Here is a 56,736-nt window from a genome sequence, read left to right as displayed (position 1 = left end):
GGGGGTTGGGGAGTTGACGGGCCGTGCTGTCCAGTGCCGCGAGGGCTGCGCGCGCGTCGGCGACTCGCATCCATGTCTGGGGGCTCAGGTCGGGCAAGTCCTGCGTCAGTGGCGCGGGAACGAAGGCGGAGTGTGTCCACTCCCCGGATCGTGGGTCGACACCCGAGATCGGCACGAGGGTCCCGGTTCTGTTGTTCCCGAACATTTCGACGTCCACAATGTCAATCTACACGGAGATCACAGAAACTTCGTCGGTGTGATGTGCAGTAAGCGAACATGTCTCGCCCACAGCAGCAGTGATCGGGGCGTTCCCAGCAAGAGTCCTGTTCACAACCCTAGTCAGCCGAGTTCCGCGTGGCCTGGGACGCGCGTGGAAGCCGCGGAGCCCGCAGGTGGCCCTGCCGAGTGACGGCAGTGGCGACACGGCGGGCATCCTCGGCGAAGGGCGCGGGTGCGGCCTCAGCCGCTGCCAGGACTGCTTCGGGCAGGCCCGTGCGTAGGCGCTCCACGCGGTCCACAGCCTCGGTCGCCTCCAGACCCAGGCAGAGGCCGACGGCGACCCAGTCCTCGACGGTCACGTCGCGGACGAGCCAGGTGCGCCCCACCTTCATCGAGCTCCGCACCGCCTCGCCCCTCTTCAGGTACGGCGCATAGGACGCGACGTCGTAGAGGGGTGCCAGGGCCACCCGCGGCCCGCGCAGGAGCAGGGAGTAGTTCTTCGCGTGGGCGTCGGTTCCTCCGACCAGGACGTTGAAGGCAAAGGCGTCGAAGAAGGCCGACCGCACGGCATCGCGGTCCGCCAGGGCCAGCGTCGACAGGAGCGAGGCGACGGTCTTGACGCCGGGGCCGCCGTCCGACTGGTACTTCTTGGACGGTGGGTAGCTCATCGCCTGCAGAAGATTTTCCTGATGGAGGCGCATCCACACCCCGTCCTGTCCCCGGCCTCGGTCGTAGCGGGTGGAGACCAGCGTCCTGGCCCCGCCGACGTCGACCAGGTCCACCCGGGCGGCGCGCAGCCCCAGGAGACCCGCGGCACGCAGGCAGACGAACTCGTTGACGTGCAGGTCCTCGAAGTGGGTGTGGGCGTGGGTCGGCTTGAGGATGTGCGTGGTCGGCGTCGCGTCCTGGGGAACTCCCCACCCGCCGTCGTCCAAGCGATGGAGCGCCACCTTGTTCTGCGCTCCCGCCAGGCTCCACCGTCCTGAGCCGGCACCGACGTCCCAGCCGTGGTCGCGGACCGTCAGCCGCAGGAGAAGGTCCGAGAGCTCATCGTGGGTCAGCCGGCGGACGTCTCCGGTGCGTTGAGCTGCGTCAGGAGGGTCGACGTCGCCGGGAAGCACCTGCACGGCCCCCGCGGCATCGCGCCCGACGTGCCGGAGCAGGGCGAACGGGTTGCGCGGTGACACCTCGAACCTGCGACCCCACTCCTCCCGCACGGCAAGGTTGTCCGGGAGGAGCGCCTCGAGCCAGGCGGAGACGACACGGTTCGAGTGCCGCGAGCCACTCAGCGGCATGGAGAGCGAGAGCGGCGTGGGGTTCGCACGGGCGGTGTAGGAACTGTCGTAGGCAAAGGCGAGCGCCCCACCAGCGGTCTGCGCCAGCTGTCCGGCGAGGACGCCGTCGAGGTAGACGTTCAGGAATGCCATCATGAACGGTCCTCGAAGAGACCGGCGAACGGGTCATCGTCCGTGGCCTCGGCCGCGGGGGTGGTGACCAGGTCGACCGCGAGCCCTAGCGCGGCGAGGACGTCGAGCACCTTGCCCATCTCGACGGAGGGACCCTTCCCCGCTTCCACACGGGAGAGCCACTGGCGGGAGACCCCCGCCCGGTCCGCGAGGGCCTGCTGAGTGAGCCCGGCCTCACGGCGTGCTCGGCGCACCGCCGCACCGACGTCTCGGACCGTCCTGAGCATGCGACCCACCTCCCGACCGTAGATGTCACGGGTCTGTGACCTCTCGGAATGTCACAGTACTACGACATGTGCATTTGTTGTCGAACCGCGACATCTTCGTTGTCCACCAAATGCGCGGATCATGGGCTGATCTGCGGGTATGTGGTCACACGCGGCTGACGCGGGGCGTGCACGTCGGCCTCGCGGCCCGCGTATCCGCGGGCTACGTTCGACAGGTGCCCGGTCCTGACCCGGGGCGAGGACGTGTCCGACTGTGGTCGATGGGAGGTCGCACCGTGAGTGACGAACCGCCCCGCCCAGCCGTCCTGGATCCGCAGGAGATCTACGAGCGGGCCGAGGCCGAGGGCGAGCGGCGCCTGTCCATGACGGCCCAGGACCAGGTGATGACCGGCTTCATCGCCGGCGTCACGATCGTCTTCGGGATCGTGGCCCTGGGGGTGGTAGAGGCGCTCGTCGAACCGAGCCTGGGACACGGGGTCGCCAAGCTGGCCGGTGCCCTGGCCTTCGCGGTCGGGCTGGTTTTCCTCATCGTGGGGCGCACCGAGCTGTTCAGCGAGAACTTCTTCGACCCGGTCGCCGCCGCCATCGCGCAGGGCGGCGGGAAGGCCTGGGTCCGGCTGGCCCGTCTGTGGGTCATCATCCTGGCGCTCAACCTGGTCGGCGGCGCAGTCCTCGTGGGCGTGATCAGCATCGACGGTGCCCTGCCCGAGGGTGCTCCGCACGCTCTGGTGGGCGCCGCCGAGGAGATCGCCGGGAAGGAGTGGGCCGCGACGCTGGCCCGAGCCGTGCTGGCCGGGGCCCTGGTCGCCCTGCTGTCGTACATGCTGAACGCGGTCAACACCGTGGTCGCCCGCATCATGGTGGCCTACCTGGTCGGCTTCCTGCTCGCGCTCGGCCCCTTCGACCACGTCGTGGTCTCCGCCCTGCACCTGCTGTTCGGCGTGTGGAACTCCTCGGTGGTGGGGTATGCCGACCTGGGGGTCAACGTCGTGCTGGCCACGACGGGCAACCTCGTCGGCGGGTTGCTGCTGATCACCCTGACCCACACCGCCCAGTTCAGGAGCGAGCGCGGGTGAGCCGCCCGGCCGAGCGACACCCAGGTGGCGCATGGCTGCTCAGGCTTTCACCCAGACGGATCCCCCAGGTGCCCGCCGAGCTGACGGAGGGCGTCGCGCGTGGCCTGGGACGAGACCTCCATGGTCATCGAGATCCTGCTGTGTCGTAGCACCGCCATCGCCACCCGTGGGTGCACGTCCATGGAGACGAGCAGGCTCGCGCAGGTCTGCCGCGTGGCGTGGACCGGGACGACCGGGACGCCGGCCCTGCGTGCCCGGGTCTTGAACGCCGTGTGGAAGTTGCGCGGATCGACCGGGTCGCCGAGGCGGGTCGTGAAGACAAGACCGCAGTCGCCCCACATGTCACCGGCGGCCGCCCTTCGTCGATCCTCCTCGGCCCGGTGCAGCTCGAGGGCCTGCGCGGCGATGTCCGGCAGGGGTAGCGGCGCGTCCGAGGAGGGGGTCTTCGTCCGTCGCCGGAGCAGCTGGCCGTCGACCCGCTGGACCTGCCAGGCGATGTACGCCTCGCCCTGCTCCAGGTCGACGTCCTCCCACGCCAGTCCGAGCACCTCCCCCCGCCGGAGCCCGAGCACGAGGAGCAGCACGTAGGCCGCATACATCGCATCCCCGGCATCGCGGGCCGACTCGAGGAACCGCCGCGCGTCGTCCACCGACCACACCGCTGCGCGCTTCGCCCGGGGCACGGGCACGCGCACGAGCGCGGCCACGTTGCGGAAGACGAGCTCCTCCCGCATCGCCTGGGTCAGTGCCCCGCGGAGCACCCGCCACGCCTGGTGGACCGTCCACTCGGACGCGACCTCGTGGCAGCACTGCCCGCGTGCGCAGCACTGCGGCTCCGGCCGGGCGGCGTCCTTGCCCTGGAAGCAGCACTGGCACCGCACCCGCAGCTCGTTGACCCAGGTCTGGACGTCGCGGACCGACAGCTTCTCGAGCTTGCGGTCCCCCAGGTCGGGCACGATGTAGAGCCGGGAGAACATCTCGTAGTTGCTCGCCGTGGCTGGTGAGAGCCCGGGGCGAACGGTCTCCGTGAGCCACTGCTCCAGGAAGTCGCGCAGGCGGGGCGAGACCGGAACGACCGGTCCGCGCCGCGCCTGCTCGTGCAGCCGGAGCCACTTCTCGTGGACCTCGGCCCTGGTCTTGCCGTAGACGGACTTGCGCTGTCGCCGGCCCGCGGGGGTGGTGATCCACACGTGGGCGGCGAAGCCGTTCCGGTAGGGGTAGATGGACCCCTCGCCGTTGGCCCGACGGCTCACGGCCAGTCCGCCTCCGCCTCGGCCGCCCGCTTGGCGACGTACTCGTCGACCCACGCCGGCAGGATGCGCCGGGACCCGCCGTCCTTGAGCGAGCGCAGGTCGCCGGAGATGCACATCATCCGCACCTTGGTCGGCCCGTAGCCGAGCATCTCCGCCACCTCGGGCACGCTGTACCACCGCCGCTGCAGCGGCCCGACCGGTGCCTTGCTCCGCTGCTCCGGACTCCCGCTGGCCATCGTTGACATGTCCACTCCCTTCGTTCAGGGACCAACCTCCAGTAGGCCAGATCCCGTGCGGACCAGACAGGCACCCGACCGTCCCTGTGGATAACCACCGGACGACGAACCCGTCTACCCCCTAATGCGTCCGAGCCCCACCCCCGGGTCTCACTTTCTTGAACCTTTTTCTGAGCAGCTCCGCGACCGACCGACACCCAGCAGCAGCAGATCGAGGACACACCTGGTGCACTCGGTGAAACTCGTGAACCCCTGAGGCTCGTCCGGCCGCCTTTGGTATACGTGATGACGTTGCACAAGCTCGCCGCGGGCACCGGGTACACGTACCTGACGAAGCAGGTCGCGGCCCACGACGCCACAGAGAAGCGGCAGGCCGGCCTCGCCTCCTACTACGAGGAGAAGGGCGAGGCACCCGGTCGGTGGCTCGGCACCGGCCTGGCCGGCCTGGACCTGGCCGAGGGGGACGTCGTCACCGAGGAGCAGATGAAGCTGCTGTTCGGGCAGGGCCGCCACCCACGCTCCGACGAACCCGACGCTCAGGCGCGGGGGTGGGGCGCGCTCGGGCGGGCGTTCCCGACGTTCGACGCCACGACCCTGCGGCAGGTCACGGCCCGCGCGTTCAGCGAGCACAACACCGCACGCGGGCTGGCGTGGAACGCCCCCATCCCGGCGGAGGAGCGGGCAGTGATCCGCACCCAGGTCGCCCGCGCAGCGTTCGAGCAGCGCCACGGCCGGGCCCCGGTGGACGAGGCCGAGCTGACGAGGTTCGTGGCCAAGGCGTCGCGGCCGGCGCAGGTGCCGGTGGCCGGGTTCGACCTGACGTTCTCCCCGGTGAAGTCGGTCTCGGCCCTGTGGGCCCTCGCCTCCCCGAAGGTCGCCCAGCAGGTGGAGGCCGCCCATGCGGACGCGGTCCGCACGACGCTGGCGATGCTCGAGCGCGAGGTGGCCTTCACGCGGGTGGGCAAGGGCGGCATCCGCCAGGTCCCCGTGACGGGGCTCATCGCGGCGGCGTTCGACCACCGCGACTCCCGCGCCGGGGACCCGGACCTGCACACCCACGTCGTCGTCTCCAACAAGGTCCAGTCCTTGACCGAGGAGGGAGGGCGATGGCTCACGCTGGACGGGCGGATGCTGTTCAAGGCCAAGGTGATGGCGTCCGAGCACTACAACACCCACCTTGAAGCCGGTCTCGTCGACCGGCTCGGCGTCCGCTTCACCGAACGCCCCTCACCGGAAGGAAAGCGGGCCGTGCGGGAGATCGATGGGATCGACCCGGACCTCCTCGCCACCTGGTCGTCGCGACGGCACGCGATCGAGACCCGGCAGCGCGAGCTCGCCTCGGCGTTCCGGGCCAACCACGGCCGCAACCCCACGACCGTCGAGTCGCTGGCCCTGGCGCAGCAGACGAACCTGGAGACCCGCCCCGGAAAGCACGAACCCCGCTCCGAGGCCGAGCAGCGCGAGGCTTGGAACGTGCAGGCTGCCGCGGTGCTCAACCGCGACGGACGGATCCCTGAGGACATGGTCGAGAGCGCGGTGGGAGCGGGGTGGGGACGCACCCGGGGACGCGCCAGAGACGCGGGCATCGCCGCAGGTCACGGGGTGGGGACGTACCAGGGACGTGTCCGGGGACGCGGACGGGACGTGCGTCCCCAGGTCGTCGCCGCCCGGGTGCTGTCGGTGCTGGAGGGGTCGCGGGCGACGTGGCAGGTGTGGCACGTGCGAGCAGAGGCCCTGCGCCAGCTCCGCACCGTCCAGGTCCCCCTGGACAAACTCGACGCGTACCAACGTGACGTCGAGCGTTGGGTCGTGCAGGGCTTCTCGGTCCCGGTCGGGGTGCCGCCCGAACTGGGCGAGCCGGAGGTGCTGCGCCGCCCGGACGGGCAGTCCGCGCACATCGTGCACGGCAGCCAGGCCTACACCTCCAGGGCGATCCTCGCCGCCGAGGACGAGCTGCTCGCCCTGGGGTTGCGTCGCGACGGCCGTCAAGCCGACCCGGACGTGGTCGCGACGGTCCTGGTCGCCCAGAGCGCGGACGGTCCGAGCCTGGACCGGTCGCAGGTGGCGATGGTCCGCAACCTCGCGACGAGTGGGTGCCGGGTGCAGGTCGCTCTCGCGCCGGCCGGGGCTGGCAAGACCGCCGCCCTGCGCGTGCTCGCCCGGGCCTGGGAGGCCTCCGGTGGCACCATCCTCGGCCTGGCCCCGACCGCGGTCGCGGCCGAGGAGCTCGGCCGCGCCACGGGCATCCGCGCCGACACCGTCGCCAAGTACCTCCACCAGAACACCGACACCCGAGAAGGTGCGTCACCCGAAAAGGGGTCGACCGCCAACTTCATAGGCAGAGCGGTCGGCCCGGGGACGTTGGTGCTGATCGACGAGGCCGGCATGGCGGGCACCCGCGACCTCGCAGCAGTGGTCCGGCACGTCTTCGACGCCGGTGGCAGTGTGCGGCTGGTCGGGGACGACCAGCAGCTGGCCGCCGTGGCCGCTGGCGGCGTGCTCCGTGACCTGGCCGAGCAGGGTTACGCGCACGGCACCACCGCGACGTTGACCGAGCTGCACCGGTTCACCGATCCTGCCGAAGGAGCCGCCACCCTCGGCATCCGGGACGGCGACCCTGCCGCCCTGGACCACTACCTCGACCACGGCCGCGTCCGCACCGGTGACACCGGGGACGTGGTCGAGGCGGCGTACGCCGCCTGGGCCGCTGACCAGGAGGCCGGGCTGTCCAGCCTGCTGCTGGCCGCGACCCGAGACACCGTGCGTGAGCTGAACCAGCGCGCCCGGACCGACCGCCTCCACGCCAGCGGACAGCCGCCCGCACGGGAGGTGGCCCTTGGCGACGACACCCGCGCCAGCGCCGGCGACACCGTGATCACCCGCCGCAACGAGCGCAGTCTGCGTGTACCCGACGGATCCTGGGTCAAGAACGGTGACCGATGGCACGTCTTCGCCGTCCACCCGGACGGCGCCGTCTTGGTTGAGCGCCACGCTGACCGGCGCGGGAGCAGGCCGGGCCGCCTCACTCTGCCGGCCCGGTATGTGGCCGAGCACGTGCAGCTGGGGTACGCCAGCACGATCCACGGCGCCCAGGGCGCCACCGTGGACACCACCCACACCGTCCTGACCGGGGCAGAGACCCGGCAGGCGTTGTACGCGGCCCTCTCCCCCGGCCGGCAGACCAACCAGCTCTACCTCGCCACACCCACCGTCTCGCTGGACGGTGTCGGCCCCGACATCCAGGACACCGTGGTGGAGCCGCGGCAGGTGCTCACCGACGTCCTCGCCCGCGACGGCCGCGCCCTGTCGGCCACGACCGTGGAGCGCGGCGACGCGGCCCAGCTGCTACGGCAGGCGGTGCTCGCCTACCAGGACGCCCTGCCGGTCCTGGCCCAGCGGAACCTGGGACGTGAGCGGATGGCCGAGCTGGACGAGGCGCTGGAGAAGTGGATGCCCGGCCTCACCGGGCAACCGGCCTACCCGCACCTGCGGGGCCAGCTCGCGCTGCGCTGGGTCGACGGCACCACACCTGGGGCTGTGATCGAGCAGGCCACTTGGTACCGCGGCAAGCAGAGCCTGGTCGACGCCGACGATCCCGCCGCCGCCCTGTCCTGGCGCCTGGCCGGCACCACGCCCTCGTCGTATCGCGACGCACCCCTGCCCTGGCTGCCCGACGTCCCACCCGCCCTACGACAGGACAGGGAGACGAGGGGCTACGTGGACCGGCTGACCCACCAAGTCAAGCAGCTGGCCGAGCTCGTCGCCGCCGAAGCCCAGCAGGCCGGCGCGTACGACCGCGTCACGTGGCAGCGATCTCTGCCTCTGGACGTCGACGACCAGCTCCTCGGTGACCTCGCCGTCTGGCGCGCCGCCCACGAGATCCCCGACACGGAGCCGAGCCCGGCGGGTCCGCCCATCAAGGAACCTCAGGCAGCCAGACACCAGAGCCGCCTCATCCGCCGGCTGGCGGTGCCGTCAACGGTCTCCTCCACGTCCACAGCAGACGTCGGGCCCGGCACGCTCCGAGCCAGTCAACGACAGGCACAGCGTCAACGACTTCATGACGGTGCTACCCGCCACCTGTCTGGTCCTTCGCGATGACCGGACGTCGATCACATGGATGCGGAAGCGCGCACGGTCGATACATCACGCACACGCCGATGAGCGGGCACTGTCATCAGGAATACGCAGGTGAACGGCAGGGGGGACGTGACCACCGCGACCCCGCCGAAGCCCGTCGTGCGGTCTGCAGGTCCCGACGTCCAACAAGGAGAGTCCGGTCCGTGGTGCACACCGGTTCCGCTGGTATGTAGACTGACCTACCTACTATGTGGAGGCTGGTTCTTGATGGGACACACGACCAAGAGCGGCTCGGTGCGCGAACGGTTGCTGGACGCGGCCGCGACGCGGTTCTACGCCGATGGGGTCAACGCGACAGGGATTGATGCGATCACAGCGACGGCAGGGGTTGCGAAGATGTCCCTGTACAACAACTTCAGTTCCAAGGCGGCCTTGGTGGAGGCCTATATCGATCGTCGGCACCGGGACTGGATGGACCGGTACGAGGCGAGACTGGCCGGGGCGGCCACGCCCACAGAGAAGGTGTTGGCGGTGTTCGACGCCTATGTCGATCACGCCTCTTCGGCGTACCCGCACGGGTTCCGGGGCTGCGGACTGCTCAACGCGGCCGCGGAGCTGCCGGTCGGTGATCCGGGACGATCTGCGGTAAGGCGTCACAAGGAAGAAGTGGAACGGATCCTGGTCACGCACCTGTGCACCGTGGTCGGGCAAGAGCAGGCCGAGGACCTGGCCGAGCACATGGTCTTCCTCCTCGAGGGAGCAATGGCCCGTGCCGGCCTGGAGGGTGACGCCTCCCGCCTGCGACGGGCCCGGGCGATGGCGGCACAGATGCTGGAGGGGTGTTGAGCGCGCCTCTGGCCGTGGGGGCGGTCCTGGTGGCCGCGACGCTGTTCGGGACCACCGGGACCGCACAGGCGCTCGGCCCTGAGGGGACCACGCCGCTGGGAGTCGGCGCCGTCCGCCTCGTCGTCGGAGGCATGGGGCTGATGGCTGTCTTGCCGTTGGTCGGGGGGCTGCGTCGGGATGCGGTCCGCCTATGGCGGACCCCCGCGGGTGTAGCCATCGGGGTCTGCACCGCGCTGTACCAGGTGTCCTTCTTCGCCGCGGTTCAGCAGGCGGGCGTGGCCATCGGGACCCTCGCCGCAATCGGCAGCGGGCCTGTCCTGGCCGCCCTTCTTGCCCGGTTCGTACTGGGTGAACGCCCCGGGCGGTCCTGGGTCCTTGCGACCGGTCTGTGCCTGGTTGGTCTGACACTGCTGGTCACCGGAGGTGGCGCGGCGCAACGAGTCGACCTCGTGGGAGTTGCACTGGCCATCTTGGCCGGCCTGGCCTATGCCGGCTACACCGTGCTCGCCAAGGGGCAACTCAGTGCCGGACAAGAACCCTCCACCGTGATGGCCGCTGCTTTCGGCCTCGGCGGCCTGCTGCTCCTCCCGCTGCTGGCCACCCAGCCAATGGCGTGGCTGCTCGAGCCGCGGGGCGTGGGGATGGCGCTGCACCTGGGCCTGGTGACCACCACCCTGGCCTACCTGCTCTTCGTCCGCGGTCTCGCCCAGCTCCCCGCGGGCCCGGTCACCACGCTCATGCTGGCTGAGCCCGTTGTCGCCACCACTCTCGGGATTGTTGTACTTGACGAACGGCTGACACTGATCAGTACGACCGGCGTCGGACTGCTGCTTCTCGGCCTGGTGCTGCAGGGACTCGGCGCGGCCACAGGCAAGCGGCGCGAAGAACCATCACAGCCCGCACCGACACCGGCCGAGGCAAGTAATGGACCGGCAGGAGCAACGACGTGAGGATCCGCGTCAACCACATCCTCGTGGACCCGCCTGGGAAGGCACGCATTCGCCGCGAGTCGCTGGTCAGGAGTTCAGGTTGAGGATCCGCAGTCAGGGTAGTTCTATGCTGCCAGCCCATGACTGCAGTTCGGTGACCACGACGGTCATGTCCTCGGCCGTCGGGAGCTCGCCATCCATCACATCCTCCTTGATTGTTCCCTCGACCACGAGCGTTCCGTGGAGGTCAGGGATGAACCCGTAGAAGCGTCCGTTCGAGTCGTTGTACCCACAGTCCTCCCCGCGACACCGGGAAACCGGCAGGTGCTCTGGCGCATATGTCCAAGTGCCCGTTCAAAGTGACGACCGGTGCGGTGGTGCCATGGACCGACAGTTCACCCCACTCCCGGACCGGGACCTCACGCTCCTCCAGTTCGTCGCGAAGATCAGCGGGCGCGGGGCCCTGCAGACAGGTCCTCCGGGGCAGGCAGGCCCCTCGTATCGGGTCGCCAAGGACTCATGATTGTCATCCGTGGCGCTGCGACGCTGAGCTAGGCGACATGTCCATCGCCCTCGTTCTTGTTGAGATAGATGTAGAACGAACGGACGTGGCCATCCTTGTGCCCCTCCGGCACGGAGCCGGTGACGTCGTGGACGAGGAAACTCCTACCCTCGTCGGTGACCTCCTTTCGTGAGCTGGGCGCCTGGGCGCATCCTGACTGCTCACCTCGGCCGTGTCCGCAGGCATGCTGGAGCGAGCCGTGTCCGTGTCGGCGTACTCGGTGGCAGGGCAGTAGACGCCTCTCGTGGATCATCCGCCGGCCCATTGATACCTGCCGCATCAGTACTCTCGGCGGTGGGTCTGTACGGCGCCGTCGCATCCCGTGGTCACGCGCGTGCGCGTCGTGTCGATCGGCTTGAGCTGCCATCGTCACAGGTGCCCTGCCGGTTCCTTGCCCGGGTCGGAGGGTTTTCACACGATGCGTGCTTCTCATCGTCTCGCTACCGGACTGAGATGTTCGTGGGTCGAGCGGACCAGGCTCGGCGGGCGCGGCCGACAGTGCGTGGTGCGAGGTTAAGGGCGGCCTTCCACCCCAGTTGATAATCGACCGTTATGTGTCCATAATCGGGGTCTGCGCGTCAGCGCAGCCATCTCAGCCAGCCTTCCCGGAGGAACACCATGTCTCGTCAGACCACCGGGGCCCGCCGACGGGCGCGTACCCGGCCAGCCGTCTTCGCCGCCCTGGCTGCGCTCGTCCTCAGCGGACTCGGGGTCCCCGCCGTCAGCGCTCACGACGGTGAGGACCACTTCGGCTCCCCCTACGTTCCGCCCCCGGTCACCGCTGCCGGGCCGGTGGGCGGCGCCTACTCCAACGTCGCCCAGCGCGACCGGCACGAGGTCTGGCTGGTGGACCAGTCGAACACCGACAACACCTCGGCTCCGAGCTTCGGTGGCCGGATCTACATCTACGACGGCAGTGACCTGCGCCACGACACCGCGGCTGCCCAGGCCGAGGTGGTCGAGCTGAGCGCGGCCACCGCGGACCTGTGCCGCGAGGCGACCGGCGTCACCCCGGTGCGACCCCACATGATCTATTTCAACGCCACGCAGTCGCACGCGGTCCTGTCCTTCGTGGCGAGCGGGCACGTCGTCATCATCGACGCCTCGACCCGAGAGCCGGCCGCCTGCTTCCGCACCGAGGTCGGCGCCGCTGGTGCGGTCCAGGCCCATGCAGCGGTGCCCACTCCCGACGACCGCTTCATCATCGTGGCGAACCAGAACGGCAAGAAGGTCGAGCGGATCCGCACCGACTACGCCAGCGGCACCTTCAGCCAAGAGACCGCGGCGACGATCAGCCTGGCCTCCGGCGACACCCCCCACGGCGACCCGGTCGAGACCCCGGGCGACCCGACCATGCGCCCTGACAACGCGCCGATCTGCCCGTTCATCCCCTCCAGCGGCTACCCGGCGTTCATCTCGCTGCGCGGAGGCGGCCTCCTTGCTCTCGACCCGTACGCGACGCCCATGAGGATCGTCGCCGAGTACCCGGCCACCGAGGTGGCCCGTGACGGCTGCGGCTTCACCGAGTCGCAGGGCTGGGTCTACGGCAACGGCGGTCGGACCGCCGGAACCCTGTCCGGCTGGTTCGTCTACCGCGTGCCGGTCGGCGGACCCGAGCTGTGGAACCCCGAAGCCCAACCGGAGGTGCAGCTCGTCGAGCAGGACACCCGCGGCCCGCGCGACGCCCACGGCATGGTCACCGTCCGTGACCGCTACGTCTGGGCCTTCGACCGCTCAGCGCACGTGCTGCAGGTCTACCAGGGCCGTAACGGGCAGGCCGGCGAGACGATCAACCTCCGGTCACCGTGGGCTCAGGCCCCGGCTCCCGACATCGTCGCGCAGGCCCCGGACGGAAGGGCCGTCTACGCGGCGACCCGTGGCCCCAGCCCGCTCAGCGGCGCGCACGCCGCCACCGGCGACGCACCGGGGCTGCTCGTGCTCGAGGTGCGCAAGGACGGACGTGAGGGGGTCGTCCGCGGCCACGTCGCGGTCAGCAACGTCCTGGACAACGGGCGTGAGCAAGCCGACCCGCACGGGCTCGCGGTCCGCCGTACCGGCTGAGGTCGCGCGGGGCATCTGCAGCCCTGTTCGCTCACCGTCCCGCAACACCCGCTGGTGGAAGGCTCCAGGCACATTCCCAGGGAGGAGGCGCCTGGACGCACGGCGGCCGCGCCGGCTCAGTGCCAGAAAGCGCCTATGGCTAAGAAACAGCGACGATGGCCGAAGAAGCCTCGTGGGAACCTCGGCGCACACGCCCTACGTGATACGCGCGGAAGAAGATCCCCCACGAAGTAACCCGACAGACGTTGAGTTGACTATGTGGACCCGTCCATGACACACATGCGCCGGCACGCTGCGACCTGACACGCATCCGACACTGCCGCGGGTTGGTCGCCCCCGCTAGCGGTCCACGGTCCAGAGGAGCCCAATTCAGCGGTCCACCGTGACGACGAGGGCTTAGTACCTCGTCAGGATCTGGCGGACGGGGTGGCGCAATGCCGCGGTGACGTGGGCGAGCTCGTCCGGCGTAAGCCAGCCGCGGCCGGGACTTCGCGCAGCGAGCACAAAGCGAGCGAAGCCTGCCGGCCAGTCGTAGTCCAGGTCGTTCAGCGAGCTGCGCTCAGCGCAGCACGGCGTGACGAGGACAAGGTCAGTGAAGTTGCGCTCGTACGCTCTACTCATCTCGCCCTGCCACCACTGGACGGGCATCTCCTCGTGGCAGTGCGGGCAACGGATGGCGATGAAGTTCCCACCCTGATCGACGAAGCCGATCTCGTCGCCGCGCTCGGCGGTCACTTCTCCGGCGTCCGGGCAGACGTCCCCGAGGGCCCGTCTTGCAGCCGCCGCGTCGGCGTCATCGGGTATCCATTGCGGGTCCGTGGGGATAATGTGCAAGTAACTCTCGCTCACGGACCCATCCTGCACTTGTCGCATCCGGTCATGCCGCATGGAGTTAGCTAGAGGTTGACGACCCATTCGCCGTAGAAGATGGCCGCGCCCGCGGCGACACAGATCCCGGCGATGATCCAGAACCTGGCGACGATGGTGACCTCGGCCCAGCCGAGCAGTTCGAAGTGGTGGTGTAGCGGTGCCATCCGGAAGACTCTCTTGCCGGTGAGCTTGAAGCTGATGACCTGGATGATGACTGATGAGGTCACGATGACGAACAGGCCGCCCAGGATCACGAGCAGGAGCTGGGTGTGGGTCAGGATCGCCAGCCCGGCCAGGGCAGCGCCCAGGGACAGTGATCCGGTGTCGCCCATGATGATCTGGGCTGGTGAGGCGTTCCACCACAGGAACCCGAAGCAGGCGCCGGCGATCGCTGCGGCGACGACGGCCAGGTCGAGCGCGTCGGCCACGTTGTAGCAGTTTGGGCCTGGCATGAGCTCGCAGTTCTGGTTGTACTGCCACATGCCGATGACCGTGTAGGCGCCGAACACCATGACCGAGGCCCCGGTGGCCAGCCCGTCCAGGCCGTCGGTGATGTTGACGCCGTTGGAGGCCCCGGCGATCAGCACGTTGGCCCACGCGATGAACAGGATCACGCCTACGACAGGGCCGGCGAAGGCCAGGTCGAGGCGGGTGTCGCGGACGAAGGAGATCGCGGTCGAGGCGGGCGCGCGTCCTTGCTCGTCGGTGGCCAGCAGGGCCGCCAGGGCGAAGACCACGGTGACCACCGTCTGACCGATGAGCTTCTGCCATGAGGTCAGACCAAGACTGCGTTCCTTGCGGATCTTGGTGTAGTCGTCCAGGAAGCCGACCAGTCCCAGCCCGGTGAGCAGGAACAGGACCAGCAGTGCGCTGAGCGAGATGCGGCTGTGGGTCACCTGCACCACGCCCGTTGCGTCAAGGACGAACAGGCTGGCGTGGGTGGCGAAGTAGCCAACGATCGCGGCTGCGATGATCACCGCGCCGCCCATCGTGGGCTTGCCGCGCTTGACGTGGTGGTGGGTCAGGTCGTCGCGGATGAACTGTCCGTAGCGGCGCCGTACCAAGAAGGTGATGAACAACGGGGTGCACAGCAGCGCGATGGCCATGGAGAAGCCACCGGCGAGCATGACGTTGACCATCTGGTCTCCTTGCGGCAGCTCGGCCACTGTCGGGGGGTGCGGCTGCCCCGGCAAGGCAGGTCACGCACTGAGATGCGTTTCGGGCGCCGGGGCTTAGGCCCCGCCTGGACGCCGGTCCACGTTAGGGCAGGACACCGTGCCGATCGCGGACCCGCGCGCGAGTGTCGCTCCTGCGATGTGGTGTTTCACGGGTCAGGCGGGGCTCTCTGCTTGCCGCGGCCCAGCGTGCTGGAGCGGGCTCGCGGACCCAGTGGCCTAGATGCCGACGGTGCCGTCGACCGCTTCTCTGATCAGGTCGGCATGGCCCAGGTGACGGCCGTACTCCTGCACGAGGTGCAGCAGGACCCACCGCAGCGAGCAGGGCTCTCCGTATGGCATCTCCTGGGACAGTGCCTCCAGGCTCGGCACCTCACCCACGATACGTTCGGTGAGCCGCTGCGCCTGCGTGAGCCGGTCGAACAGCACCTGCGGCGTCTCCCCGGCAGTGGTCCGAAGACTCCAGCCGTCCTGCCCCTCCTGCCGTTGAGTGCTCCAGGCTGGTGAGTCGTCGCCCCCGGCGAACGTCATGTGCACCCACGAGAACTCCACCACCGCCAGGTGCTTGAGCAGGCCCCCGAGCGACAGCACGCTTGGCGCGTGCTCGAGAGCGAGCTGCTCTGCGGTCAGGCCCGAGCATTTCCACCGAAGCGTGTCCCGCTGGAATGCCAGCATCCCCAGCAGCATCGACTTCTCATCAGCCACCAAAGGCGTCTGCGCGCGGTCCGCAGGATCAAAGGTCGTCGTCACCGCTCAACCGTAGGTGCGACGAGGGCCAGCCGCTGTTCCGGGCCCCATTGATAGGCGTTGTCGCACCGATACCCCCTCAGCCAGACTTCGTCATCGACGACGCGCAGATAGAAACCCTTCGGGTATGCCTCGTCGCTGCTTAGCGGTTTCGACGCCACGTGAATGGCACCAGTTGGCGCCCGACCCGCAGACAAGACGGAGTCTGGTGCGTTTGGCTGGTCCATCATTGCCAGCCGGAGGAACGGGCCGCTGATCACTGGGCAGAGCTGGAAACCGTGTGTCCGTGCCGCCTCGAACACCTGCGACTGAGTGCCGCCGACCGACAGCCCGAGCTGCTGCACAGTTCGCTCGACCAACTGCAGATCTCGACTCTCCGGATTATCAAACACTGGGTGCCCAAGCAGTGTCTCGGCGTGGGCGTTGAGGCGTACGCCGAACTCGCGAAGGGATTGCAGGAGGGCGCGCCGGGGCTGTCCACCAACCCGTACTGTCCGACCCTCGAGCCCCAAGCTGTGTGTCATGGGCACCATCCTCGCTGAGCCCGACACGATCGACGTCTCGGACGATGACGCGGCGCCCAAGCCGACATGGAAACGACCGGATTTGCCGCTAGCCGAACACTTCAGACCCCCGGTGTCCAGGCGCGCGCAGTTCTGGCCATGCGCCGCCGGGCGGCCCGGAGGCGGACTCTCGGCTCCTGCACATGAGTGAGGTTCAGCGGAGGTCGGAGGTGGTGCAAGACCTTGGTCTCGATCTTGACCAGGTCAGTGCCTTCGGGCTTGCTCCAAGTGGTCAAGGAAAGCCGTTGCTCCATCCAGCTGGTCAACCTGTGCTCGCTCGGGTCGTCCAGACCGAAGTTGGCGCTGCGATCGGGCTTGGCCACATTGCGAGGGGTGGCTGCAAGGGCGAGCTCGTCCACAAGCAGAGCCGCGAGACTGCGTCTGACGGTAGAGGAGCCGGTCTTGCCAGCGGCAAAGTGAGTGCCCACGTCACGACCGTTGAGACTGCTCTCTGCCTTGCCGACGTAAAGAGGCTGGTCGTCGAAGGCGGGACTCAGCCTAAGTTCAGCCCACGCGCGATCGTCGCCATAGAACGCATATAGGCCTGGCTCCGTCGGAACGAGTCGCACCGCGTCAGCGTGCGCGTGCCTTGTGCCAGCCAACGACTCGAGCACTGTGGCGATCGCGTGGTCACCCGTCATGGCCCCATTCTCACCCACCCGGGCATCTCGACACCGATCCTGCTTCTCCCGTCGACTGGGAGGGCGGGATCACCACCAATTGAGCCCGACAAGCATCCAGAAGTGCCGCCAGGAGGGTGCCTCCCGGGAGTGGCTGGACCTCGCTCCGAAGGGTGGGTGCGCACGGGCGTGACGAAGGCTGGGGATAGCGAGCGGACGGCCTGACCCGACGGCGGGCTGGCCCGCCTGAAACCAGCCACCCGCGCTCGGTTACGATGCGCTTTCATCGACATGGGGTCGTAGGGGCAGGAGCATTTTATGAATCGGCGCTTTCTCGCGGGTGCGGCACTGGTCGTCTCCCTTTCGGCGTGCGGGACCGACGACACGCCTGAGCCGGCGGAGCCAGCAACGACCAGCGACGACGCGCCTACGGCTTCCCCAGAGGCAGCTGCAGTGACCACTGCAGCAGCGTCAACCTCGGCGCCGGCAGAGCTCGGGACCCTGAAAGAAGCGGGCTTCGGGCAGTCGGACGAGTATGTCTGGGTGACCGCCCTCGTCCACAACAACTCCGCCTACGTCGGTCAGACAGTCACAGTGAACTTCAACGTGCTCGACGCCGAGGGAAACATCCTGGCGTCGGAGAGCCAGGTTGAGTCCTTCTCGCTGCCCGAGACAGATCACATCGTCGGCACTCAGGTCAGCCTCGCCCAAGGCGAGACGGCGGCGAAGGTCGAGGCTGCTCTGGACGTCGAGGCCTCCGGCGCGTTCAGTGACAAACCCTTCCCCGAGATGCCGACGAGCCCGGTGAAGTTCACCGAGGAGTACGGCTCCCACACCGCCTCCTTCGAACTGTCGAACACCCTCGACATGTCGCTGAAGACTCCTAGGGTGAGCCTGCTATGCCGCGATGACGCCGGATCGATCGTGGGCGGGGGCAGCGCGTACCCGGAGCTGGTTCCAGCACAGGGGAAGGTAAAGGTCGACGTGAACCTCCTCGCATCTGAGGAGCCGGCGGATTGCTCCACTTTCGTCGGCGCACCCAGCGATTGGGATGGCGCTGAGACGGCGGAGCAGCCCACCTCCGAGGCGGCACCTCAGAGTGGAACCCCTGAGGAGGCTTTCCAGATCTGGGTGGAGCAGTTCGGCACCAAGGATTGGCAGGCACATTACGAGACCCTGGTCAGTGCGCAGCGCGAGGTCATCTCCGAGGACGCGTACGTCGCCTGCAGGTCGGCCGAGAGCCCGCCAGTCATTGAGTGGGGCAAGACCCTCAGCGTCGAGGACGTAGGCGAGATGCTCATCCCTGGTACGGACGTCTCCCTCCCGGCCACCAAAGTCAGCGCCGAGGTGTCTGCTGAAGGAATGACGCTTCCGGTCGACGCTCACATGCTGCTCGAGGGCGGCGAGTGGAAGTGGTCCATGACCCAGGAGAATGTAGACAACTGCTCCAGCTGACAAAGCCGTAGCCGCCCACTGGCCCGCTCCGTACACGTTTACCGTGGGGTCACGAGGTTCCTCGGCAGCGCGGCTGAGCACACTGTCATGCCGCGCTGAGGACGGCTACGCTCGTCCGATCATGCCGCAGGTCGGACGCCTGCTTCGTGCTGAAATCCGTCGCGGGTCACTCGTCGGCTGTGGTCCAGACAGCAGCTCCCGACACCGAGGGCGCCCACCCGTCATACCTTGAGGTATGCCTGTGACTATTCGCTTGGCCCGCCTTGACGACCTCTCCGCCATCGAGCGATTCGCGCTCGACGTCGTCCCTGCTCACTACGCTCCGATCCTCGGCGATGAAGGCGCACGAGCACAACTGCAGTGGTGGACGACGGAGCGGATGAAGCCGGCCGTCGAAGCCAGTCGCGTCCATGTCGCAGTCGAGGGCGAGAAGATCATAGGAGTGGTGCAGATCGGTGTTCTGGGCGAAGACCACGTCGTATGGAAGCTGTATCTGGCGCCTGAGTTTCGCGGGCAGTCCATAGGGGCAGATCTACTGCAGCAAGCCATCGAACCCCTCCGAAGGGTGACCGACCACGTCCTTGTCGAGCACTTCGCCGGGAACACCGAGGCCGCCAAGTTCTACGAACGAGAGGGCTGGACCGTCGTGAGCGTTGAACCGTCTCGGAGCGGCGACCCCAACGCCGCGGTCGTCTGGCGCCGGACCACGTGGGCCACCTGAGGGGACTGCCGGCCCCGGACTTCGAGCGTTCGCGAGCGCACTACTCTGCCGCATGTCGCTCACGCCGATGTCCGGACGCCTGGAACGTGCGCGTGCGGCACACAGAACCACCCGAGAAGCGGTGTGGTCTGTCCAGGATCTAGTCCGAGCCTCCCCGAGTAGAGACCTGTGTTAGGCGAGGGGGCATGAATCGGAACGCAGTCCCGTGCGACCCTTATAGTTGCTGAGCACCTCCCCAAGAACGAAGCCGGGGGTCGTGGCGACATTGGTGACTGCATGCCTATCAGGGAGAGATCGAAATGAGTCAAATGGTAAGGGCATCAAAGAACCGGGCCATGTGGATCGGATCGGCAGTTACGGCCGCAGGGGCAGCACAGCTATACGCGTCGTACGAACTGGAGGGGTGGGTCTCGGCAGTGTTGGTGAACACGGGGACAGCCAGTCTCCTATTCGTTCCACTCTTCTTGGTTCAGCGGGCCATGAATGTCAAGGTACAGGCTACGCAGAGAAACCTGGAGGTCCTCAGCGACGAGGTGCACCTCGCTCAAGAGGAGACACGGCAAACTCTGTCGGAGCTCCGCCAGCGGTTCGCCGCGTCGCAGACTGAGTCAATGGCCGCCGAGGAGGCCGAGCTCAGAGCCATTATGGAGAATCCAAGCTGCGAATCTGTCCACGAGGCATTGGAACGGTCTATCAGACTTGAGGAGGTGAGTCGCCGTTGGGGAATTAGGGTCAAACTTGTTGACCCCGGTGCCTATGTCTATGCGCGGTTGCTGCCGAGCGTGGACTCAAGCGTCGTCATGCATATTGAGAAACGTGACGGCGAAGGCGTCGCAGTAGTCCCTTGGCAGCTCCAACAGACTCCGGAACAATTTATGTTCCGAGTCGCAGAAGAGCTGCGCAAGTCGTCATTGTATCCTCGCGCAACGTTCGATCCCGCGCTTGTGTTTACTGAGTTGGGAAACGCATTGAGTGTCGCCAGATCAGTTAAGGACAGATACGCGTTAGTGGACAACATGGAACGTGCCCAACAGTACGTCGCGCCTCAGTGGATGATCTACGACTGGGGCCTAGGTGCCTGGGAAGGTCTTCAGCCCTACTACATCGATCGCGCAAGCCTGCGCTCTCCCGATATACACCGGCACATGTTAGAGAAGACCTGGTTGGACCGCCCATCCTTCGAAGAGGCGCTGGAGACCGCGAGGCTCTTGGATGGCCGAGGGCGCATCGAGGCCATGTGACCCTCACACCGCGGGCGTTAATCCCTGTAGTCCAGCATCGTGTCAACGCGAGGATCAATCTCGCTGCCAGTCACCGATGCATCCCTGGCTTACTCGTGAGGCACGATGACCATGGGTTGCGGCACAACCAGCCCCATGAACCATGGCAACAGCATCGTTATGTTTGATCCGCTCTCAGTGACTTGCGGACGAGGGGTGTCGTCACCGGCGATGAACAACTTCGCCGCGAACCGCGAAATGGTCCGCCGTCCTTGCATTATAGCCCTTGCATGGCCTTCCCGCGAGTGTGGCTACTCGGTTAGCTACCTCAGAGGAAGCAGGGTCACGGCCCACACGGACTATGCCGTGGTTATCCACTACGACGTACCCCCACTCAAACAGGACGTCACATCCGAGTGCGCAGAGAAGCATCGCTACGGATGTATAGTCTCGACGCTCCGCCTCTGTACACATGTGCCGCGGTTTGATATGGGCCGCAATGAGCAGTTCGCTAGGAAAGGTGGCTCCGCAAATCGCGCAAGACTCCGCCTTGCTTCCACCCAGAAGGCTTGCTCGCAAGTGCGCCTGCTCTCGCCTGAAGGTAGCCCAGTGACGTCCGTCCGTCTCGGTATCTGGGTCGACAACCTCGGACCAGGGTCGCCCCGCGAAACTGTCCTCTGCTGGCATAGGTATGCCGGCCAGGGAGGCGAGTGCTTCGGCATCCTCCGCCGGCAGTTCTGAAAGGTACCGACGGTTAACGGCACCGATCCTGTCGAGAGTGTCTGTTCCGTGTGGAAGCACCCTGCGCACGTCTCCACCTGGGACGGAGAGGTCGGAACGAATGACATCAAGGTATACCGCCCAGCCATCCTCAGGGTCTAGTGGGCTCTGAGCTGGGTACGTCACGGGGCGTGGCGTGTCGATGGCGGAAGTGGCTACCACGCTTAGCGCTCGGATGCGACCCCGGTTGTAGTGAAAGACTAGATCCCCCGGCCTCATCGCAAGAATGGCCTTGCGGCCTGCGATGAGAGTGCCGTGCCTGTTGGGAGACGTCCAAAGCCGCCCTTCGAGGATCTCTGGATCGTAGTTGGTGGTCTGGTTGACCCACCAGTAGCGCCGAAGCATGGTGACATTGTTCATCACGTGCCGCGTCGGCGAGGGACTAGGTGTGGGCCGGTCACGAGGCGCCGGGGCGCGGGCACTTGCAATCACGGCGCGCGGCGTGGACGCACGGAACTGCCGCGCCGAGGAGGGTCCCGCGTCCGCCCTGTGTACCCCGGGACCGCGGGGGATTCTGCTTACTCCGTGTTGTGTGTTGCCTCTGTTTGCAGTCTGTCGACTTCACGGCGCAGCGCCTGAATCTCGGCGACCAGTGGTTCGGTCGCTTCCTCGGCTTCGAGGGCGACACGTTCGGCTAACCAGGAGGCCAGTAAGGCGGTCACGGTGCCGAGGAGGGCGATGCCGCCGAGCATGAGGCCAGCAGCCACCATGCGCCCGGTGTTCGTGACTGGATACTGATCCCCGTAACCGACGGTGGTCATCGTGGTGATCGCCCACCACAAGGCGTCTCCGAAGGTGGTGATGTTGGCCTGCTCACTGGAGCGCTCTGCATCGAGTACGGCTAACGCGGCGACCACGCCGAGAACGAGGGCTCCGCTACCGAGGTAGGTGCCCACACGTCCACGCAGTCCGCTGGCGCCGGCGCGGTTGAAGACCTTAAGTAGCAGCACCAGTCGGAGCATGCGCAGAGGGCGCAGCATTGGAAGGACGATCACCGCAAGGTCGAGGAGATTCCTCCGCACGAACTTCTGACGGTCGTTCGCGATGAACAGCCTGGTGGCGTAGTCGAGGGCGAACGCGGCCCAAATGACCCACATGGTGACTGCACAGGCTTGTCGATAGGTCGGGTCCAGTCCGGGATCGAGAATGGGCCAGGCATAGGCAACGAGGAAGGCCGCGGCGAGGCCGGCCAGGGGCCACTCACTGCGTCGCTCCCAGCGTTCAAGGGGTGCCTCAGTCATGGCCGTCATCGTAGGTGCCCACCGCAGAACCACGTGGCGACAATCGCTGACCGCCCGCCGCGCATAGACGCCGTGGTCTGGTCGGCCCGAACGTCGTCGGCAAATGCCGAAAGCCTGCCCGTGGGACAGATGTCAGGGCGGGGAGGCTATGGTGGCGGCCAACGGGAGGAGCAATGTGGCTGAAGAAGCGTGGAATGAGGCGCGTCTGATCCCGACGTCCGGGATCTCGGGGGCAGAGGAGCAAGAGCGGCGGGCCACCTCGGCACTGCTGGCGGTGATGTCGGCAGTTCCCGACTTCAGTCGAGCGATGCTCAAACCCCTGGGAGTACCGGCCGGGAAGCTGGAGACGTACATCGAGGTGCCCTTCGACCTCAATGACAAGCGCGTCTACCCGGACGGGCTGATCAGAGTGTCCCGGGGCCAGAAGGTGTGGACCGCGCTGGTCGAGGTCAAGACCGGCAAGAACGAGCTGGCGACGGAGCAGCTCGAGGCCTACCTCGATGTCGCAAAGGAGCACGGGTTCGACGCCCTATTGACGATCAGCAACGAGATCCCCCCGACTCCAACCCAGCACCCGACAAAGGTGGACAAGCGGAAGCTTCGCAAGGTCGCGATCCACCACTGGTCGTGGAGCTTGTTGCTGTCGACGGCCGTCGTGCAGAAGGAACACCGTGGCGTCTCCGATCCCGAGCAGGCGTGGATCCTGGGCGAGCTCATCCGCTACCTCGAGCACCCGAAGTCCGGTGCCATGGAGTTCGAGGACATGGGCGCTGAATGGGTACCGGTCCGACAGGCAGTCACATCCAGCACCTTCCGCGCCAGCGACAAGGGCGGGCCGGACGTGGTCGCCCGGTTCGACGCTCTCCTGCGGTACGCCAGCTTGCGCCTCGGGCGACGCCTGGGCACCGACGTCACCCACTTGCACAGCCGGCGTGAGCTCGCCGACCCCGCGCTGCGGTCCCAGACTCTTCTCGCGTCGCTAGAGACCGACGGGGTCCTGAACGGGGCGATCAAGATCCCGGACGCGATCGGCCCCATCACCATCACCGTCGACGTTCGAGCCGGAAGAGTCACCTGCCACACGGACATCGACGCACCACGGCAGGGACGGCCACAAACCAGGGTGAACTGGCTAGTACGGCAACTGAAGAGCGCTCCGGACCAGGTACGCGTGGAGTCCTTCATGGCGAACACCCGCGGACCCGGCACGACAGAGCTGCTGGGGGCCGTACGAGAGAACCCGGGCGTGCTCGTCGCAGATCCCAAGCGCGATATCAAGAAGTTCCGGGTCGCCCTCAGCGCCCCGATGGGCACGAAACGCGCTCGCGGCCGCGGCGGGTTCATCGACTCGGTCCTGGACCTGACCGACACCTTCTACGCAGACGTGCTCCAGAACCTCAAGGCATGGTCGGCCACGCCGCCGAAGCTTCGAGAAGAGCCCGTCGAGATCCCAGCGCCCCCATCGACGGCCTCAGGAGCGCTGTCCTCCCAAGATGGTCCTGACGAGTCCGCGCCCGGGGAAATGCCGGACGCGGACGATCGGCTCGAGGCAAGCGGTTAGCCGACCGAGCGACCGAACCTTCTGGACACCGGACACCTCGGCGACGCCCCTCATGAATTGCGGACGCAGGCACGGCGATGTCTTTCCGCTCAGGGGGTAAGTGACCCTGCACCGCCCGTACCCCAGAAAAGTACTGCAGTGGGGTACGCAATGGGCGCGATCCGGTGTGGTCTGCAACGCCCTGACCTGCAGGAATGCCTCATCACGTACCCCATCCGTGGACTTTGCAAGCAGGGGGTCTTACCGTGCGAGGCCCTCGAGTTTCACCAGGTCAGAGGCCTCCCGGGATGCCAGAGCTCGGCTGGAGCCGACAGCGGGGACGACGCCAGGCGCCGTCCCCGCCGACGATGAGTGATGGTCGACTCAGGGACGCGGTGACTGCCCGCGTCCGGGACGCTCCACGTCCTCCTCCGGGAGGACGGGGTCCACGACGGGAGCCGCCGGGTCGCCTTCGACCCATGCCGCCCCGGTGGGCTCGTCCACGACGACCCTCTCCTCGGCCACGGTGCGTCCGACGTCTCCGGTGGATTCCTCGTCGTTGTCACTCTTCTTGCCGGCCAGCGCGGCGGCGGCACCCGCTGCCGCAAGCCCGACCCCTGCCGCCACCGCCTTGCCGGAGAGTCCCGCCTTGCCGCTGTCGCCCTCCGAGGCCGCGGCATCCTCCACGCCGGGAGCGCCGACCGTCGCGCCCGGGTCGACCGTTCCTCGCCATGCACCCGTGGCGTAGCCCTCGGACTCGATGAACTCCTTGAACCGCTCCAGGTCGGCCTCTGCCTGGTTCTCCACGACGTTCAGCGTGTCACCGACCTTCTCGACGACGCCCTCGGGCTCGTACGAGAGAGACAGATGCACCGACGTCTGACCTCCGCCGACGTCCTCGAAGGTCACCGCACCGGCGTTGGTCGCGCCCTCCGTCGCCGCCCAGGCCACCTTCCGGTCCGGCACCTGCTCGACGATCCGGGCCTCCCACCGCCGCCGGACCCCACCGATCTCGGCGACCCACTCCAGACGGTCGTCACCGAGCTGCGTCACGCGGGTGATACCGCCCATGAACTGCGGAAAGTCCTCGAACTGGGTCCACTGGTTGTAGGCGGTGCTGGCCGGAACGTTGACCAGGATGGACTTTTCGACGTGCGTCGTCATGCTCTCTCTCCTTGCTCCTCCGCCCGGTCTCCGAGGCGGCTGACGATGGGGGATTGCCCTGTCAGGATGACCCAGTAGGGAACCGGATGCCGGGTGAACAGCGAGGGAGAGGCGGTCCCGTGGTTCGGTGCAGGCACCACTGGGCCCTCGTGCTGACCATGCTCAGACCGGACGTCGCGCGGCGCCGACGGCGCGCGACCGGCAGCGACCTGACGAGCCCACCCGCCCGAGCCGAGCGCGCCTCCGCACGAGCCTGGGGAGCCCGCGACGGCGTCAACCGGTGTTCTGCAGCCCGGCAGCCATGCCGCTGATCGTCAGCAGCAGCGCCCGGTGCCAGGGCCGACCCTCCTCCGTGTCCGCCCCGGCCGTGTCGAGCTCCTCGAGGCAGTGCAGCTGCACCCGGCTCAGGGCGTCGATGAGCGGACGCCGCAGCGCCACCGCCGTCCGCAGGTGGGGCTTGTGCTCCAGCAGCGTGGTCTGGTCGAGGACGTCCAGGACCTGTTCCCTGGTGCGTCGCATCTCCTCCAGGATGGTCGCCGTCAGCTCCGGGCGGCCGGCGCGGTCGAGGAACTCCCGGGCCAGACCTTCGTGGCTCTTGGCCAGGCTCATCTCGGCGACGTCCAGGAGCGAGGACAGCACCGGCCACTCGCGGTAGGCCGCTCGCAGAGCGTCCCGGTCCGTCTCCGCCTCCAGCGCGGAGCCCAGGCCGTACCAGCCGGGCAGGTTGACCCGGGTCATCGACCACGCGAAGACCCAGGGGATGGCCCGCAGGTCGGCCAGGCTCCGACCGGAGCCCGCTCCCCGCCGGGCCGGACGGGAGCCCAGCCGCAGGTCTCCCAGGACGTCCAACGGGCTGGCCTCGGCCACGAGGTCGGCGATCCCCCCGGTGTCCATGAGCCCGCGGTATGCCGTGCGGCTGGCGACCTCCAGACGCTCGCCCAGGGCTGCGTGGCGCTCGCCCGCCCGCTCGCGCCGTTCCACGACGTCGGGAGAGTCGGCCAGGAGGACGGCCGAGGCCATCCGCTCGAGGTGCTGCTGGGCCAGCCGCACGTCGGCGTAGCGCGCGTAGATGACCTCCCCCTGCTCGGTGACCTTGAACCGCCCGTCGACCGACCCGGTGGGCTGGGCGGTGATCGCGCGGTGCAGCGGTCCTCCTCCCCGCCCCAGCGAGCCACCGCGGCCGTGGAAGATGGTCAGCTCGACGTCGTGGCTGCGGGCCCAGCCCACCAGCTCCTGCTGGGCCCGGTGCAGGGTCAGCGTCGCCGCGGCCGGACCGATGTCCTTGGCGCTGTCGGAGTAGCCCATCATCACCTCGACCCGGCGGTTCCGCTCCTCCAGCCAGGCCTGGGTGGTCGGCAGGGTCAGCCACTCCTCGAGGGTGCTGCCGGCGGCCCGCAGGTCCTCGCCCGTCTCGAAGAGCGGCACCACGTCCAGGCGCAGCGGCCGGTCGCCGACGGCGAGCCTGGCCAGCGCCCGCACGGCCACGAGGTGGTCGGCGCCCTGGCTGAAGGAGACGATGTAGCGCCCGCAGCACCGCACCCCCCATCGCTGCTGCAGCCACGCCATGACGCGCAGCGTGTCCAGCACCTCCCGCGCGGTCGGGGACAGCTCGGGCAGGGCGATCGGCCATCCCTGCCGGGCAAGGGCGTCCAGCACCCGGGGGTCGCGGGCGGCCCGCTCGGGGTCGTCCACGGGGTGGCCGTCCACCCGGGCCCCCTGGGCCCGGACGTGACCCAACAGCTCGACGAGGGCCCGCACGTGCACGTCGCTGTGCTGGCGCACCTCCAGCTCGGCCAGGTGGAACCCGAAGGTCTGCACCATCCACACCAGGTGCAGCAGCTCCCCGTGCGCCGCACGGCGGTCTCCCGCGGCCAGCAAGGAGGTCCTCACCAGCGCCAGGTCCTCGAGGAGCTCCTCGGGATCGCCGTATGCCGTGCCGGCCGTGCCCTCGACCGTGGCCTCCAGCCGACGGGCGACGACGAGCAGCTTCTGCCGGTGCGGCTCGGCCGGAGAGTCCTTGGCGATCCCGGCGAACTCTCCCGGGAGCGTGACGGCGTCGTTGGCGAGCGCCTCGCGCAGAGCGGCGGACGGCGGGGTCCCCTCCTCGTCCATCGTCAGGGTGAGGGCCACCCGCTCGACGTTCGCCTGCAGGGTCCTCAGCGCCACGCCCGCCTGGGCCTCCATCGTGGCCCGGGTGACCTCGGCCGTCACGTGGGGGTTGCCGTCGCGGTCGCCGCCGACCCACGACCCGTAGCGCACCAGCGAGGGGAGCTCCTGGCCGACGGGCCCCTCGTCCTGGGCGGCCAACGCCGCCTCCACGGCTCGCTGGAAACGAGGCAGCGCCCGGAAGACCGTGGTGTCGAAGATGGACAGCACCGTGCTGACCTCGTCGACGGGCTGGGGGCGGGTCGTGCGCAGGGTCGAGGTGCGGTGCAGGATGTCGATGTCCTCGAGCATGCGCCGACGGGCGAACGCCTGCTCGGTCGGCCCCGCCGTCGGGTCGGCGTGCCGGTCGAGCTGCTCGGCGAGGCGGCGCAGCGCCGTGGTCACCGCGCGGCGCCGCGCCTCGGTGGGGTGGGCCGTGAGGACCGGGTGGATGCACATCCGCGCGAACCGGTCCCGGGCCTGGGGTCCCACGCTCGCCACGGTCGGGCCGACGTCGCCGGTGTCCACCGAACCACCGTGCTCGCCGTCCTCGGTGCGCAGCGACCGGGCGCGGTGACGCTCGTCGGCCAGGTTGGTCAGGTGGAGCCGGACCGTGGCCGCACGACTGACCGCGGCGACCTCGTCCGCCCCACGGGGAGGAACCAGGTGCGCGTCCTCGACCACGTCCGGATCCTGGAACCGTCGCAGCACGTCGACGAGCTCAGGATGGCCCGCCTCGTGCAGCACCTGCTCGTGCAGCTCGATGAGCAGGCCGAGGTCGTTGTCCAGGTGCGGCATGCCGACCAACGTACCGGCCGGGGCAGGGCGTCGTCCGGACGCGTCAGGAGGCCAGCAGCAGCGCCAGCGCCGCGGTGTCGGCGTCGCATCCGGGGTCGACGTTGGCCCTGCTCGTCATCCGGGTGACGTGCCCCTGGGCGTCGGCCTCGACCCAGGCGGCCCGGTGGTCCAGGCCCAGGTCGGGGACTCCCGGCAGGAAGAGGCAGCCGGACGCGGTGGCGTACTCCGGCACCGACGCGATCGTCGAGCCCGGCGGGTGGAGCACCGCCAGACCGGGGGGCGGGTGCTCGGCATACCTTCCGGGGATCATCTCCTCGAGGTCCCCGATGCGCACCTCCGCCAGGACCAGCCCGACCGCACGGGCGGCGCCCTCGGGCGGCTCCTCGATGACCCGGAAGACGGTGCTGCCGCCCAGGAGGCCGGGGACCGCCGCCATCTGCACCGCGAGCAGCAGGAAGTTGGTCCACTCCAGGGTGTCGTCGGGCCACCGGTTGGAGATGACGAACCCCGCCAACGACCCGTCCTTGGTGCACGGCGCCACCTCGACGGGCGGCACCTCCCGATCCGGCACGACGACCTCCTCAGCCACCTCGTGTGATGCAGGTCACTGCTTGGTCCTCCCAAGAGTGCCACGCACGAGGGCGCGAGGGAAGCACCGGCAGGTCACGATGCGGTCGCGTCGCCGCCCGCCTCAGAGGAACTGCGCCGGGTCGAACTCCTCGATCGGGATGATCCGCATCCGCGGCAGCGTGGAGTTGAAGGCCCGGGTGTCGCGCTCGAGGTCGTAGAACTCCATCCCCCGGTGCACCAGCTCGGTGAACCCGCTGTTGCGGAACTCCTCGAAGGCCACCAGCCCGACCCGCCGGCTGCCGTCCAGCAGCGGCTCGATCGAGGCGAGGAAGTCCCCGTCGTGCGAGACGAGCATGACGTCGTCCTCGCGCTCGGCCAGCGCGTCCAGCGTGCGCTGGATGGCGATGTCGACGATCTTCTCCTCCGCCGACCCCGACAGTGGCACCGGCGTGTAGCCCAGCGCCCGCAGCGCCTGCACGAAGGACATCGGCAGCCCGGAGCTGGCGTTGAGGAAGAACAGCCCCTTGGCCGGGTTGCCCCAGGTGTCCTGGACGAAGGTCAGCAGCCGGTCCCAGCGCGGGCGCTCCTCCGGATGGGGGCGACGCCCCAGGATGCTGTTGCCGAGGGTGGCGTCGATGTTCTCGCCGTCCACCAGCAGGTACGAGGTCGTCATCTCTCTCCTAGGTCGATATCCGTGGATCTACAAAAACTCTTAGACAGCCTGATCGTCCACGATCATTCGTAGACGAGCTTCTGCGGGCCGGGGAAGATCCACGACAGGCCGTCCCGCAGCCGGTCGCGCCAGTTCTCCCACGAGTGTCCGTCCCGCGACTCCACGTACCTCACCTGCGCCCCGGTGGACTCGAACACCGGCACCATCGAGCGGTTCGGCACGATGAGCGGCTCGTACACCCCGCAGGTGATCATCATCCGGTCCGCCACCCGTCGCGGCCGCTCGCGGTAGCGGTTCATGAACTTCACGACCGGGTCGAAGGCCGGCCCGCCGCCGTGGTCGGACCCGATGTCGGTGAAGACGAACGAGCCCGACTGCAGGAACAGGTTGCCCCACGTGTCGGGGCTGCGGAAGGCCGTCGACAACGACGCGACCCCCCCGAAGCTGGCCCCCATGAGGGCACGCGCGTCGGACCGCTGCACGACCGGCAGCTCGGCCTCCAGGGCCGGCAGCAGCTCGCGCGTCAGGTGCCGGGCGTGGGGGGCGTGGTTGGGGTACTCCCGCAGCCGGTCCCCCGGGTTGGAGAACACCACGATGGTCTCGGCCATGTCGAGGGTGTGGATGAGGTTGTCCAGCACCGTCTTCATCGCCGCGTAGGTGATGTAGTCGTCCCCGTCGTGCACGACGAGCAGGGGGTAGGAGCTGGACCGCCGGTAGCGCGCGGGCAGGTAGACCCGGTTGTGCGTCGTGCGCCGCAGCGCCTTGGACGGCAGGTTCCAGTCGATCAGCTCACCGGGCCGGGAGTCCGGCTGCGGCAGCACCCACCCGGGGGTCTCGTAGCCGGCGGCCTGGCAGACGCTGGAGCTGCCGACCGGGCTGTGCGCGACGTGCGGGTTCAACGGGTCGTTGAAGGTGTCGACGGTCCCGCCCGCCCGGACCTCGAGCTGGTACTCCACCCGCGAGTGCGCCGGCAGCTCGATCGTCACGTACCAGAACGGGTCGCCGTCCAGGACCTCCAGCCGCTTCATCGGCACGTGCTGGGGCTGGTTGACGATGCGGTGCAGCACCGCCACCGCGTCGGCGTGGCCGCGGTGCAGGAAGGTGCACTTGGCTCCCTCGACGATCGGCACCTCGTGCTCCGCGACGAACTCGTCGACCTCCGCGACGGTCAGCGGCGCCCGGCCGCGCAGGCGGGTGATCGCCAGCTTGCCCTTGGGTCGAGGAGGGATGGGGTATGGCGTGGGCAGGCTCACGCGTCCACCTCCAGGTCGTGGGGCAGGCCGTCGCTGCCCAGGACCCGGGCACCCGCGGGGAGCCGGCCGTCGGCCCTCAGCGTCACCTGGGTCCGTTCCTCGAGCAGCAGCGGCGTCCACGGGGCGGTGCGCGCGGCCAGCATGATCATCCGGGCCTGGTCCTTCATCATCAGCCGCTCCCGCGGCGAGGGCAGGGCCACGAGCCCGCGGGTCAGCCCCAGCCCGTTCATCAGCAGCTCGGACACCCCGGGCGCCGCGACCGGGTCGTCGTAGAAGAGCAGCACCCGCTCCGTCAGCGCCATCGCCCCGGCGCCCCAGGCCACGATCGGCCGCAGCAGCCGGGGGGCGGCGTCGAGGTCGCCGTCGGCGGCGTGCTCGAAGGGTGTGTTCGTGGCCTCCTGCGTCGGCGTCGCCAGCGTGGGTCCCAGGTTGAACAGGTGCAGGGCGCCCAGGAGCACGCCGACGTGACCGCCGGTGACGACGACCGCCTCGGTGTCGGCGACCAGGCGTCCGACGTGGAACCGGGCCGTGACGACGGCGTCGCGGTGCTGGAGCTCCCAGCGGGTGTAGAAGTTGTGGTTGAGCTCACCCACCCGCTCCAGGTGGCGGACGTCCATCTCGCGCATGATCGAGAGCACGTCCTCCACGGCCATCTCCACGACCTGCGGCTCCCGGGGGGTGTGCTGGCGGATCCGGCGCAGCGCCTCCACGGCCTGCTCCAGGCCGATGAGGTAGAGCTCCTGCATCTCGGTGTGCACCAGGCGCCGCCGCCGGTCCGCCTCGGCCAGCTCGGGGTCGGACTCCCACACCTGCTGCATGAGCTGCCACAGCCCCAGGTTCACGCACCGGTGGTCCAGCTGCTCGGCCAGCAGGGCGTCGTCGGCCTCGCGGTCCCGCCAGCCGGCCGTGATCGTGGCGAACCGTCGTCCGGACAGGCCGAGGTCGGCCACGACCTGCCCCAGGCGCGGGTCGCGCTGAGGTCCGAGCAGGGTGATCCGGGGGTCGGCGACCAGGTCCTCGGGGACCTGGTCAGCCGGCATGGACCTGGACGATGCGGCCGACCTCGTCGAGCATGAACCGCAGGTGGTCGTAGTCGGGGTGGCGCATGCGCACCCACGCGTTGGCCATGAAGCCCGCCTCGACCGGCTGGGTGCGGGTGCCGGCCACCGGGACGTTGGCGTCGATGATCCACCGGCCGAACCGGTTCTCGACCTCCTCCAGTCCGGTGTACCCGCTGATCACCCCGTCCCGGTCCGGCCGCAGCGCGACGATGCCGGCGGAGTGGCTGCGCGTGGGGTGCTGACTGATGCGACCGTGCACGACCCCCTCCGCCCACGCGGCATACACGTCCATGTCGTTGGCGGCGTTGTAGAGGTCCCAGCAGCCCACGCCGGGGGGCCGGCAGCCGATCTCGCTGAACACCAGGCCCTTGGGGCCGTGGAACCACTCCATGTGGGTGGCCGAGGTGCCGATGCCCAGCGCCGCGTTGACCCGGGTGCCCATCTCGCGCAGCTCGTCGTAGAGCCCCCCGCCGTCGATCCGGTTGGTGGCCACGAACTGCGGGGAGATCCACCGCGCGCGCATCGCCTCCAGCACGTTGGGGTAGTAGTGCGAGGCGAAGTCCAGGGCGATCTGTCCGTCGATCGCCACCGTGTCGTAGAACCCCTCGTGCCCCTCGACGAACTCCTCCACCGCGATCGAGGAGTAGCGGCCCATCGACGTCAGCGCCTCGGCCAGCTGGGAGTCGTCGTCGACCCTGCGGGTGTCGGCGGCGCCGGCCGCGTCGCGGGGCTTGAGGACGACCGGGTAGCCGTGCTCGCGGACGAAGTCCCACACCTGCTGGGCGTCGTCGGCACCGACCGTGGCCGCCGTGCGCACCCCCGCCCGGCGCAGGGCCTCCTTCATCGAGGGCTTGTCCCGGCACAGCCAGGTGGTGCGCACCGACGTCCCGGGGATCCCCAGCTCCTCGCGGACCTGGGCCGCGACCAGCTGGTGGGACTCGATCGTCGACTCGAGCCGGTCGACCCAGACCATCCCCTGGACCCGGCGCACGGCCTCGGTCATCTGGTGCAGGTCGGTCACCGACCCCACCTGCTCGTAGTGGACCATCCAGTCCTTGAGCTGGTCGTCCAGGTAGTCCGCCGGGGTCTCCCCGATGCCGATGACCGTGGCGCCGGTCTCGGCGAGCGCCCGGGGGAACTCGCGCTGGTTGCGCGGGAAGTGCGGCTCGACGAAGACGATGTTCACGGGGTCGAGCCTGCCACATCCGGTGCCGCCGGTGCGGGTATGGCGCCGGGCCGCGTCAGTCCTCCGGCGCGCCGCCGGCCAGCTCGTCGAAGGCCCGGGCCACGACCTCGGCGTAGACGTGCATCCCGTCGATGTCCGGGTGGACCTGGTCGGACTGCAGCACCTGGGGCTGCTGGCTGATCGTGCCGTTCCAGTCGCCGACCACGGCGTTGGGGTGCTCGGCGACGACCTCGGCGATGGTCTCGTTGGAGGAGTCGACGAAGGAGCTGCGCACGTAGAGGTCCATGACGACGACGTTGCGCTCGGGCCCGAACGCCTCCAGCGCCGCCCGCAGGGCCTCCTCGTCGACACCGGCGTTCGTGCCCAGGTGCAGCACGACGTTGTCGCGGACGGTGCCGGCGGCCACGGCCTCCTCGATGACGGCCAGGGTGTCGTGCCACTGCCGGTTCGACCGGGCCTCGTAGGCGATGCCCGGGAAGCGGTAGGTCAGCCCGTCGGCGCTGGTGACGACCAGGGAGTCACCGATGGCGGTGATCTCATCCCCGGCCGGGACGAGCAGGCCGTCGGCGTCGGCGGTGTAGGCCGACCCGTTGAGCGTCACCGCGCCCTCGGGCACCTCGGCGTCGTCCGCGGGCTCGTCCTTCTCCTCGCCCTTCCCGCCGTCCTTCTCGTTCTCGGCAGCCTCGTCCTTCTCGGCAGCCTCGTCCTTCTCGGCCTCGCCGCCCTGCTCGTCGTCCGCCGCGTCCGCCTCCGCCCCGTCCGTGCCGGCGTCGACGGCGTCCTCCGCCTCCCCGGCGGCGGCGCCGTCTCCGTCCTGGCCGGCCTCGACCGCGGTGCCCAGCGCGTGCCCGGCGGTGATCCCGGTGCCGCCGACCTCGCCGGCGCCCGCGGCGCCCGCGGCGCCCGCCACCCCCATGCGCTCCTCGACGTCCTCGATCTGCCGCTGCGTCTGCGACTTCTCCGGCGCCGTGGCCACGCCCACCGCGGTGAGCACCACCATGAGCGCCACGACGCCGCCGACGATCCGGGGCGTCCGGCTGATCTCCCACGGCGTGACGACCCAGCGGGTGGCCCGCCGGATGGAGCGGCGGAACCCGTGCTGGCGGACCGGGCGCTCCACGAGCCGCAGGGACAGCTCGGTCAGCACGAGGGTGAGCGTCAGCGCACCGCCCAGGACGATCCAGCCGCGAGTGGTGCCCACGGCGTACGGGAAGATGGCCCCCACGATCATCAGGACCGGCCAGTGCCACAGGTAGATGCCGTAGGACCGCTCACCGATCCACCGCAGCGGCGCCAGCTCCATCGTCGTGCGCCAGAGGCTGTCGGACTCCAGCAGCGCGGCGACGAGCACGACGGTCGCCAGCGACGCCAGGAGGAACCCGCCGCGGAAGGTCAGCGCGGAGGCCTCCTCCATCCACCGCAGCTGCGCCCCCAGCACGAGGAGGGCGCCGAGCACGGCCGCCCACCGCCAGCGGCGCCATACCGCGCTCCGCAGTCCGGCACGGTGCTTGGGGTCGGCCCAGGCGACGGCGAGCGCCGCCCCCGCCATCAGCCCCATGAGGTGGGTGTCGGTGCCGTAGTAGACCCGGGTGGCGTCCTGGCTCGGCGACCACATCACGGCCATCGCGACGGTCGAGGCCAGCCCGGCCCCGCCGACGAGGTAGAGCCGCTGGCGCGTGGTCCGGGTCAGCGCCAGCCCGACGGCGAGCACCAGCGGCCAGAACAGGTAGAACTGCTCCTCCACGGCCAGGGACCAGAAGTTGATGAAGAGGATGGGCGAGGTGCTGTGGAAGTAGCTCGCCCCGGCCCCGATCTCCAGCCAGTTGGTCGTGAACGTCAGCGCGCCCAGCGCCTGCCGCCCGATGCCGACGAGCAGGTCGCCGCCGACCATCCGGGCGGCGGTGACGCTGGTGATCACGACCAGGACGAGCGCGGGCAGCAGGCGCCGCGCCCGTCGCTTCCAGAAGTTCAGCAGGTCCAGCTTGCCCCGGCGGGCCACGTCGCGTAGCAGCAGCGTGGTGATGAGGAAGCCGGAGACGACGAAGAAGACGTCCACGCCCAGGTAACCGCCCGGCAGGGTCGTCGGCAGGAAGTGGAACAGCAGCACCGAGACGATGGCGATCGCGCGCAGGCCGTCCAGCCCGGGGATGTACCCCGGTCGGGGCGAGACGCCCTCCGGCCCGCGGCGCCGACCGCTCCGGCCACGACCCTTCCCGCTGCTCTTGCGGCCGGAGCTGGTCCGGGTCCGCGAGGAGGGGTATGTCGTGCGCGCCGGCTGGGCGCGCAGCGCCTCGGGGCCGCGCGGGGCCGGGGGCGCCGGTGGAGCCGGTGGAGCCGGTGGGATCTCGGCCGGGTCGTCGTCCGGATCGTGGCGCCGGCGCAGCAACCCCTCCTCGAGGAGCTCCTCAGGAGGGGCGAGCAGGTCGGTGGCCTCGTCGGGCAGGTGCGCGGGCAGGGACATCGGCCGCCCACCTCCTCACGACCACGGGGCGGGGCGGTCGCTGCCTCCGGGCGGCACGATCCGTTCCCCGCGTGCGCGGCGGTCGCGACCAGCGTAGGTTCGCGCCCCATCCGTCACACCGTTCTTGCCCGGTGTGTCGGAAGGCTGGTCCCCGGATGCTTCCCTGCGGTGGCGGAGGGACGCGACGCCCTCGGGACGACCGAGGGCGCCCTCCGTGCTGGAGGACGCCCTCGGTCGTCGTGCGCTCCCGGTGGCCCGGGGTGGTGCCGGTCAGATGCCGGTGGACCTGTCGTCGTAGCGACGCTCGGCCGCCGGCCGGTCCAGCGGGGGCTGGGCGGGGTCGGCGTCGACGTCGGGCCCCGTGCCCAGGCCGGCCCGGTCGTCCTCGTCGGACCGGTCGGTGGCACCGGACCAGGTGGCGTCGTCGGCCCGGTCACGGGCCTCGGCCTCCTCGTGCGCCACCGACCCGTCCTCGACGTCGGTGTCCTCGTCCGTGTCGCTCGCGTGGCTCACGGGCTCGCCGTGGTGCTCACGGGCCGCGGCGATCTCGTCGGTCGGCGACTCCCCGGGGGTCTGCTCGTCGGAGGTCGAGGGCTCCTCCGAGGCCAGCTCGTCGATCTCCTCGGAGTCGAGCATGCGGGGGAGCTCGGTCGAGCTGTCGTCGGTCATGGGCGTCTCCTGGCTCGTGGCGGTCGTGTCTGCTGCCCCGGTGCTGGCCGCACCTGCGGCCGCTGCACCAGCCCCGGGGGTCCCCGTGGCGGTGGCCGACCCGACGCCGAAGGACTCGGCGCTGGGCGTCGTGGCCGTGGTCGCCCCACCGGTGGCCGAGACGCTGGCCCCGGCCACCTCCGGCGTGGTCCCGGTCGTCGTGGCCACCCCGGGGGTGGTGCCGGCCGCCGTGGCGGGGGTCCGGCTGGCCCAGGGGTCGGCGCCGCCGGCCTGGGAGGCCCACGGGTCCTTGGCGGGGGACTTCTCCTGCTCGCCCAGCCACCAGGCGACCGCGGCTCCGGCCGCGGCCAGCAGGCCGAGGGCGATGAGCACGCCACCCTTCTTCTTGCGCTTCTTGGGCGTACCGGTCACCGCGGCGGCGAAGCCCTCCTCCTGGGTCAGGACGCGGTCCTTGCCGGCCTGGACGTCGCCGAGCATCGCCTGGATCTTGGGCAGCAGCTCCTCGTTGATGACGTCGCGCAGGTGGTCGACCCGCGGACCGACCGCGGCCACGCCCTCCTGGGCGCGCGGCACGGCGGCGTCGATCCCGTGGTCCACGCCGAGCACGGCCCGGGTGCGGGTCTCCTCGGCCTTGTCGCGGGCGGCGGCGGCCAGGGCGGCCAGCAGCGCCGCGCTGACGCCGGCCTTCTCCTTGGCGTCTGCCCGCAGCGGCCCGGTGCGCTCGGCCAGGTGCTCGGCCCGCTCCCGGGCGCTGTCGGCCAGGTGGCTGCCGCGCTCACGGGTCTCCTCGGCGAGGTGGCTGGCGCCGGAGCGCGCACCCACGGCCGCGGTCCCGGCCAGTGCCGCCAGCCGTCCGGCCGACTTCTCGGCCTTCTTGTTGGCCCGGCCGGCCTTCTTGCCGGCGACCTTGCTGGCCTTGGACGCCTTCTTCCGGGCGGCCTTGCCGGCCTTGGTGGTCGTGCGGTCGGCGGCGGCCAGTCCCAGGTCCGCGGCCTTGCGGCCGTGGTCCGCCGCGCTCGAGGCGGCCTTGGCGGCGGCCTCCCGGTCGTGGGTGGCGGCCTTGAGCGCCTTGGTGCGGGCCTTCTGGGCGTGCTTGCGACCCTTGGTGTCGTCCTTGGGGGCGGTCACCTCCGCCAGGGTCGCCAGCACGGCGGCACCGAGGTTGCGGGCCCCCGTGGCGGCGATGCTGCCGGCCTCCCCAGCGTCGTGACGGGCCTTGGCGGCCTGGGCGGACGCACGGTCGGCGTCGGTCTTGAAGAACACGACTGCTCCTCCTTCGGTTGTCTGCCCTCCATCCTGCACCGTCGCCGATCACAACTCCACCGGGGGTGGGGTGGGTGCCGTCCTCGTGGGGGCATCGGGGGTGGGGGCCGGTGGCGTCCTCATGGGGGCGTCGGGCGCTCGTGCGAGACTGTGCGCCATGAACGTCACGCTGCACACGAACCACGGCGACATCAATCTCGAGCTGTTCGAGAACGCCGCCCCCAAGACCGTGGCCAACTTCGTCGGCCTGGCCACGGGTGAGAAGGAGTACAAGGACGACGCCGGGCGCACGGCCCCGCAGCCGTTCTACGACGGCCTCGTCTTCCACCGGATCATCCCCAACTTCATGATCCAGGGCGGCTGCCCGATGGGTGAGGGCATCGGCGGCCCGGGGTACACCTTCGACGACGAGATCAGCCCCGACCACAACTTCAACCAGCCTTACATGCTCGCCATGGCCAACGCCGGCAAGCGCATGGGCAAGGGGACCAACGGGTCGCAGTTCTTCATCACCGTCGACGCCACCACCTGGCTGCAGGGCAAGCACACCATCTTCGGCGAGGTCGCCGACCAGGCCTCCCGCGACGTCGTGGACGCCATCGCCGCGGTCCGGACCGGGGCCAACGACAAGCCGCTCGAGGACGTCGTCATCGAGCGCGTCAGCGTCGAGCGCTGACCCGACCGGGCAGCGCGTGAGCTCCCCGACCCCGCCGGGCCACGGGCCTGCCGACGACCGTCCGGACCCCCGTGCGGGCGACGGTGCGTCGGCGGGTCCCCCCGGGTCCGGCGGGGCGTCGAGCCCACCCACGTGCCCCCGGCACCCCGACCGCGTCTCCTACGTGAGCTGTCAGCGGTGCGGTCGCCCGACCTGCCCGGACTGCCAGCGGCCGGCGGCCGTCGGCATCCAGTGCGTCGACTGCGTCAAGGAGGGTGCCCGCACCACCCCCACGCCGCGCACCCGCTTCGGGGCGCGCGTCGCCGACGGTCCTCCCCTCGTGACCTGGACCATCCTGGGCCTGTGCGTGGCGGTGTACCTGGGACAGCGGCTGGTGCCCGGGCTGACCCGCGACCTGTCGTTCGTGGGGGTGCTCGCCGGCAGCGAGCCCTGGCGGTTCATCACCTCGGCGTTCGTGCACTCGCCGACGTCGCTGCTGCACATCCTGTTCAACATGTACATCCTCTACGCCTTCGGGCCCACCCTCGAGGCGGCCCTGGGCAGGGTGCGCTTCCTGCTGGTCTACCTGCTGAGCGCGATCGGCGGCTCGATCGGGGTGCTGCTGCTCAGCCCCCTGGAGCCCGGCTGGTTCGTCCAGGTCGTGGGAGCCTCCGGCGCGATCTTCGGGCTGCTCCTCATGTATGTCGTGCTCCTGGCCCGCCAGGGCCAGGTCCCCACGGCCCTGCTGGTGATGATCGGCATCAACCTGGCGCTGCCGTTCTTCGTCGGTGGCATCGCCTGGGAGGCGCACGTCGGCGGCGCGGTGACCGGGGCCGCCGTGGGTGGCCTGCTCCTGCTGACCTCCGCCACCGGACGGACGAAGGAGGCCGTGCGTCGCCGGGCGATGTTCTGGCCGGGCATCGCCGGGCTGGCGGCCCTCCTCCTGGGGATTGGCGTCCTGCGCATCGTCCAGGTGCTCGGCGCCGGAGCATTCACCCTCACCGGCTGAGACCGGCCCGGGCCGTCCTGCGCAGTGCGGGGCGCCGGGGCCCGCCCTCACCGGCTAGACCGGCCGGGCACCGCCCTTGTCCACCGCCGGGCGGAAGTTATCCACAAAAACGAATGACAAGCGTGTGATTCATCCCCAGAGTGTGGACAGAATGTGGACAACTCTGGGGCAGGCGCGCGTCCTGGGGCAGGGGCGCGTCCCTCGGGTCAGCGCCAGCGGGTGGCCATGACGAACCCCGCCATGATCAGCCCCATGCCGATCCCGAGGTTCCAGTAGCGGATCGACTCGATCGGCCACTGGCCCGACGTGATGTAGAAGGTCGCGACCCACAGCACGCCGACGATCATCAGCCCGGTCATCACGGGGACGAACCAGGGCGGGTTGGGTGCGGGGGCCTGGCTCTGCGGCAGCTCGCTGGTGCGGCGGGCGCGCTGCCTGGCGCCCTCTCGGCCTCGGGACTCGGGCACGTGGGTCTCCTTCGACGGTCGGGTGACGGTCAGGATACGCGGATAGGCTGGTGGGGATGAGCAGTTCGAGCACGACGGGACAGGACGGGCGGGCCGACGGGTCGGTCCCCGGAAGGCGCACGCCCGGGCGGCCCGTCAAGACCGTCGGGGTCACCGTCATGTTCCTGCTCGCCGGTCTCCTCTTCGGCACCAGCGCCTCGCTGGCCCGGGAACGTCCGCCCGTGGGCAGCGTCAGCGACCTGCCCGGGCTGATCACCGCCCGTGACTCCCAGGTGCGCGAGCTCACCCAGCAGGCCGAGGGCCTGCGCGACGAGGTCTCCACGCTGCAGGCGGCGGTCGACACCAGCCAGACGCGCCAGCTCACGCGCGCGGCCGACGCCCTCGCCCCGGCGGTCGGCCTCGGGCCGGTCGAGGGGCCGGCGGTGCAGGTGACCCTCGACGACGCGGGGTACAGCCTGGACACCCTTCCCGAGGGGTACTCGGTCGACGACGTGGTCGTGCACCAGCAGGACCTGCAGGGCGTCATGAACGCGCTCTGGGCCGGCGGTGCCGAGGCCATGATGGTCCAGGACCAGCGGGTCATCTCCACCAGCTCGGTGCAGTGCGTGGGCAACACGCTCTACCTGCAGGGCCGGGTCTACTCCCCGCCCTACACCGTGACCGCGATCGGCGACCCGGCGGCGATGCTCTCCGCCCTGGAGGACGACCCCACGGTGAGCACCTACCGCGACTGGGCCGAGCTCATCGGGCTCGGCTACACCGCCACCGAGCTGGGCCGGATGGAGATGCCCGCCTACGCGGGCAGCCTGCGGCCGCAGCACGCCACGCCCGTCGTGGTGCCCGCCGAGGCCGAGGAGATCGAGAGCCGGAACGACTGACCGCCCGCGGTCAGCCTCCCTCAGTCGCGCTGCCCCGGCGGCCCGCCGGGCGGTCCCGCCCCGTCCGGAGGACCGGTGGGCTCGACCGGAGGCTCCGGCTCCTCCTCCGGCGGATCGGTGGTCGGCGGCGGGTCCGGCGGGGGCTCGGTCGTCGGGTCGGGGTCGGCCGGGGTCGTCGGCGTGGTCGGCTCCGGCTCGTCCGTCGGGTCGGGCTCGGGCACCGGGGTCGGCTCCGTGGTGACCGTGCGCTCCACCGTCTGCGTCTCCACCAGCACCGGCTCGGCGGCGACGATCAGCACGATCTCCTCGCCCTGGTCCACGAGCTCGCCCTCCTCGACCGACTGCTCCAGGACCGTCCCCGGCTCCGCGTCGGCCGTGCGGCGGTTCTCGAAGGTGTAGGTCAGGTTCTGCCGGTTCAGGGCCACGGCCGCCTCGTCGCTGGACAGGCCGACGACGTCCGGCACCTCGACCTGGCCGCTGGCCACCGTCAGCACGATCTCGCGGTCGGGCTCCACCTCGTCGCCGGGCTGCGGCTCGGTGCTGACGACCTGCCCCTCCTCGACGTCGGGGTCGTGCACCTCCTCGGCCTCGTCGCGCACGTTCGTGAAGCCCTCGCGCTCGAGCAGGTCCCGGGCCGCCTGCTCCTCCATGTCGAGCACGTCGGGGATCTCGATCGCCTCGGGCCCCGCGGAGACGACGATGAGCACCTCGGAGCCCTCCTCGAGCTGGCCGCTGGGCGGGTCCTGCTCGACCACCTCCCCCACGGGGGCGTCGCTGTTGCGCTCCTCGGCGTCGGGCACGGTGAACCCCAGCCCGGTGAGCTCGGTGCGGGCCTCCGGCTCGGTCATCCCCACGGTGTCCACCACCGTGACCATGACCGGTTCCTCCTCCGCCCCCGGGCCCACCACCTGCCACAGGACCCACGACATCCCGGCCACGGCGAGCAGGGCAAGCACGCCGAGCAGGAGCGCGGCACCCCGGTGGCGCCGCTCGCGGACGGGCATCTCGTCGGTGCGCTCGTCACGGTCGTCGCCCGCGGGGTATGCCGCGGACGCGCGCCCGTCGCGGTCCCGACCGCCCGGGTCGGTGGCGTCGGAGCCCGCGGCGGACGCGGACGGCATACCGGCACCGCCGCCCGCAGCGGCTGCTGCCGCTGCGGCGCCGCCCGCTGCGGCCCCGGCGGACCCCGGGCCCCAGCGCCGGGTGTCGTCCTCCTCGCCTGCGGGGCCGACCTCCCGGGTGTCGTCGGCACCACCGTTCCGGGCGCGGGCGGCGGCGGCCGCGCCGGCGCCGGCGATGCCCAGGGCCCGGGCGTAGCTCGCCTGCGCGTCGGCCGAGACCGGCTCGTCCGCGCGGGCCCGGTTGAGGTCGGCGCGGAAGGTGCCGGCGGTCCGGTAGCGCACGTCGCGGTCCTTCTCCAGCGCGTGCAGGGTGATCGCGTCCAGCGCCTGCGGCAGGCTCGTCTGGTGGGTCGAGGGCGCCTTGGGCGTCTCCCCGAGGTGCTGGTAGACCAGCGCCACCGGGTCCCCCTGGAACGGGGTGCGCCCGGCGAGCAGCTCGTAGAGCAGGCAGCCCACCGAGTACAGGTCGGAGCGACCGTCCACGTCCAGACCCTGCGCCTGCTCGGGCGAGAGGTAGCGGGCGGTGCCCATGACCGCCTGGGTCTGGGTCATCGTCGCCGCGGTGTCGGCCAGGGCGCGGGCGATGCCGAAGTCCATCACCTTGACGGCGCCCGCCTCGGTCACCATGACGTTGGCCGGCTTGATGTCCCGGTGGACCAGGCCGCGCTCGTGGGCGTACTCCAGCGCGGCGAGCACCGCCGCGGTGATCCGGGCGGCCTCGTCGGGGTCGAGCACCCGACGCTCGTTGAGGACCTCGCGCAGGGTGTGGCCCTCCACGAACTCCATGACGATGTAGGGCACGTGGACCGCGGCACCGCCGCCGGCCTCGTGCACGGTCTCCTCGCCGGAGTCGAAGACGCCGACGATGGAGGGGTGGTTCAGGCCGGCGGCGGCCTGGGCCTCCCGCCGGAACCGGGCGAGGAAGGAGGAGTCGCGGGCCAGGTCGGTGCGCAGGATCTTGATCGCCACGGTGCGTCCGAGCCGCAGGTCGTGCCCCACGTGCACGTCGGCCATCCCGCCGCGGCCGACGAGGTCGCCGATCTCGTAGCGACCGCCGAGCACCCGCGGCTCCGGCCCGGAGGGCGGGGGCGTGGGCTGGGTCGGGTCGGTCATGGGGACACTCCTGCCTCGAGCATGGCGCGGGCGACGGGGGCGGCCACCTGGCCGCCGGTCTCGCCCGTCCAGTTGTCGGTCGCCGCCTCCACGACCACGGCGACCGCGATCTGCGGGTCGTCGGCGGGGGCGAAGCCGGTGAACCACGCGTGCGCGGCGCCGCTGTCGCCGAACTCGGCCGTGCCCGTCTTGCCGGCGACGCGGACGCCGGGGACGGCGGCCAGCTGGCCCGACCCCTCGTCGACGACGGAGACCATCATGTCGGTCAGCTCCTGGGCGGTCGCGCCGGAGACGGCGCGGGAGAGCGCCCGCGGGTCGGTCTGCTCGGCGACCTCCAGGTCGCGGTTGCGGACGGTGTCGACGAGGTGGGGCTCCATGACCACCCCGTCGTTGGCGATGCCCGCCGAGATCATCGCCACCTGCAGCGGCGTCACCCGCACCTCGTGCTGCCCGATCCCGGTGAGCGCGGTCTGCGCGTCGTCGGGGTCCTCGGGGTAGGACGAGGGGGTGGCGGTCATCGGAACCTGCAGGGTCTGGCCGAACCCGAACTCCTGGGCCTGCTCGCGCAGGGCGTCGGCGCCCAGCTCCCCGGCCAGCCAGGCGAACGAGGTGTTGCACGAGACCTGCACGGACCGGGCCAGGCTGGGGGTGCCGTCGGGATGGCAGGCCGCGCCCCCGAAGTTGGGCAGGTCGGTCGTGGTGCCCGGCAGGGTATAGGTGATGCCGCCCTCGAGCTCGCTGTCGGGGGTGAACTCCCCGCTCTCGAGCGCGGCGGCGGCCACGACGAGCTTGAACGTCGAGCCGGGCGGGTAGAGGTCGCCGGCGAGGGCGCGGTTGACCAGCGGCTGGGACGGGTCCTGCGACAGCTCCTCGTAGGCCTGCTCGACCGCGTTGAGCTGGTGGCTGGACAGCGCGTTGGGGTCGAAGGAGGGGCGGCTGACCATCGCCAGGATCGCCCCGGTGGAGGGGTCGATCGCGACCGCGGCACCACGCTGGCCCTCGAGCGCCTCGGCCGCGGCGGCCTGCACCTGCGGGTCGATCGTCAGCTCCAGGGAGGCGCCCTGCGGCGGCCTGCCGGTGACCACGTCGACGAGCCGCTGGTAGAAGAGGCTGTCGTCGGTGCCGGCGAGCACGCCGTTGCGGGCCCGCTCCAGGCCCAGGCCGGCCCCGTAGATGAAGGACCAGTAGCCGGTCACGTGGGCGTAGCGGGTGGCCTGGTCGTAGCGCCGCTCCCACTCCAGGTCGTCGTCGGTGGCCACGGACCGGGCCACGGCGTCGCCGTCGACGAGGATCGCCCCGCGCTCGCGGCTGTAGGTGTCGATGAGGGTGCGCCGGTTGTTGGGCCGCTCGCGCAGGTCGTCGGCCTGGACGAACTGGATCCAGGTCGAGGCCAGCAGCAGGGCGGTGAACATGGCCAGCACGACGTAGGCCAGTCGGCGGATCGGGGTGTTCATCGGGTGCGGGCCTCCCCCCGGGGGTGGGCCAGGTCCTTGGTCGGGTCCTGGCGGCGTTCGGAGACCGGCCGGCGGGCGTGGTCGCTGACCCGCATGAGCAGGGCGACAATGATCCAGTTGGCCAGCAGCGAGGATCCGCCGGCGGACAGGAACGGCGTGGTCAGACCGGTGAGCGGGATGACCCGGGTGATGCCGCCGACGACGACGAAGACCTGCAGGGCCAGGGTGAACGACAGCCCGGCGGCGAGCAGCTTGCCGAAGCCCTCGCGGGCGCCGATGGCGGTGCGCAGCCCGCGCTCGGCGAGCAGGGCGTAGAGGGTCAGCAGGGCGAACAGCCCGACCATCCCCAGCTCCTCGCCGAAGGCGGCCACGATGTAGTCGCTGTTGGCGAAGTAGGTGATGTAGGGATAGCCCTCCCCCAGGCCCGTGCCGAAGATCCCCCCGTGCCCCAGGCCCATCAACCCCTTGGCCACCTGGTCGGACTGCCCGGGGGCGAACGGGTCGAGCCACAGGGTCACCCGGGCCTGCACGTGCCCGAAGACCTGCCAGGCCAGGAACGCCCCGCCGACGAACAGGCTCAGCCCGATGACGATCCAGCTGATCCGCTCGGTGGCGACGTAGAGCATCGCGACGAACAGGCCGAAGAACAGCAGGGACGAGCCCAGGTCGCGCTGCAGGACGAGGATCATCACCGACAGCCCCCAGGCGACCAGGAGCGGCCCCAGGTCGCGGGCCCGGGGCAGCTGCAGGCCCAGGAACCGCCGCCCGACGAGGGAGAGGGCGTCCCGGGTGCTGACCAGGTAGCCGGCGAAGAAGATGGTGAGCGCGATCTTGGCCAGCTCACCCGGCTGCAGGCTGAGCGGCCCCAGGCGCACCCACAGGCGCGAGCCGTTGATCTCCTGCCCCACGACGGGCAGCATCGGCAGCAGCAGCAGCACGAAACCGGTGGCCATGGCCAGGTAGGTGAACCGTCGCAGCACGCGGTGGTCGCGCACGGCCACGAGGGTCCCGGCCGCGGCGAGCACGGCCAGCCCCGTCCACATCAGCTGCCTCGCGGCCACCTCCGAGCCGGTGCCGACGTCGATCCGGTGGATCATCACCAGCCCCAGCCCGTTGAGCAGGGTCGCGAGCGGGAGCAGGAGCGGGTCGGCATACCGCGCCCGCCAGCGCAGGACCAGGTGCAGGGCCAGGACGATCCCGGCGTAGGTGCCCAGGTGCCACCACACCAGCTGCGGGATCTCCCCCACGGTCGCCAGCTGGACGTTGACGTAGGCCAGGCCGACGACGAGCAGCGCGAAGACGGTCAGCAGCAGCTCGACGGTCCGCCCGCTGCGCACCCGCAGGCTGGTGACGGTCGAGGGGGTGGGGCTGGCGGCGGTCACGGGCATCCCTCCGGCCACAGGACCCGCACGGTGGGTCGGGCCTCGTCGGTCGTCGTCGCGGCGGTGCTGCCGGCCCCGTCCGCCCCGCCCGCGGTCGAGACGGCCGCGTCGGGCGCGGCGATGCCGGTCCCGAGGCCCACGCCGGTGTCCAGGCGTCGGCCGAGGGGGAGGGCGAGCAGCCCGCCGGGGCCCACGGTGACCGCCACGGCGTCCTCGGGCACCGCGGTCGTCACCGACCCGTCGGGCAGCGTGACCACGGGGGTGCAGTCGCCGCGGGCGAGCGCGCGCAGCTCGGTGACGATGGTGTCGGCGCCGGCCCGGTCGTCGGCGGACAGGGTGCGGCGCACCTGCTCCTGGTAGAAGGTCGGCAGGGCCTCGACCTGCAGGTCGGTGCGCTCCTCGGCCCGGCTCAGGCCCACCGGGCCCAGGTCCTGGGAGACGCCGCGGAAGATGGTCACCCGGCCGTCCTCCTCGCCGACGAAGTACTGCTGCTGGCTCCAGCTCCAGGCCCCCCACCCGACGAACCCGAGCACGAGCAGGGCGGCGGTGGCCACCAGGGCCCGGCGCAGCCAGCGCAGCCACGGCGCCGCCGGCTCCTCCTCGGCCAGGAGCGGGGTCTCCGCGGGCGTCCCCGAGGCCTCCCGGCTGAGCACCGCGGCCTTCTCGGCCGGGGTCAGCGCGCTGATGGCCTGGGCGCTGCGGCGCTCGCCGGCCGCGCCCACGACCTGCGGCTTGGTGGTGCCGGCGCCCGCGTGGACGACGTCGGCCACGACGACCGTGACGTTGTCGCGGGTCGCCGCGCGCAGGGCCACCTGCACGAGCTGGTCGGCCACCTGCCCCGGCGTGCGGTCGGTCTGCCCGAGCAGCTCGGCGATCGTGTCCTCGGCCACGTAGTCCGAGAGCCCGTCGCTGCACAGCAGCAGGCGGTCGCCCACGTGCAGCTCGCGCAGCGAGAGGTCGGGGAGGTCCTCGTCGCGCCCGGTGAGGACCCGGGTGACCAGCGAGCGCTGCGGGTGGTGGCGCGCCTCGTCCTTGGTGATCCGGCCCTCGTCGAGCAGCTTCTGGACGAAGGAGTGGTCCTTGGTGATCTGGGTCAGGCGTCCCCTGCGCAGCAGGTAGGCCCGCGAGTCCCCGATGTTGGCCACGGCCAACTTCGCGCCGACCCGCATCATCGCGATGCAGGTGGTGCCCATCCCGTCGGAGTCGGGGTAGACGTCCATGACGTCGGCCAGCCGGTGGTTGGCCTCGTCCAGCGCCCGCTCGAGGATGGCCAGCGCGTCGTCGGCCCCGTGCGACTCCCCGTCCAGGTGGACCAGCTCGCCCACGACCAGCGAGGAGGCCACGTCCCCGGCGGCGTGCCCGCCCATGCCGTCGCACAGCACGAGCAGCTCGGGCCCGGCGTAGGCGGAGTCCTCGTTGCGGGACTTGCTGCCGAGCCCGAGGTTGGTGCGGGCGGCGTAGCGGAGGGCGACCATGCGGACCGGCGGCTCAGCGCCGCAGCTCGAGGACGGTCTGGCCGATGCGGATCTGCGAGCCGGGCTCCAGCCGGGCCCCGGTGGTGATCCGCTGGCCGTCGACGAGCGTGCCGTTCGTCGACCCCAGGTCGTCGACGTACCAGGCGTCGGTCCCGGGGTAGATGCGCAGGTGGCGGCCCGAGGCGTAGTCGTCGGTCAGCACGAGGGCGCACTCGGGGTTGCGCCCGACGAGCAGGCCGGCGTCGTGGAGCGGGACCGACGTGCCGCGCAGGCGGCCCTCGGTGACGACCACGTGGGTCGGGGTCTGCTTCTTGCGCTCGCGACGCTCGCCGCGGGACTCCCTGCGGGGCGGCGGGCCGGCCCCGCGGCTGAGCACGCGGGTGCCGTAGAGGTCGCCGCGGAGGGCGCCCACGACGGAGAACACGAACGCCCAGAGCAGCACGATGACCCCGAGGCGGACGAGGTTGAGGGTCAGCTCACCCATTCACCCCTCCAGCCGGAAGACCACGGTGGAGCGGCCCATGGTCATCCGGTCGCCGTCGCGCAGCTCCTCGGAGCCGACCTGGTCGCCGTTGAGGAAGGTGCCGTTGGTCGAGCCGAGGTCGCGCAGCACGACCTGCAGGTGCGGGCCGTCGTGGGTGATCCGCACCTCCGCGTGCCGGCGGGAGACGCCGGGGTCGTCGAGGACGACGTCGGCGGTCTGGTCCCGTCCGAGGGTGGTCACCGCGGCGGTCAGGGGTATGCGGTGCCCCTCCACCTCGAGCGAGGGGCGGGGTCGCCGCGGCCGGGCCGGACGGCTGGGCGCAGGCTCGGGCTCGTGGGCGAACTGGGCGGTGCGGCGCTCGTCGTATCCCTGGTTCCCGTCGTGGTCGCCGGGCGCACCGTCGTCATGGCCGCTGCCCGAGCCGCCGCGGGCACCCGCGGCCGGGCCCCCGGCGGGAGGCTGCCCGACCGGCGGTCGGGCCGATCCCTCGTCGGCGGCCCGAGGGGCGTCGGCGGCCGGCCGGCGGTACAGGTCGCGGTCGGGCCCCCCGTCGCCGCCGCCCGCGGTACCCGCGGCGGCACCCGCACCGGCGGACGCCGCGGCATACCCCCGGTCATGGCCGGAGGCCCGTCCCCGGTCCCCGCCACGCGCGCCGGCCCGCCCGTCCTTGGCCGCGGGGCGGACCCGGAAGATGCCCGTCTCCAGGTCCTCCCCGTGCACGAGGCGCACCTCGAACGGGCCGGGCGCGACGTAGCGCTGCGCGTCGGCGTGGTCCTCGGCGGCGGCGACGAGCTCGTCGGTGAGGGCGCGCTCGAAGGAGCTGAGCCGCTCGTGGTCGGTCTCGGCCAGCTCGATCGTGAAGACGTTGGGGACCATCGTGCGTCCGGGACCCAGCACCGCGGCCCGGTCGTCCATCGCGCTGCGCATGGCCGAGGCGATCTCCACCGGCTGGACCTCGGCCTTGAAGACCCGGGCGAAGGGCTGCTTGACGGCGCGCTCGAGCCCTCGCTCGAGCCGGTCGAAGACTCCCACGGCCCCTCCTCGTCTGGTCGGTACGGTCGGTCGCGGCGGCAGACGCCGCCCGTGCGATCGTACTGTCCAGGTCTGAGGACGGGCTGGACCCGCTGGTCGGCGGCCTGCCGTGGGCGGGGGCGGACCAGGCCGGGGCGGACCGGGCCGGAGGGGACCGGGACCGGCGTGGGCCGGTGGCGGGCTGCCGGAGGCCGGGGCCTCGCGGGGGGCCGTCGGTCAGCTCCAGCGCCAGTCGGTGAGCACGTTCAGCCGCAGCACGCCGTCGTCCCCGCCCTCGGCCGCGGTCCGCGCGTCCAGGTCCAGCATCCGGGTGAAATCGGAGGGGTCCTGGTGGTCGGGGAAGCTGAACAGCATGTGCAGCGGCTCGTCCTCGAAGGCCAGGAAGCCGTGGTCGGTGACCAGACGGCCTGCGACGGCCGGGTCGTGGGCGAGCGCCTCGTCCGTGGCCCGCTGGGTCCCGAGCCGCTCCACGACGGCCTCGTCGTGGTCGATCATCGCCTGGTGGAAGGTGTCGACGTAGTCGTTGACCGGGCTCCCGAGCCGGTCGAACGCGTCGGCGGACCCCGCGATGAGGTAGTAGTCCACGCCGACGACAGCTTCCCCGTCGCCGAGGTCGTCCCCGTCGACGGTCACCGTCATGGACGCGCCCTGGGTGCGGTGGCTGTAGTAGACCGCCCACCGGCCCTGGCCGACGTCGCCGAACGGGTTCAGGTTGTCGGTGCGCTCGAGCTGCCACTCGGTGTCGGTCGACCACGTGCCGGTGGCGAGCTCGACCTCCTCGACGGCCAGGTCGGCGACCCGGTCGGTGTCGCCGGCCGCCCAGGCCGCGACGAGCGCGTCGGCGTAGGCGCTCGGATCGGAGGGGTATGCCGGGTCCGTCCCGCCGCCCGAGGTGGAGGGGTCCTCGCCGGACGACGTGTCGTCCGCGGTCCCTTCGGTCGAGGTCGGAGCGGACGAGCCGCCGTCGTCACCGGTGCCGTCGGTGCCCGTGCCTGCGCCGTCGGTGCCCGCGGCGTCCTCCGGTCCGGTGACGGTCGCGCTGTCCGTGCTGCTCCCGGCCCCGTCGTCCGCGCCGGCCGGCGCGGACGACGGGGTCGGGTCCGTCTCCGAGGGGGTGCCCTGCTCCGCGCCGCAGCCGGCGAGCACGAGGACGAGCGCCGCGGCGGCGGGAAGGGTGCGGCGGGGACGGTTCATGGTTTCCTCCTGGTCGGACAGCCACGCGGGGCGGGACGGTCGGGGTGGTGCGGCGCTCCTGATGCCTCTGTGACGCCGCAGGGCACCGGAGGGTTGGGGGTGAGCTCGTGGATCGGTGCCGACCGGCAGATTTCGGGGGCTGTGAGCGTGCGTGCTACATTTGCTCGGCACTCGCGCGAGTGGCGGAATAGGCAGACGCGCACGGTTCAGGTCCGTGTGCCCGAAAGGGCGTGGGGGTTCAACTCCCCCCTCGCGCACCAGCACGAAGCCCCCGGACCCTGCGGTCCGGGGGCTTCGTCGTGACGAGGGTCCAGGCTGCCAGCAGTCCGGTGCAGGGGCTCCGCCGCAGCCCGTGCCGGATTCCGCCCTCAGCCCGTGCCGGGGCTCAGGCCGCGAGCAGCCCGTCGATCTGGTTGATCGCGGTGGTGGCCCCCTCGACGACGCCCATGTCGAGGACCTGCTGCAGGGCCTCGGCCGTGTCGTACGTCGAGGTGTATACCGCCCGGGTTCCGCCGTCGACCGCCTCGAACGTGAAGACGCTGCGCGCGACCGGCGCGGTGTCCACGGGGTTCAGGTCGCCGTCGGCGAAACCGTCGTCGAAGGCGAGGCGGTGGGGTGCGTCGACCTCGGTGATCTGCCACCACCCGCCGTACCGCTGCCCGTCCGGGCCGGTCATGAAGTACGTGCACCGGGATCCGGGCGAGAGGTCGTGCTCGACGAAGGTGGCCGGGTGGGTCGGCGGGCCCCAGACCCGCTCGAGCTGGCGCGGGTCGGCATACACCTGCCACACCCGCTCCACGGGGGCGGCGAACTCGGCGGTGATGGTCAGCGTGCGGGTGTCGATGTCCTGGGTGACGTCGGTGACGGGCATGTCAGTTCTCCTCGAGCAGTGCGTCGATGCGGGCGATGCGGCCCCGCCAGATCCCCTCGAGCTCGGTGAGCATCGAGGCGACCGACCGGACCGCCTCCACGTCGCCGCTGGCCAGCTGCTCGCGGCCGCGACGGCGCTTGGTGAGCAGGCCGGCGCGCTCCAGCACGGCGACGTGCTTCTGGACCGCGGCGAAGCTCATGTCGTAGCTCGCCGCCAGGGCGGACACGGAGTGCTCCCCGGCCAGGACCCGGCGCAGGATGTCGCGCCGCGTCCGGTCGGCGAGCGCGTGGAACAGGGCGTCCGCCCGGTCCTCGCTCGATCCGTCCATGGACACAACATACAACCATTTAGTTGTAGATTGTCAAGGGAGGCGCTGGGGACCGCGGGTTCGACGTCCGTGGGGGACCGATGACCTCGTGTGCGGCCGGAGGGGACCGATGAGTTCGGCGCCCGGGCACGGTCGAACCTGGTCATGAGGTCCTTCGACGACCCCGACGGCCGCACCTTCCTGCACCTGCTGGGCAACACCGCGGTCGCCGGCCTGACGACGAGCTACCTGTGGTTCGCCCTGACCTTCTGGGCCTACCTGGAGACGAGGTCGGTGCTGGCCACGGGCGTCATCGGCGGCGCGTACATGCTGCTGGTGTCGATGAGCAGCATCGTCTTCGGCTCGATCGTGGACCATCACCGCAAGCTGGCCGTGATGCGGTTCTCCACGACCATCACCCTCACCCTGTTCGCGACGGCCGCGCTGGTCTACACGAACACCCCTCCGGCGATCCTGACCGACCTGCGGCAGCCGTGGTTCTGGGTCTTCGGCCTGCTGGTGCTCGTGGGGTCGGTCGTGGAGCACATGCGCAACATCGCCCTGTCGACCTGCGTGACGATCCTCGTCGCCGACGAGGGGCGCGACCGGGCCAACGGCCTGGTGGGCACCGCCCAGGGGATCACGTTCATGGCCACCAGCGTGCTCTCCGGCCTCTCGATCGGTCTGCTGGGGATGGGGTGGACGCTTGCCCTGGCGCTCGTCCTCGTCGCGGCCGGCCTGTTCCACCTGACGCTGCTGCGGATGCCGCAGGAGCTCGTCCCGGCCTCGGCGGGCGGCGACGACCACGGCCGGATCGACCTGGCCGGGTCGATCGCGGTGATCCGCGCGTCGAGCGGCCTGCTCGCGCTGATCCTCTTCGCCACCTTCAACAACCTGGCCGGCGGTGTCTACATGGCGCTGATGGACCCCTACGGGCTGGAGATGTTCGCCGTGGAGGTCTGGGGCGTGGTGATGGGCGTCAGCTCGATCGGCTTCATCGTCGGTGGCCTGGCCGTCGCCCGGTTCGGTCTGGGCCCGAGCCCCGTCCGGACCCTGCTGCTCTGCGTCGCCGTCATGGGCCTGCTCGGCGCCCTCTTCACCGTGCGCGAGTGGTGGTGGCTCTACGCGCTCGGCATCTTCCTCTACATGTGCCTCATCCCGGTCGTGGAGGCCGCCGAGCAGACGGTCATCCAGCGGGTCGTGCCGCTCGAGCGGCAGGGGAGGGTCTTCGGCTTCGCGATGGCGGTCGAGGCGGCTGCCGCGCCGCTCACCGCCTTCCTGGTCGCCCCGCTCGCCGACCGCTGGATCATCCCCTGGGCCTCGTCGCAGGAGGGCCGGCTCGCCCTCGAACCGCTCCTGGGCGTGGGGACCCCCGTCTCCCGGGGCATCGCGCTCGTCTTCCTCGTCGCGGGCCTGCTGATGATGGTCGTCGCGCTCCTGGCGCTGGCCTCCCCCGCCTACCGGACGCTGGTGCGGACCTACGCCGCCGCGGCGCCGGGCGCTGACACCGGGCCTGCCACCGGACCAGGGGAGGTCGTCGCCTCGGCCTCGGCCGCCGCGGCGCTGTCGCAGACCGACCTCGACGTGGTGCTCGAGGGCGAGGGAACGGGGCGGGCGGTGGAGGACGACCGGTAGGGTCCCCGCGGCCGGGGCCGGGGGCCGGGGCGATCGGCAGGACCATCGCGCCCGGGGCCGTCCGCACCGGGTCCGGAGGTGGGCGACCTTGCGTCTGGGACTCACCCTCCGTCGACGAGGTTGGCCACCACGCAGCCGCCCACCATCGACCCGGCCGCCACGGCCTGGGCGATCGAGGGGACCGGGGTCGCCAGGGCGGGCACGTGGGCCAGGTCGCCGGCGGCGTAGACCCCGGGCAGGCTCGTCCGGCCGTGCTCGTCGACCCGCACCGCGCCGGAGGGGTTCAGCGCCAGCCCCAGCTGCTCGGCGAACGGGGTGGCCTGCACCGACGTCGTGGCCACGAAGATCCCGGCGAGCACGACCGGCTCCCCCTGCGCGAAGACCACCCGGACCTCGTCCCCCAGCCGCTCCAGACGGCATACCTCCTCCGTCCTGACCACCGCCCCGGGGTCCTCGGGGAGCTCGTCGCCGTCGGCCAGCACGAGCACCTCGGAGGCGACGGGCCGCATGATCCGCGCCGTGTGCGCGGCCGCCCCGGCGCCGAGCACGCCCACCCTCCGCCCGGCCAGCTCGTGCCCGTGGCAGAACGGGCACTGCACGACCAGGTCCCCCCACAGCTCGGCCAGGCCGGGGATCGGCGGCAGCTCGTCGCGTACCCCGGTGGCGAGCACGACGCGCGCCGTCCGCAGGTGGGAGCCGTCCTCGAGCTCGACGACGAACGCCGGCTCACCGTCCGCGGTGAGGTCGCGCACCCGGTCGGCCCGCACCTCGCGGACCTCGACCGTGGGGTAGGCGGCCAGCTCCTCCCGGGCGATCCGGCGCAGCTCCGCCGGAGGCGTCCCGTCGCGGGTGATGAGGTTGTGCAGGTGACCCGCGGACGCGTTGCGTCCCTGGCCGTCGTCGAGGAGGACGACCTGCCGGTGGACACGGGCCAGGGTGAGGGTGGCCTGGAGACCGGCGGGACCGCCTCCGACCACGATGACCTCCGGCGTGAGCGTTCCGGCCATGGGTGGATGCTCCTTCGGGTCGGACGCGCGGACCCACCGGACTGTAGGCGCGTCGGGGGCCGCGCGCCCGTCGGACCGGTGAACGCAGCCGCGGCGCCTGCGCGACACTGGGGGTATGACGTACACGCCCGACCCGACCCGTTACGACACGATGCACTACCGCCGGGTGGGCCGTTCCGGCCTGCAGCTGCCGGCGGTCAGCCTGGGCCTGTGGCACAACTTCGGCGACGACGTGATCTTCGAGCGGCAGGAGCAGGTGCTGCGCCGGGCCTTCGACCTGGGGATCACCCACTTCGACCTGGCGAACAACTACGGCCCGCCCTACGGCTCCAGCGAGGAGAACATGGGCCGGCACCTGCGGCGCAGCTTCGCGGGGCTGCGCGACGAGCTGGTCATCTCCACCAAGGCCGGCTGGGACATGTGGCCCGGGCCCTACGGCCAGGTCGGCGGGTCGCGCAAGTACCTGGTCGCCAGCCTCGACCAGTCGCTGCGCCGGCTGGGCCTGGACTACGTCGACATCTTCTACCACCACCGGCCCGACCCCGAGACCCCGCTGGACGAGACGATGGGAGCCCTCGACGCCATCGTGCGCTCTGGCAAGGCGCTCTACGTCGGGATCTCCAGCTACTCCAGCGAGGACACCCGCCGGGCTGCGGCTCTCCTCGAGGACCTCGGCACCCCGCTGCTCATCCACCAGCCCTCCTACTCGATGCTCAACCGCTGGACCGAGGAGGACGCCCTGCTCGACACCCTCGACGAGGTAGGCGCCGGCTGCATCGCCTTCTCCCCGCTGGCCCAGGGGATGCTCACCGACAAGTACCTCCACGGCATCCCCGAGGGTTCCCGGGCAACCCAGGGCAAGAGCCTGTCGACCGACCTGATCTCCGAGGAGACCGTGGAGCACCTGCGGGCGCTGGACGAGATCGCGGGCCGTCGCGGTCAGACGCTGGCGCAGATGGCGCTGGCCTGGACGATGCGCGACGAGCGGATGTCCTCGGTGCTCATCGGCGCCAGCAGTCCCGAGCAGCTCGAGCAGAACGTCGGCGCGCTCGACCGCATCAGCTTCGACGAGGAGGAGCTCGCCCTCATCGACCAGCACGCGGTCGACTCCGGCATCGACCTGTGGCGGGGCGCCCGGGTGGGTTGAGCCTGTTCAGTTCCCTCCCCGCAGGTCTACGCTGCGAGGATGTCGGCGGACCCGACGGGGGCAGCGTCGCAGCAGGTCAGGTTCGCCCGGTCCACGGACGGGGTGACGATCGCGTATGCCGTGCACGGCTCCGGTCCGCCGCTCGTCCTCAACAGCTGCTGGCTCTCGCACCTGGAGTTCGACTGGAGCAGCCCGGTGTGGCGTCACTACCTCGCCGAATTGGGCCGGGTGGCCACGGTGGTCCGGTACGACGAGCGCGGGTTCGGGATGTCCGAGCGCGACGTCACCGACTTCGGGCTCGACCGCCGCGTCGACGACCTCGCGGCCGTGGTGGAGCACGCAGGGCTCGGGCGCTTCGCCCTCATGGCGATGGCGCAGGGCGGACCGGCGGCGATCAGGTATGTCGTGGAGCACCCGGGGCGGGTGACCCGGCTGGTCTGCGCGGACACCTTCGCCGCGCGCTTCCTGCCGCGGTCGGAGGACAACGAGGCGCTCGAGCAGGCCTTCCAGAGCATGATCGCGGCCGGGTGGGACCGCAGCGACCCCACCTTCCGACGGGTGTTCACGCAGATGATGATCCCCGGCGCCAGCGAGGAGCAGATGGTGTGGCTGGACCGGCTGCACCAGACCTCCGCCTCGGCGAGGACGGCGGTGGAGGCGCGACGGCAGCGCAGCTCCGACGACGTCCTCGACCTCCTGCCCTGCATCCGCGTGCCGACGCTGGTCACCCACGGGCAGGAGGACCGGATGATCCGCTTCGAGAACGGCCGACGCCTGGCCGCCGACATCCCCGGCGCCCGGTTCCTCCCGCTGGACACCGGCAACCACATCCTGCTCGAGGACGAGCCGGCCTGGCCGGTGTTCCTGCGCGAGGTCACCGCCTTCCTGGCCGAGGACCGGGGCGTCGTCGCCCGGACGGCTGAGGAGGTCCACGGCACCCACGGCGGACACGGTCGACACGCCGCTGTTTTCCCTGACGCCGACGACGCCGACGACGCCGGTGGCGCCGGTGGACCGGTCGGCCCCGCGGGTGCACGGGAAGATCCTGACCCGGACAGCAGCTCCGCCCGGAAGCGGGAGGTCCTCCACAGCATCTCTGCCCGGGAGCGGGAGGTCCTCCACAGCATCTCTGCCCGGGAGCGGGAGATCCTCCACAGCATCTCTGCCCGGAAGCGGGAGGTCCTCCACAGCCTCTCCGCCCGGGAGCGGGAGGTCCTGGACCTGGCGGCGCAGGGGCTCGACAACCACGAGATCGCCGGCCGGCTGGTGCTCAGCGTGCGCACCGTCGAGCGGCACCTGCAGAACGTGTACCTCAAGCTCGGCGTCGGCGGGCCGAACGCCCGGACCGCGGCCGTCGCCCGCCTGCTGTCCCGACGGTGAGGCAGTCTCGGCAGTGAGGCTGCCGCCGGCGGGGCCTGGCGGTGCGTGCGTGCGCGCATCGACCCCGTGGGGCGGTGGGTCCGTCCCGTCCGGTGGGTTGCGCGTGCGCACCGATGAGGAACCTGCCGGCCGGCTCCTACCGTCGAGGTGTCCGCCAGGGTGGCGGCGCCAGGGCGAAAGGACCCGTCATGAAGGCAGCGATCAGTCTCACCACCGGTCTGGAGGACACCGAGCGGGTCACGGTCGCGTTCCTCGTCGCCGTCGGTGCCGCCGAGGCCGGCCGTCCGACGATGATGTTCCTCACCAAGGAGGCCGCCCGGCTGGCCGTGGAGGGCGTGGCGGTCGCGGTGGCCTGCGACGGCTGCCCGCCGCTGACCACGCTCATGGGGCGGTATGCCGCGGCCGGGGGTCGGATGATCGTGTGCGGCGTCTGCGTCGACGCCAAGAAGCTCGACCCCGAGACGTTCGTTCCGAACGCGGTCAAGGGCGGGACGGTCCAGCTGTGGGAGTGGATCGGGGACGGGGCGACGACGTTCAGCTACTGACGGCTGCCGGGCGGGCCTCGTGCGCAGTCGATCGTGGCCCCGATCAGGGCCATGATCGACTGCGGCAGAACCGCCGGTCAGGCGCTGCGGGCCCGGAACCGGTTGAACGGCAGGTGGGCGGGCAGGTGCACCGCCGGCAGGTGGGCCGGAAGGTGCACCGACCGCACCGACCGCAGCCGCGAGGTCCGCGCCGCCCTGGTCTTCTCCCTGGCCCCGGAGCCGCCGACCCCGTCCACCGCACCGTCGGCCGACGACCCGCCGGCGACAGCCACCGGCCCGGCGGCCCCGTTCGCCGACCCGCCGGCGACGGCCACCGACCCGCCGGCCCCGTTCACCGGCCCGGCGGCCCCGGCCACCGACCCGCCGGCTCCGGCCACCGACCCGCCGGCGACAGCCGCACCGCCCCCCAGCACCTCGTCGAACCACTCTCGCGTGAGGCCGACCGCGACC

General features: G+C 70.8%; 49 protein-coding genes and 1 tRNA gene (2 of these 50 cut by a window edge). 17 read left to right on the top strand and 33 right to left on the bottom strand.

All coding sequences use genetic code 11. From position 1 onward, the window contains the following. From ACWHYA_RS04905 to ACWHYA_RS04895, 3 genes are all read right to left on the bottom strand, one after another. A protein-coding gene (locus ACWHYA_RS04905) for a Fic family protein (protein ID WP_448095551.1) crosses the window boundary here: on the bottom strand, nt 1-70 show its start. The gene continues 980 nt to the left of window position 1, outside the view; only the first 70 of its 1,050 coding nucleotides appear in the window; the start codon lies at nt 68-70; its stop codon lies off the left edge, out of view. Nucleotides 71-335: 265 nt separating this feature from the next. Next, a complete protein-coding gene (locus ACWHYA_RS04900; protein WP_425943423.1) occupies nt 336-1,649 on the bottom strand; it encodes a HipA domain-containing protein in 1,314 nt (437 codons plus the stop codon). Next, nucleotides 1,646-1,912: a helix-turn-helix domain-containing protein gene (locus ACWHYA_RS04895; protein ID WP_425943424.1), complete on the bottom strand. Its 267-nt coding sequence runs from the start codon at nt 1,910-1,912 to the stop codon at nt 1,646-1,648. The genes ACWHYA_RS04900 and ACWHYA_RS04895 overlap by 4 nt, the downstream gene beginning before the upstream one ends. A 275-nt stretch (nt 1,913-2,187) precedes the next feature. Here ACWHYA_RS04895 and ACWHYA_RS04890 point away from each other — a divergent pair, with 275 nt between their 5' ends. Further along, entirely contained in the window at nt 2,188-2,988 is an 801-nt protein-coding gene (locus tag ACWHYA_RS04890; protein ID WP_425943425.1) for a formate/nitrite transporter family protein, read from the top strand. A 47-nt stretch (nt 2,989-3,035) separates the two neighbouring features. Here ACWHYA_RS04890 and ACWHYA_RS04885 read toward each other — a convergent pair whose 3' ends face one another. Then, complete coding sequence (locus ACWHYA_RS04885) at nt 3,036-4,241, bottom strand: tyrosine-type recombinase/integrase (protein WP_425943426.1); 1,206 nt, start codon at nt 4,239-4,241, stop codon at nt 3,036-3,038. Next, nucleotides 4,238-4,486: a helix-turn-helix domain-containing protein gene (locus ACWHYA_RS04880; RefSeq protein ID WP_229665803.1), complete on the bottom strand. Its 249-nt coding sequence runs from the start codon at nt 4,484-4,486 to the stop codon at nt 4,238-4,240. The genes ACWHYA_RS04885 and ACWHYA_RS04880 overlap by 4 nt, the downstream gene beginning before the upstream one ends. A gap of 276 nt (nt 4,487-4,762) precedes the next feature. On the opposite strand from ACWHYA_RS04880, the gene mobF reads away from it, so the two are divergent. From mobF to ACWHYA_RS04860, 4 genes are all read left to right on the top strand, one after another. Continuing rightward, a complete protein-coding gene (mobF, locus tag ACWHYA_RS04875) occupies nt 4,763-8,578 on the top strand; it encodes a MobF family relaxase (RefSeq protein WP_425943427.1) in 3,816 nt (1,271 codons plus the stop codon). A gap of 246 nt (nt 8,579-8,824) precedes the next feature. Beyond that, a complete protein-coding gene (locus ACWHYA_RS04870) occupies nt 8,825-9,403 on the top strand; it encodes a TetR/AcrR family transcriptional regulator (protein WP_425943428.1) in 579 nt (192 codons plus the stop codon). Continuing rightward, entirely contained in the window at nt 9,400-10,353 is a 954-nt protein-coding gene (locus tag ACWHYA_RS04865; RefSeq protein WP_448095548.1) for a DMT family transporter, read from the top strand. The genes ACWHYA_RS04870 and ACWHYA_RS04865 overlap by 4 nt, the downstream gene beginning before the upstream one ends. Before the next feature lie 1,159 nt (nt 10,354-11,512). After that, nucleotides 11,513-12,955, top strand: coding sequence for a hypothetical protein (locus ACWHYA_RS04860; RefSeq protein WP_425943430.1), 1,443 nt, complete (start codon nt 11,513-11,515; stop codon nt 12,953-12,955). Between the two features lie 396 nt (nt 12,956-13,351). Here ACWHYA_RS04860 and ACWHYA_RS04855 read toward each other — a convergent pair whose 3' ends face one another. From ACWHYA_RS04855 to ACWHYA_RS04835, 5 genes are all read right to left on the bottom strand, one after another. Next, complete coding sequence (locus ACWHYA_RS04855) at nt 13,352-13,804, bottom strand: hypothetical protein (protein WP_425943431.1); 453 nt, start codon at nt 13,802-13,804, stop codon at nt 13,352-13,354. 47 nt (nt 13,805-13,851) lie between these two features. Next, nucleotides 13,852-14,964: a phospho-N-acetylmuramoyl-pentapeptide-transferase gene (gene mraY, locus ACWHYA_RS04850; protein WP_425943432.1), complete on the bottom strand. Its 1,113-nt coding sequence runs from the start codon at nt 14,962-14,964 to the stop codon at nt 13,852-13,854. Nucleotides 14,965-15,219: 255 nt separating this feature from the next. Next, on the bottom strand, nt 15,220-15,750 hold the full coding sequence (locus tag ACWHYA_RS04845; protein WP_425943433.1) for a DinB family protein: 531 nt from the start codon (nt 15,748-15,750) through the stop codon (nt 15,220-15,222). Next, a complete protein-coding gene (locus ACWHYA_RS04840; protein ID WP_431473333.1) occupies nt 15,747-16,139 on the bottom strand; it encodes a hypothetical protein in 393 nt (130 codons plus the stop codon). The genes ACWHYA_RS04845 and ACWHYA_RS04840 overlap by 4 nt, the downstream gene beginning before the upstream one ends. Before the next feature lie 233 nt (nt 16,140-16,372). After that, nucleotides 16,373-16,951, bottom strand: coding sequence for a GIY-YIG nuclease family protein (locus tag ACWHYA_RS04835; protein ID WP_425943435.1), 579 nt, complete (start codon nt 16,949-16,951; stop codon nt 16,373-16,375). A gap of 297 nt (nt 16,952-17,248) precedes the next feature. On the opposite strand from ACWHYA_RS04835, the gene ACWHYA_RS04830 reads away from it, so the two are divergent. The 3 genes from ACWHYA_RS04830 to ACWHYA_RS04820 all read left to right on the top strand — a co-directional run bounded on the left by ACWHYA_RS04830 (nt 17,249) and on the right by ACWHYA_RS04820 (nt 20,347). Next, on the top strand, nt 17,249-18,385 hold the full coding sequence (locus tag ACWHYA_RS04830; RefSeq protein WP_425943436.1) for a hypothetical protein: 1,137 nt from the start codon (nt 17,249-17,251) through the stop codon (nt 18,383-18,385). Nucleotides 18,386-18,620: 235 nt separating this feature from the next. After that, nucleotides 18,621-19,106 (top strand): GNAT family N-acetyltransferase, encoded by a 486-nt coding sequence (locus tag ACWHYA_RS04825; RefSeq protein ID WP_425943437.1) that lies wholly within the window; start codon nt 18,621-18,623, stop codon nt 19,104-19,106. Between the two features lie 335 nt (nt 19,107-19,441). After that, complete coding sequence (locus ACWHYA_RS04820) at nt 19,442-20,347, top strand: hypothetical protein (RefSeq protein WP_425943438.1); 906 nt, start codon at nt 19,442-19,444, stop codon at nt 20,345-20,347. A 201-nt stretch (nt 20,348-20,548) separates the two neighbouring features. Here ACWHYA_RS04820 and ACWHYA_RS04815 read toward each other — a convergent pair whose 3' ends face one another. Both ACWHYA_RS04815 and ACWHYA_RS04810 read right to left on the bottom strand, forming a co-directional pair. Beyond that, nucleotides 20,549-21,013, bottom strand: a complete 465-nt coding sequence (locus tag ACWHYA_RS04815) for an HNH endonuclease (RefSeq protein ID WP_431473336.1) — start codon at nt 21,011-21,013, stop codon at nt 20,549-20,551. A gap of 611 nt (nt 21,014-21,624) precedes the next feature. After that, a complete protein-coding gene (locus ACWHYA_RS04810) occupies nt 21,625-22,347 on the bottom strand; it encodes a potassium channel family protein (RefSeq protein ID WP_425943440.1) in 723 nt (240 codons plus the stop codon). 307 nt (nt 22,348-22,654) lie between these two features. Between ACWHYA_RS04810 and ACWHYA_RS04805 the strand changes: the two genes are divergently transcribed. Beyond that, nucleotides 22,655-23,908 carry a hypothetical protein gene (locus ACWHYA_RS04805; protein ID WP_425943441.1) on the top strand — a complete coding sequence of 418 codons (1,254 nt, stop codon included), beginning with the start codon at nt 22,655-22,657 and terminating at the stop codon, nt 23,906-23,908. Between the two features lie 363 nt (nt 23,909-24,271). Here ACWHYA_RS04805 and ACWHYA_RS04800 read toward each other — a convergent pair whose 3' ends face one another. From ACWHYA_RS04800 to ACWHYA_RS04760, 9 genes are all read right to left on the bottom strand, one after another. Beyond that, nucleotides 24,272-25,051, bottom strand: a complete 780-nt coding sequence (locus ACWHYA_RS04800; RefSeq protein WP_425943442.1) for an SRPBCC family protein — start codon at nt 25,049-25,051, stop codon at nt 24,272-24,274. A 273-nt stretch (nt 25,052-25,324) separates the two neighbouring features. Continuing rightward, a complete protein-coding gene (locus tag ACWHYA_RS04795) occupies nt 25,325-27,994 on the bottom strand; it encodes a phosphoenolpyruvate carboxylase (protein WP_425943443.1) in 2,670 nt (889 codons plus the stop codon). 43 nt (nt 27,995-28,037) lie between these two features. Next, nucleotides 28,038-28,565 carry a peptidase gene (locus ACWHYA_RS04790; RefSeq protein WP_425943444.1) on the bottom strand — a complete coding sequence of 176 codons (528 nt, stop codon included), beginning with the start codon at nt 28,563-28,565 and terminating at the stop codon, nt 28,038-28,040. A gap of 120 nt (nt 28,566-28,685) precedes the next feature. Continuing rightward, on the bottom strand, nt 28,686-29,237 hold the full coding sequence (locus tag ACWHYA_RS04785) for an NYN domain-containing protein (protein WP_425943445.1): 552 nt from the start codon (nt 29,235-29,237) through the stop codon (nt 28,686-28,688). Between the two features lie 62 nt (nt 29,238-29,299). Then, nucleotides 29,300-30,490 (bottom strand): alpha/beta hydrolase, encoded by a 1,191-nt coding sequence (locus ACWHYA_RS04780; protein ID WP_425943446.1) that lies wholly within the window; start codon nt 30,488-30,490, stop codon nt 29,300-29,302. Next, on the bottom strand, nt 30,487-31,530 hold the full coding sequence (locus ACWHYA_RS04775) for a hypothetical protein (RefSeq protein ID WP_425943447.1): 1,044 nt from the start codon (nt 31,528-31,530) through the stop codon (nt 30,487-30,489). The genes ACWHYA_RS04780 and ACWHYA_RS04775 overlap by 4 nt, the downstream gene beginning before the upstream one ends. Beyond that, nucleotides 31,520-32,737, bottom strand: coding sequence for an ATP-grasp domain-containing protein (locus tag ACWHYA_RS04770; protein WP_425943448.1), 1,218 nt, complete (start codon nt 32,735-32,737; stop codon nt 31,520-31,522). The genes ACWHYA_RS04775 and ACWHYA_RS04770 overlap by 11 nt, the downstream gene beginning before the upstream one ends. A 55-nt stretch (nt 32,738-32,792) precedes the next feature. Further along, complete coding sequence (locus ACWHYA_RS04765; RefSeq protein WP_425943449.1) at nt 32,793-35,198, bottom strand: acyltransferase family protein; 2,406 nt, start codon at nt 35,196-35,198, stop codon at nt 32,793-32,795. A 270-nt stretch (nt 35,199-35,468) separates the two neighbouring features. Next, a complete protein-coding gene (locus ACWHYA_RS04760; RefSeq protein ID WP_425943450.1) occupies nt 35,469-37,130 on the bottom strand; it encodes a hypothetical protein in 1,662 nt (553 codons plus the stop codon). A 157-nt stretch (nt 37,131-37,287) separates the two neighbouring features. Between ACWHYA_RS04760 and ACWHYA_RS04755 the strand changes: the two genes are divergently transcribed. After that, nucleotides 37,288-37,806, top strand: coding sequence for a peptidylprolyl isomerase (locus tag ACWHYA_RS04755; protein ID WP_425943451.1), 519 nt, complete (start codon nt 37,288-37,290; stop codon nt 37,804-37,806). A gap of 163 nt (nt 37,807-37,969) precedes the next feature. Continuing rightward, on the top strand, nt 37,970-38,794 hold the full coding sequence (locus ACWHYA_RS04750; protein WP_425943452.1) for a rhomboid family intramembrane serine protease: 825 nt from the start codon (nt 37,970-37,972) through the stop codon (nt 38,792-38,794). Between the two features lie 206 nt (nt 38,795-39,000). Here ACWHYA_RS04750 and ACWHYA_RS04745 read toward each other — a convergent pair whose 3' ends face one another. Continuing rightward, on the bottom strand, nt 39,001-39,261 hold the full coding sequence (locus tag ACWHYA_RS04745; RefSeq protein WP_425943453.1) for a cell division protein CrgA: 261 nt from the start codon (nt 39,259-39,261) through the stop codon (nt 39,001-39,003). A 56-nt stretch (nt 39,262-39,317) separates the two neighbouring features. Here ACWHYA_RS04745 and ACWHYA_RS04740 point away from each other — a divergent pair, with 56 nt between their 5' ends. Further along, the gene (locus ACWHYA_RS04740; RefSeq protein ID WP_425943454.1) at nt 39,318-40,139 is read left to right on the top strand and encodes a DUF881 domain-containing protein; all 822 of its coding nucleotides are present in this window, start codon (nt 39,318-39,320) and stop codon (nt 40,137-40,139) included. Between the two features lie 20 nt (nt 40,140-40,159). On the opposite strand, the gene pknB is transcribed toward ACWHYA_RS04740, so the two are convergent. The 7 genes from pknB to ACWHYA_RS04705 form a co-directional block, all read right to left on the bottom strand. Then, nucleotides 40,160-42,373, bottom strand: coding sequence for a Stk1 family PASTA domain-containing Ser/Thr kinase (pknB, locus tag ACWHYA_RS04735; RefSeq protein WP_425943455.1), 2,214 nt, complete (start codon nt 42,371-42,373; stop codon nt 40,160-40,162). Then, nucleotides 42,370-43,827 (bottom strand): peptidoglycan D,D-transpeptidase FtsI family protein, encoded by a 1,458-nt coding sequence (locus tag ACWHYA_RS04730; RefSeq protein ID WP_425943456.1) that lies wholly within the window; start codon nt 43,825-43,827, stop codon nt 42,370-42,372. The genes pknB and ACWHYA_RS04730 overlap by 4 nt, the downstream gene beginning before the upstream one ends. Next, complete coding sequence (locus ACWHYA_RS04725) at nt 43,824-45,215, bottom strand: FtsW/RodA/SpoVE family cell cycle protein (RefSeq protein ID WP_425943457.1); 1,392 nt, start codon at nt 45,213-45,215, stop codon at nt 43,824-43,826. The genes ACWHYA_RS04730 and ACWHYA_RS04725 overlap by 4 nt, the downstream gene beginning before the upstream one ends. After that, nucleotides 45,206-46,684: a PP2C family protein-serine/threonine phosphatase gene (locus tag ACWHYA_RS04720; RefSeq protein ID WP_425943458.1), complete on the bottom strand. Its 1,479-nt coding sequence runs from the start codon at nt 46,682-46,684 to the stop codon at nt 45,206-45,208. Before ACWHYA_RS04720 ends, ACWHYA_RS04725 begins: the two co-directional genes overlap by 10 nt. Nucleotides 46,685-46,697: 13 nt before the next feature. After that, a complete protein-coding gene (locus ACWHYA_RS04715) occupies nt 46,698-47,168 on the bottom strand; it encodes an FHA domain-containing protein FhaB/FipA (protein WP_425943459.1) in 471 nt (156 codons plus the stop codon). Next, entirely contained in the window at nt 47,169-48,200 is a 1,032-nt protein-coding gene (locus ACWHYA_RS04710; RefSeq protein ID WP_425943460.1) for an FhaA domain-containing protein, read from the bottom strand. Between the two features lie 216 nt (nt 48,201-48,416). Then, on the bottom strand, nt 48,417-49,394 hold the full coding sequence (locus ACWHYA_RS04705; protein ID WP_431473351.1) for a hypothetical protein: 978 nt from the start codon (nt 49,392-49,394) through the stop codon (nt 48,417-48,419). Between the two features lie 173 nt (nt 49,395-49,567). Here ACWHYA_RS04705 and ACWHYA_RS04700 point away from each other — a divergent pair. Next, a tRNA-Leu gene (locus ACWHYA_RS04700) sits at nt 49,568-49,654 on the top strand. Nucleotides 49,655-49,779: 125 nt separating this feature from the next. Here ACWHYA_RS04700 and ACWHYA_RS04695 read toward each other — a convergent pair. Both ACWHYA_RS04695 and ACWHYA_RS04690 read right to left on the bottom strand, forming a co-directional pair. Then, nucleotides 49,780-50,265: an SRPBCC family protein gene (locus tag ACWHYA_RS04695; protein WP_425942855.1), complete on the bottom strand. Its 486-nt coding sequence runs from the start codon at nt 50,263-50,265 to the stop codon at nt 49,780-49,782. A 1-nt stretch (nt 50,266) separates the two neighbouring features. Further along, nucleotides 50,267-50,593, bottom strand: coding sequence for an ArsR/SmtB family transcription factor (locus tag ACWHYA_RS04690; RefSeq protein WP_425942856.1), 327 nt, complete (start codon nt 50,591-50,593; stop codon nt 50,267-50,269). 144 nt (nt 50,594-50,737) lie between these two features. Between ACWHYA_RS04690 and ACWHYA_RS04685 the strand changes: the two genes are divergently transcribed. After that, entirely contained in the window at nt 50,738-52,207 is a 1,470-nt protein-coding gene (locus ACWHYA_RS04685; protein WP_425942857.1) for an MFS transporter, read from the top strand. Nucleotides 52,208-52,308: 101 nt separating this feature from the next. On the opposite strand, the gene ACWHYA_RS04680 is transcribed toward ACWHYA_RS04685, so the two are convergent. Beyond that, nucleotides 52,309-53,214, bottom strand: coding sequence for an NAD(P)/FAD-dependent oxidoreductase (locus ACWHYA_RS04680; RefSeq protein ID WP_425942858.1), 906 nt, complete (start codon nt 53,212-53,214; stop codon nt 52,309-52,311). A 115-nt stretch (nt 53,215-53,329) separates the two neighbouring features. Between ACWHYA_RS04680 and mgrA the strand changes: the two genes are divergently transcribed. The 3 genes from mgrA (at nt 53,330) to ACWHYA_RS04665 (ending at nt 56,286) form a co-directional block, all read left to right on the top strand. Further along, entirely contained in the window at nt 53,330-54,361 is a 1,032-nt protein-coding gene (gene mgrA / locus ACWHYA_RS04675; protein ID WP_425942859.1) for an L-glyceraldehyde 3-phosphate reductase, read from the top strand. Nucleotides 54,362-54,400: 39 nt separating this feature from the next. After that, nucleotides 54,401-55,741: an alpha/beta fold hydrolase gene (locus ACWHYA_RS04670; protein ID WP_425942860.1), complete on the top strand. Its 1,341-nt coding sequence runs from the start codon at nt 54,401-54,403 to the stop codon at nt 55,739-55,741. A 188-nt stretch (nt 55,742-55,929) separates the two neighbouring features. Then, on the top strand, nt 55,930-56,286 hold the full coding sequence (locus tag ACWHYA_RS04665) for a DsrE family protein (protein ID WP_425942861.1): 357 nt from the start codon (nt 55,930-55,932) through the stop codon (nt 56,284-56,286). 77 nt (nt 56,287-56,363) lie between these two features. Here ACWHYA_RS04665 and ACWHYA_RS04660 read toward each other — a convergent pair whose 3' ends face one another. Further along, nucleotides 56,364-56,736: the 3' portion of a hypothetical protein gene (locus ACWHYA_RS04660; protein ID WP_425942862.1), read on the bottom strand. It continues 1,064 nt past the right edge of the window; the window shows 373 of its 1,437 coding nt (coding positions 1,065-1,437); the start codon falls outside the window, past its right edge; the stop codon is at nt 56,364-56,366.

The organism is Ornithinimicrobium carbonis (genome assembly GCF_977012275.1).
This window is presented reverse-complemented; position numbering and strand designations above follow the sequence as displayed.

What these genes read in the sequence shown, in the direction of transcription:
- ACWHYA_RS04860 (WP_425943430.1), top strand. Translation starts at nt 11,513, where the DNA reads ATGTCTCGTCAGACCACCGGGGCCCGCCGACGGGCGCGTACCCGGCCA.
- ACWHYA_RS04695 (WP_425942855.1), bottom strand. Translation starts at nt 50,265, where the DNA reads ATGCCCGTCACCGACGTCACCCAGGACATCGACACCCGCACGCTGACC.
- ACWHYA_RS04715 (WP_425943459.1), bottom strand. Translation starts at nt 47,168, where the DNA reads ATGGGTGAGCTGACCCTCAACCTCGTCCGCCTCGGGGTCATCGTGCTG.
- ACWHYA_RS04705 (WP_431473351.1), bottom strand. Translation starts at nt 49,394, where the DNA reads ATGAACCGTCCCCGCCGCACCCTTCCCGCCGCCGCGGCGCTCGTCCTC.
- ACWHYA_RS04785 (WP_425943445.1), bottom strand. Translation starts at nt 29,237, where the DNA reads ATGACGACCTCGTACCTGCTGGTGGACGGCGAGAACATCGACGCCACC.
- ACWHYA_RS04665 (WP_425942861.1), top strand. Translation starts at nt 55,930, where the DNA reads ATGAAGGCAGCGATCAGTCTCACCACCGGTCTGGAGGACACCGAGCGG.
- ACWHYA_RS04670 (WP_425942860.1), top strand. Translation starts at nt 54,401, where the DNA reads ATGTCGGCGGACCCGACGGGGGCAGCGTCGCAGCAGGTCAGGTTCGCC.
- pknB (WP_425943455.1), bottom strand. Translation starts at nt 42,373, where the DNA reads ATGACCGACCCGACCCAGCCCACGCCCCCGCCCTCCGGGCCGGAGCCG.
- ACWHYA_RS04800 (WP_425943442.1), bottom strand. Translation starts at nt 25,051, where the DNA reads ATGACGACGCACGTCGAAAAGTCCATCCTGGTCAACGTTCCGGCCAGC.
- ACWHYA_RS04835 (WP_425943435.1), bottom strand. Translation starts at nt 16,951, where the DNA reads ATGACGGGTGACCACGCGATCGCCACAGTGCTCGAGTCGTTGGCTGGC.
- ACWHYA_RS04690 (WP_425942856.1), bottom strand. Translation starts at nt 50,593, where the DNA reads ATGGACGGATCGAGCGAGGACCGGGCGGACGCCCTGTTCCACGCGCTC.
- ACWHYA_RS04680 (WP_425942858.1), bottom strand. Translation starts at nt 53,214, where the DNA reads ATGGCCGGAACGCTCACGCCGGAGGTCATCGTGGTCGGAGGCGGTCCC.
- ACWHYA_RS04895 (WP_425943424.1), bottom strand. Translation starts at nt 1,912, where the DNA reads ATGCTCAGGACGGTCCGAGACGTCGGTGCGGCGGTGCGCCGAGCACGC.
- mraY (WP_425943432.1), bottom strand. Translation starts at nt 14,964, where the DNA reads ATGGTCAACGTCATGCTCGCCGGTGGCTTCTCCATGGCCATCGCGCTG.
- ACWHYA_RS04720 (WP_425943458.1), bottom strand. Translation starts at nt 46,684, where the DNA reads ATGGTCGCCCTCCGCTACGCCGCCCGCACCAACCTCGGGCTCGGCAGC.
- ACWHYA_RS04775 (WP_425943447.1), bottom strand. Translation starts at nt 31,530, where the DNA reads ATGCCGGCTGACCAGGTCCCCGAGGACCTGGTCGCCGACCCCCGGATC.
- ACWHYA_RS04765 (WP_425943449.1), bottom strand. Translation starts at nt 35,198, where the DNA reads ATGTCCCTGCCCGCGCACCTGCCCGACGAGGCCACCGACCTGCTCGCC.
- mgrA (WP_425942859.1), top strand. Translation starts at nt 53,330, where the DNA reads ATGACGTACACGCCCGACCCGACCCGTTACGACACGATGCACTACCGC.
- ACWHYA_RS04825 (WP_425943437.1), top strand. Translation starts at nt 18,621, where the DNA reads ATGCCTGTGACTATTCGCTTGGCCCGCCTTGACGACCTCTCCGCCATC.
- ACWHYA_RS04685 (WP_425942857.1), top strand. Translation starts at nt 50,738, where the DNA reads ATGAGGTCCTTCGACGACCCCGACGGCCGCACCTTCCTGCACCTGCTG.
- ACWHYA_RS04815 (WP_431473336.1), bottom strand. Translation starts at nt 21,013, where the DNA reads ATGCCAGCAGAGGACAGTTTCGCGGGGCGACCCTGGTCCGAGGTTGTC.
- ACWHYA_RS04870 (WP_425943428.1), top strand. Translation starts at nt 8,825, where the DNA reads ATGGGACACACGACCAAGAGCGGCTCGGTGCGCGAACGGTTGCTGGAC.
- mobF (WP_425943427.1), top strand. Translation starts at nt 4,763, where the DNA reads ATGACGTTGCACAAGCTCGCCGCGGGCACCGGGTACACGTACCTGACG.
- ACWHYA_RS04730 (WP_425943456.1), bottom strand. Translation starts at nt 43,827, where the DNA reads ATGAACACCCCGATCCGCCGACTGGCCTACGTCGTGCTGGCCATGTTC.
- ACWHYA_RS04805 (WP_425943441.1), top strand. Translation starts at nt 22,655, where the DNA reads ATGCTCAAACCCCTGGGAGTACCGGCCGGGAAGCTGGAGACGTACATC.
- ACWHYA_RS04900 (WP_425943423.1), bottom strand. Translation starts at nt 1,649, where the DNA reads ATGATGGCATTCCTGAACGTCTACCTCGACGGCGTCCTCGCCGGACAG.
- ACWHYA_RS04830 (WP_425943436.1), top strand. Translation starts at nt 17,249, where the DNA reads ATGAATCGGCGCTTTCTCGCGGGTGCGGCACTGGTCGTCTCCCTTTCG.
- ACWHYA_RS04880 (WP_229665803.1), bottom strand. Translation starts at nt 4,486, where the DNA reads ATGTCAACGATGGCCAGCGGGAGTCCGGAGCAGCGGAGCAAGGCACCG.
- ACWHYA_RS04820 (WP_425943438.1), top strand. Translation starts at nt 19,442, where the DNA reads ATGTGGATCGGATCGGCAGTTACGGCCGCAGGGGCAGCACAGCTATAC.
- ACWHYA_RS04740 (WP_425943454.1), top strand. Translation starts at nt 39,318, where the DNA reads ATGAGCAGTTCGAGCACGACGGGACAGGACGGGCGGGCCGACGGGTCG.
- ACWHYA_RS04795 (WP_425943443.1), bottom strand. Translation starts at nt 27,994, where the DNA reads ATGCCGCACCTGGACAACGACCTCGGCCTGCTCATCGAGCTGCACGAG.
- ACWHYA_RS04810 (WP_425943440.1), bottom strand. Translation starts at nt 22,347, where the DNA reads ATGACTGAGGCACCCCTTGAACGCTGGGAGCGACGCAGTGAGTGGCCC.
- ACWHYA_RS04755 (WP_425943451.1), top strand. Translation starts at nt 37,288, where the DNA reads ATGAACGTCACGCTGCACACGAACCACGGCGACATCAATCTCGAGCTG.
- ACWHYA_RS04725 (WP_425943457.1), bottom strand. Translation starts at nt 45,215, where the DNA reads ATGCCCGTGACCGCCGCCAGCCCCACCCCCTCGACCGTCACCAGCCTG.